The organism is Nonomuraea mesophila, assembly GCF_004352805.1.
Taxonomy (GTDB): Bacteria; Actinomycetota; Actinomycetes; order Streptosporangiales; family Streptosporangiaceae; genus Nonomuraea; species Nonomuraea longispora.
The window spans coordinates 1-57025 of record NZ_SMLD01000032.1 but is presented as its reverse complement, the minus strand read 5'-3'; the positions used below and the strand labels follow the sequence as shown (position 1 = coordinate 57025).

The window sequence follows — 57025 nt, the reverse complement described above, 5'->3', positions numbered from 1 at the left end:
TGGCCGAGGACGCCCTCCGGATCGACTACTCCGCCAAGACCGACGCGCCGACCGTGGTCAACCTGACCAACCACTCCTACTTCAACCTCAAGGGCGGCGGCGACGTGCTCGACCACGTCATCCGGATGGAGGCGGAGCACTACCTGCCGGTCGACGAGGGCAAGATCCCGACGGGCGAGCTCGCGCCGGCCAAGGGCACACCGTTCGACTTCACCGAGCCGCACGCCGTGGGGGAGCGCTACGACGGCGCCTACGACCACTGCTTCGTGCTCGACGGCGACATCAGGGTGAACGCCGGCGGGCTGACCATGGAGGTCACCACCACCGAGCCCGGCGTGCAGTTCTACAGCGGCAGCATGCTGGACGGCGTCGAGACGCCGTACGGGCCGTTCGCCGGGTTGTGCCTGGAGACCCAGCACTTCCCCGACTCGCCCAACCAGCCGCAGTTCCCCTCCACCGTGCTCAGGCCGGGCGAGATCCGCACCTCGTCCACCACCTACCGGTTCATCTGACCGGTTCATCCGACCGGGCGCAGGGCGGCGGCGGCCTTGATCACCAGCAGGGCCACGTCGTCCTGCGACGGCTCGGGGGCGAACGTCTCGACCGTGTGCCGCACCCGTTCGGCGATCGCGTGGGCGCTCAGCCCCCGGCACTGCGCCAGCAGCTCCGCCAGCCCGTTGCCGTCGTCGAGCAGCCGGGCGCCGTCCCGCCGCTCGGTCACTCCGTCGGTCACGCACAGGAGCACGTCCTCGGGCGCGAGCTCGAACGTCTCGACGTAGAACCTGGCGCCGGCCTCGATGCCCAGCAGCAGCTGCGGCGTCGCCACCGCCTCGACCCGGCCGTCGGCGCGCAGCAGCAGCGGCGGGGGATGCCCCGCCGAGGCGATCGTGCACAGGGCGCCACCCTGCGGGAGCGGGGTCAGCTCCCCGCACAGCAGGCTGAGGAACCTGCCCTCGTCGTCGTCGTCCTCCTCCATCAGCGCCTGGTTGAGCCGGTCGAGGATGTCGGCCACCGTGTAGTGCTCCTTGGCCAGCAGGCGTACGGCGTGGCGGGCCAGCCCCGTCACCGCGGCCGCCTCAGGCCCGCTGCCGCACACGTCGCCCAGCGCGAAGCACCAGTGGTCGCCCACCGTGAACAGGTCGTAGAAGTCGCCGCCGACGTCCGCGCCCTCCTCGGCCGGCTCGTAGACGACGGCGGACTCCAGGCCGGGCATGGGCGCCACACGCATCGGCAGCAGGCTGCGCTGCAGCACCCGTGACGTGGTCGCCTGCCGGGCGTAGAGCATCGCGGTGTGCAGGTTGAGCGCCACCAGGCGGCACAGGTCGCCCAGCAGGTCGGCGAGCTCCAGCGGCAGCGTCGGCTCCGTGCGGCCGATCACCAGCGTGCCGTACGACCTGCCCTGGGTGAGCAGCGGGAACGACAGCACCGCCTCAGGGCCGGACGGCCAGCTCACCTCGTCGAGCGCGGCGCGGGAGACCGCGGGCAGCGACTTGCGCAGGCCGGCGTTGTGGTGCTCCTCGCTGTGCCAGACGTGGGCGAGCCTGGTCATGCCCGCGAGGTCGGTCAGGTAGACGGCCGCCCACGTCGCGATCTTGGGCACGACGAGCTGCGCGGTCAGCGCCGCGATCAGCTCCTCGTCGTGCACGCCGGCCAGCAGCTCGCCCGCCTCGGCCAGGAACGACAGCCGGCCCCGGTGCGCCCGGTCCTGCTCGGCCAGCCGCTCGCGCTGCAACGGCACCGCCACCTGGTCGGCGATGTGCTGCAGGCTCACCGTGAGCTCCTGGTCGAAGCGGCCGGGCTGCTCCGCCGTCACCGCGAGATAGCCCGTCACCTCGCCCGCGAGGAGCAGCGGCGCGCACGCCAGCGAACGGGCGCGCAGCTGCTCGGCCAGCTCGACCTCACCGGCCAGCAGGTCCTCGATCATCGCGGGCGTCTTGCGCTCGGCGCCGAACACGCCGGTGGCCAGCACCCCCACCAGTCCCGCCGTCGCACCCGCGCCCGCGGCCACGCCGAACCTGTTGCCGCCCTCCGCGGGGAGCAGCACGTACGCGGCGTCGCCGCCGCTGGACATGTGCATGATCCTGGTGATCGTGTCGAGCAGCTCCGGGAACGGCATGTCCTGGTCGAGCAGGTCCTTGATGCGCCGGCCCGCCTCCCTGCGCGGCGCGGGCGGCGGCGTCAGCACGTAGCGGTGGTCGCCGGCCACCACCATCCAGATCGACCTGCGCTCCCGGGCACGCCCCTTGGTGCGCAGATGGGAGACGTAGACGGGCACCAGCCTGCCGTCGGCGTGTCGCATGCGTGCCTCGCCCCGCCAGCGGCCCAGGCCGAGCGTGTCGGTCAGCGACAGCGCGTACGGGCCGTGGCCCCGCCAGGCCACCAGGTCGGCGAGCGGGCGGCCGATCGCCTGCTCGGGAGGCCAGCCGAGCAGTTGCTGCGCCTCGGAGTTCCACGAGCGTACGAGCCCGTCGCCGTCGGAGACCACCACGCCCACGTGCAGGGTGTCGGCGGAGGCGGTGGCCGGCAGGCCCGCCACCGCCTCCTGCCCGTCGCCGCCGTCCGCGAGCTCCAGCCGCACCCAGACCCGCTTGGCCGTCCGCGTGTACGTGACCCCCCAGGCGTCGGCGAGCATGCCCGCGAGCGCGAGCCCACGCCCTGACGGCGGCACCTCGGAGCCGGGGGTGACCTCGGGCATGACACCGGCCTCGTCGATGGTCCGCGCGGGCAGGTGGTCGTCGACCTCGATCTCCAGCTTCGCCGGGCCGTCGTCCACGTCGAGGCGGCAGGTCAGCTCGATCCCGGTGCCCGCGTGCACGACGGCGTTGGTGACGAGCTCGCTCGTCAGCAGCACGGCGTCCTCGGCGAGGTGGCTCAGGCGCCACTCGCCGAGGACCTGGCGGACGAACTTGCGCGCGTGGGCCGGAGCATGCGGTGTGCCCTCGAAGGCCGTGCTCGACACCCGGGTCGTGTCCACTATGCGTCCTAGAACATCACTCGATGTGGCACCTTGGTCACTCTCAGAGTGGCAGACCGGCGGCCTCGCCACCTCCGGTTGTCCATGATCCCCCTGAGAGCGAGAGGTCCCGCCGGCTTTCGAGGTGCCGGAATGGGACGACACCGGCGAGCCTCCGCGCGTTCCGCGGTGTCTCCGACGTACCTTTGGCATCATGGCCACCCGTACGCCGAAAAGCGCATCGAAAGGGCCGGCGAAGCGGTCGACCTCGTCTCGCTCGACCTCCGCGAAGCGCGGAGGCACGTCGCCGGGACGGTCCAGGGCTAAGGGATCCGCCACCGGCCGCAAGCCTTCCGTGACCCACCAGGACCCGATCAGCTGGGTCTTCACGATGATCGGGAAACTGATCGTCGGACTGTGGATGCTGGTCGCCAACGGCATCGGCAGCACGGCCCGCGCGCTGGGCAAGAACGCCCGCGAGCTCGATCCCGCGCACCGGCGCGACGGGATGGGGCTGGCGGTCCTGGCGGCCGCCATCGTGGTCGCGGGCATGACGTGGCGCAACAGCGACGGCGCGGTCTCCAGCGTGGTGAACGCGACCGCGCGCGGCGTGTTCGGGTCGCTGGCCTGGGCGCTGCCGCTGCTGCTCGGCCTGCTGGCCTGGCGCTACCTCCGCCACCCCGACCAGAACGCCGACACCGGGCGCATGGTGATCGGATGGGCCGCCCTGCTGATCGGCGTGCTCGGCGTCATCCACGTGACCAACGGCACCCCCTACCCGGCGGGTGAGGGCCAGGGCATGGACAAGGTGTCGCAGGCCGGCGGCATGGTCGGGTTCATCGTGTCGGCGCCGCCCATGAGCATCCTGCCGCCGTGGATCACGATCCCGCTGCTGCTGATCCTGTCGGGATTCGGCGTGCTGGTGATCACCGCCACCCCCGTGCACCGGGTCCCCGAGCGGCTGGCCGAGCTCAAGCACCTGCTGTTCGAGCGGCACGCCGAGGCCGAACCCAAGGACTCCACGCCGAAGACGCCGTCCAAGAAGCGGGCCAGGTCGAAGAAGGCCGAGGCCGCCGAGGGCGGCGACCTCGTCAAGCCGTACGACACGCCCGTGCTGGCCGAGAAGGACAAGCACGCCGACCACTCCCCGGAGATCGTGCCGGGTCTGACGGACGAGGAGGCGGCGGCCGCTCCCGACCTGGAGCGCAAGCAGGAGCCTCCCGAGCCGACGCCGGCGCCGCGCAAGGTGGAGCAGCTCGTGCTGTCGCCGCAGGCGGGGCCCTACAGCCTGCCCGACCTGCAGCACCTCAAGCCGGGCACGCCGCCCAAGCCGCAGACCAAGGCCAACACGACCGTGGTCAACGCGCTGACCAGCGTGCTGGAGCAGTTCAGCATCGACGCCCAGGTCATCGGGTTCACCCGGGGGCCGACCGTGACCCGCTACGAGATCGAGCTGGGGCCCGCGGTCAAGGTGGAGAAGGTCACGGCACTCACCAAGAACATCGCGTACGCCGTCAAATCCGCAGATGTCAGGATCTTGTCGCCCATCCCCGGTAAGTCGGCGATCGGGGTCGAGATCCCGAACGCCGACAAGGACCTGGTGGCGCTGGGCGACGTGCTGCGCTCCCAGGTCGCGCAGGCCGACCACCATCCGATGATCGTCGGCCTGGGCAAGGACGTCGAGGGCCGCACCATCGTCGCCAACCTCGCCAAGATGCCCCACCTGCTCATCGCGGGCGCGACCGGCGCCGGTAAGTCGGTCTGCGTCAACGGGCTGATCACCAGCGTCCTGATGCGGGCCACGCCCGACGAGGTACGCATGGTGCTGGTCGACCCCAAACGGGTCGAGCTCAGCGTCTACGAGGGCATCCCCCACCTGATCACGCCGATCATCACCAACCCGAAGAAGGCCGCCGAAGCCCTCGAATGGGTGGTCGGTGAGATGGACCGCCGCTACGACGACCTGGCCGCGTCGGGGTTCCGGCACGTCGACGAGTTCAACAAGGCCGTGCGGGCGGGCAAACTGCAGCCGCCGCCGGGCAGTGAACGGGTCTACCAGCCGTACCCGTACCTGCTGGTGATCGTGGACGAGCTGGCGGACCTCATGATGGTGGCCCCGCGCGACGTCGAGGACTCGATCGTCCGCATCACCCAGCTCGCCCGCGCGGCGGGCATCCACCTGGTGATCGCCACGCAGCGGCCGTCGGTCGACGTGGTCACCGGGCTCATCAAGGCCAACGTGCCGTCCAGGCTGGCCTTCGCGGTGTCGAGCCTCACAGACTCGCGGGTCATCCTCGACCAGCCCGGCGCCGACAAGCTGGTCGGCCAGGGTGACGCGCTGTTCCTGCCGATGGGCGCGAGCAAGCCGATCCGCATCCAGAACGCGTTCGTCTCGGAGAAGGAGATCGCCGAGATCGTCGCGTACTGCAAGGCGCAGATGCAGGCCGAATACCGCGACGACGTGGCCGCCGCGCCGGTCAAGCGGGAGATCGACGAGGACATCGGCGACGACCTCGACCTGCTGATCCAGGCGGCCGAGCTGATCGTGACCACCCAGTTCGGCTCGACCTCGATGTTGCAGCGCAAGCTGCGCGTCGGGTTCGCCAAGGCCGGCCGGCTGATGGACCTGCTCGAAAGCCGCAACGTGGTCGGCCCCAGCGAAGGATCCAAGGCTCGCGAAGTGCTGGTGAAACCGGATGATCTGCCGGGATTGCTGGCCGACCTGCGTGGCGAATGACCCCAATGCGTGCATGCCCAGCGGTAACTGGTTGAATATGAACCACTACGCAACGTCGTGGTGGTTAGTCCAGGCGCCATGGGGAGGCGTTCGCTGTGCAGGATCAGAGCATCGGGGCCGTGCTGACTGCGGCCAGGCAGTCGGCCGGTCTGACGGTCGCGCAGGTCAGCGCGGCCACCAATATTCGCGAGACGATCATCCATCGCATGGAGCAGGATGACTACGGCCAATGCGGCGGTGACTTCTACGCCAGAGGGCACATCAGGGCCGTGGCCCGCGCCGTGGGCCTCGATCCCGAGTCCACCGTGCACCTTTTCGACCAGCAGCACGGCGGCGCACCGGAACCGGTGGCCGCCTCGGCCGTGTTCCAGGCCGACCGTAAGATCAACGTGCCGGAGCGGCGGGGGCCCAACTGGACGGCGGCGCTGGGGGTGGCGCTGGCGATCGTGATGGTGTTCGGCATGATGCGGGTGCTGGGGGGCGCCAGCGACCAGGTCCGTACGGCGGACGTACGCGCGGCGTCGGCCAAGCCCAGCGTCCCGCCCAACACGCCCATCACCGAGACGCCGCGCGCCAGGGCCGCCAAGAAGGGCATGGTGACGCTCCGGATCAAGGCGAAACGGTCGTCGTACGTGAACGTGCGCGACGCCGAGGGCCGCAAGCTCTTCGCGGGCACGCTCAAAGCGGGAAAGACGTCGACCTGGCGGGCCGAGGGCAAGGTCAACGTGCTGATCGCCGACGCGGGGGCCGTGTCGGTGCAGGTCAACGGCAAGAAGGTGACGTCGCTCGGCGAGGAGGGGGAGTCGGTGCGGCGTTCGTTCGGCCCGCCGAAGACGCAGGCGCGGTAGTCGCGCGGGGGTCACTGAGGGAGCCGGTGCATCGGGTGGTGGCCAACTCCCGATACCGTAGTGTTCACCATGTCATCCCGCCGAACCGCATCGCTGATCACTCTGGGCTGCGCGCGCAACGAGGTCGACTCCGAGGAGCTGGCCGCGCGACTCGAGGCTGCCGGCTGGCAGCTGGGCGACGACGACCCCGATGTCGTCGTCGTCAACACCTGTGGCTTCATCGAGTCGGCCAAGAAAGACTCCATCGACACGCTGCTGGCCGCCGCCGACTCCGGTGCGAAGGTGGTGGCGGCGGGCTGCATGGCCGAGCGCTACGGCAACGAGCTGGCCGACGCGCTGCCCGAGGCCAGTGCGGTGATCTCTTTCGACGACTACGCCGAGATCGGCGGCCGCCTCGACGACGTGGTCGCCGGCCGGCCGCTCAAGCCGCACACACCGCGTGACCGCCGCACCCTGCTGCCCATCTCGCCGGTGGACCGTGCCAGCGCGTCCAGGCCCAACATCCCAGGCCACGGCGACCTGCCCGAGGGGCTGGCGCCCGCGAGCGGCCCGCGCGTGCTGCGCAGGCGGCTCGACGAGAGCCCGGTCGCCTCGCTCAAGCTCGCCTCCGGCTGCGACCGGCGCTGCACGTTCTGCGCCATTCCCGCCTTCCGCGGCTCCTACGTCTCGCGCAAGCCCGAGGACCTGCTGGCCGAGGCCGACTGGCTGGCCCACCGGGGCGTGCGCGAGCTCGTCCTGGTCAGCGAGAACTCCACGTCCTACGGCAAGGACCTGGGCGACCTGCGGGCGCTGGAGAAACTGCTGCCCGACCTCGCGGCCGTCGAGGGCGTCGAACGGGTGCGGGTCAGCTATCTGCAGCCGGCCGAGCTCCGTCCCGGCCTGATCGACGTGATCACCGGCACCGAGGGCGTCGCCGCCTACTTCGACCTGTCCTTCCAGCACGCCAGCGGCTCCGTCCTGCGCCGGATGCGCCGCTTCGGCGACCCCCAGCGGTTCCTCGGGCTGCTGGAGAGCGTCCGCGAGCGTGCCCCTGAGGCGGGCGTGCGCTCCAACTTCATCGTGGGCTTCCCCGGCGAGACCGAGGAGGAGTTCGGTGAGCTGGTCGCCTTCCTGGAGGCCGCCCGGCTCGACGTGATCGGCGTGTTCGGCTATTCCGACGAAGACGGCACCGAGGCGGCCGACCTGCCGGGCAAGCTGCCTCAGGAGGTCGTCGACGAGCGGGTGCGGGCGCTCACCGAGCTGGCCGAGGAGCTGACCGCGCAACGCGCGGAGGAGCGCATCGGCACCGAGGTCGATGTGCTCATCGACGACGACCTGGGTGACGGCGGCTACGAGGGCCGGGCCGCCCACCAGGGCCCCGAGGTCGACGGCTCGGTCACGGTGCAGGGCATCGGCCTGGTCCGGGGAGAGATCGTGCGCGCGGTCGTGGTCGACGCCGAGGGGGTCGATCTGATCGCGCGTATCAAGGCCGGTCCATGAAAAGGGACGAGCGCCGCGTGGTAAGCCCGTGGAACATCGCCAACGTCCTCACGGTCCTCCGGTTGGTGCTCGTCCCTTTCTTTGTCGTCTGCCTGTTCGTGCCGGGCACGGGCTGGCGGGTGGCCGCGCTGGCGGTCTTCGCGGTGGCCTCGATCACCGACCATCTCGACGGTGAACTGGCCCGGCGCTACGGCCTCATCACCGACTTCGGCAAGATCGCCGACCCGATCGCCGACAAGGCGCTCACCGGCGCGGCCCTGGTGTGCCTGTCGATCCTGGGCGAGCTGCCGTGGTGGGTCACGGTCGTGATCCTCGGCAGGGAGCTGGGCATCACGGCGCTCAGGTTCGTGCTGCTGCGGCACGCCGTCATCCCGGCCAGCTACGGTGGCAAGATCAAGACCGTGCTGCAGATCGCCGCCATCGTGCTCTATCTGCTGCCGTTCGTGCCCGGTCCCGTCCGGTGGGTGGTGATGGGCGCGGCGGTGGTCGTCACGGTGGGCACGGGGGTCGACTACGTCGCCAGGGCGATCCGGCTGCGCATGGTCGCCAAGCGAGCGCGCGGGGAGTGATCGATCGATGGCGGACGTGGCCGGGGTGTTGCGGTTGCTGGTGGCCCAGGGCGCCACGGTCGCGGTGGCCGAGTCGCTGACGGGCGGGCTCATCGGGGCGAGCATCACGTCCGTCTCCGGGGCCTCCCAGGCGTTCGTGGGCGGTGTGATCTCCTACGCGACCGACCTCAAGCGGGAGCTGCTGGGCGTGCCCGGCGAGCTGCTGCGCCGCGAGGGCGCCGTGCATCCCGACGTGGCCGCGGCCATGGCGGCGGGGGTCGCCCGGGTGTGCGGGGCCACGTACGGGCTGGCGGTGACCGGCGTGGCGGGGCCGGAACCTCAGGACGGACGGCCCGTCGGCACCGTCCACGCGGCCGTCTGCGGGCCGGGCGGGCGGATTTCGGCCCGGACGTTGAGCCTGAGAGGGTCACGCGAACGTATCAGGGTAGAGACGGTGGACGAGGCGGTTGATCTCCTGGCAGGTGTGCTGAAGGCGAACATAGGGGAACATTCCGGGTGATTACTGTGTTACGTCCCGAGCGAACATCCGACGCACGGTCTGACGCTGTGTCGGTGGATACGGGTACGGTGGAGCTGTGAGTGAGGTCCGTGAGCCAACTGCAAGCACCGAGCGCCCGGCAGGCGGGCCTGATGAGTCTAGCGACGCGCCACGAGCGGCGGCCCCTGGCCGGCCCAGCCCAGTGATGACGGCGAGGAGTATGTACGAAGCGAAGAAGACCAATGTGCGGCACGAACCGATCGCGCGGGGCGTGGTGAAGACATCCGCGCCGGGGAGGGAGCGACAGATGATTCTGCTGCGTCAGCTGCTCGGCGACGTGCTGAGGCGGTTGCGGGTGCGGCAGGGACGCACGCTGCGCGAGGTGTCCACCCTCGCACGTGTTTCGCTGGGCTACTTGTCCGAGGTGGAGCGCGGGCAGAAGGAAGCCTCGTCCGAGCTGCTCGCATCCATTTGCGGCGCACTCGGCGTGCCCCTTTCGCAGGTTTTGCGTGAAGTTTCCGACCAGTTCGCGCTGGCGGAGCTCCAGGCTGCCCCCGTGCTTGCCGACGTGCCCGAGCACGAGCGCCTGCCCCTGGCGGAGTCGGTCCCCGGGTCGATCCCCGAATCCGTGTTCCCCGAAGTCAAGGACATGGTGGCCGCCTAACGCGGTTGGCAGCCGGCACACCACAGGATCAGCCGTTCCTGTGCGCCTGCCCCCATTTCCCCGCGGCTGATGCGGGTGCCGCATCGGCGACAGGGCATCCCTGCCCTGCCGTAGACCCACGTCCGGTTCGCCGGACGGCGATCACCTGTGGTCACCGTGCCCGCAGGCGCTCGATGATGGGCGTTCGCGGCCATGATGCGTTGGGCCAGTGACACGAGCCCTTCCAGATCCTCGACCTCTCCGACCGTCCGCCACGGCCAGATCCCGCGCAGAAACAGGGTTTCGGCTCGATAGATCGTGCCGATCCCGGCCAGGTTGCGCTGATCGAGCAGCGCCTCCCCGATGGTTCGGCCGGGCGCCGCTCGCAGTCTCCGCACGGCCTCTTCCGGATCCCAGTCCGGCCCCAGCAGGTCCGGGCCGAGATGCCCCACCAGCCGTGCCTCCTCATCCGTCCTGACGAGATCCACCATGCCCAGCCTGCGCCCCACCGCCTGCCAGCGCTCGTTGGCGAGGATCAGCCTGACCAGGTCACCGGGCGGTGTGCGCCGCCCGGCGGGCGTCACCACCCAGCTCCCGTCCATCCGCAGGTGGGTGTGCACGGTCAGGTCGCCCTCCACGCGGGTCAGCAGGTGCTTGCCGCGCGACAGCGTGGTGACGACAGCGCGCCCCGTCAGGTCGGCGGTGGCGTGCCTGGGCACACGGAAATCCGACCTGGTGAGCACGCGCCCGTCCAGGGCGCCGCGCAGTCGGCCGGCCGTACGGTGGACGGCGTCTCCCTCCGGCATCCTTCCAGTCTAGAAAGCGCCCATTCCGTCCCCTCCGCCCCCATAATGACGATCGGGGGGCCAGACGTGGTGGGAGGCAACTGCGGCATGTCAGAAATCTCAGGTTTACGCGGCGACGACCCTGCAGAGGTGGCCGGTCACCGGGTGACCGGACGGCTGGGCCCCGGCGTCTACACCGGGCGCGCTCCCAGCGGCGAGGCCGTGGTCATCCGGCTGCTGCCGCCGGAGCTGGATCCCACGCCCTTCCTGCACGCGATGGAGCCCCTGCGCGGGCTTTCCGCGGTCAGCACCGCTCAGGTCCTGTCGACGGGGATGCTGGACGACCGGACGTACGTCGTCAGCGAGTTCGTCGACGGCCCGACGCTGCAGGAGAGCGGTGGCGGCCTCGACGGCGTGGCACTGCACCGGCTGGCGGCCGGCACGATCACCGCGCTGGTCGCGATCCACCAGGCGGGGTTCGTCCACGGGGACATCAGCCCGGCCAACGTGCGGCTGGGTCCTGACGGGCCACGGGTGATCAACCTCGGCCTGGAGCACGCCCTGGCGGAGGCGGCGACCTCCACCCGCAAGGTGGGGGTTCCCGCCTACACCGCCCCCGAGCGGCTGCGCGGCGCCGAGGGCGGCCCGGCCGCCGACGTGTTCTCCTGGGCGGCGACCATGGTGTTCGCCGTCTCGGGGTCGTCGCCGTTCGAGGGCGGTTCGATGGCGGCGACCGTCGATCGCATCACCGGCGGTGAGCCTGATCTGCCCGACCTCGGCGAGTTGCACGCGCTGATCGTCGCGTGCCTGGCCAAGGACCCGGCGGCCAGGCCCGCGGCGAGTGAGGTGCTGCTGCGTTTGGTCGGGCAGACGTCGTTCCTCACGGGCCCGTTGCGAGCCGGCCCTTCCCTTCCCGGCGAGCAACCCGCACCACCGCCCATCGGGGCGCGGCCGCGCGTGCGCGTGCTCGCGCTGGTGGCCGCGTTCGCCGCCGGGGCGCTGGTCTCGGGGATCGGCGTCTACGCCCTGGTGGACACCGGCACGCCCGTGCGGGGCGTGGCCGCCACCAGCTCACCCGGCGGGCCCGCCGCGCAGCCCACGGTCAGCGCGTCCGCCACGGTCGCCCCGCTGGAGAAGGTCGAGAAGAAGGCGGCGACCGACTCCGAGCTGCCGACCATCGGAGCCACCCTGCACGAGCATCCCAGCGATCCGGTGCGCGCCGCGTCCTATCTGGAGGCCAAGGGGAAGTTCACGGCCTACGTCAGGGAGCGCGGGGGCGCCTTCAAGGCGGTGGGGACGGCCGAGGAGCCAGCCCTAGCGCCCGGCGGCGACTGGGTGGCGCTCAACCCCTTCCTGAAGTTCCAGAACTCTGAGATGGACCACGTCAAGCTGGCCAGGTTGTCCACAGGTGAGTCGTTCGTCGTCACCACAGTCAAGAAACCGCTGCAGACCATGACTCCCGTGTGGTCCAGAGACGGCGCCCGGCTGCTCATGTCGGTCATCGACGCCGGCGAGCCGCGCAGGGTCGTGGGTTTCGTGGTCGTCGACCTGGCCACGAGGAAGGCGGTGCACGTCGAGACCGAGTACTTCGACGACGCGGCGTTCAGCTTCACCTTCACGCCGGACGGCTCGATCGCCAGGGGATACGGCGACGGCAAGCGTCACGGCATCGAATACTTCGACATGTCAGGCCAGGTCACCAAGACGTTGCACTGGGTGGGCGCGCCCCGCGACCGCGACTGGTTCTCCCCGTCCGGCAAGAGCTTCGTCACCTTCTGCCCCAGCGAGAAGGAGATCTGCGTGTGGAACTCCGCGACGGGCGCGCGCCAGGCGACGGTGCCTGTCAAGGCCGAGGAATCGAGCCTGCTCGGCTGGTTCACCGACAAGCACCTCCTGATCCAGGAGCCGGGCAAGAAGGGCGCCGCCACCGTCAAGGTCGTGGACCTCCTCGGCACGACGCAGCGCGTGCTGGCCGACGTCGAGCCCGGGCGCGGCCTCCTCCGGTTCGCCCGCTTCCCCGGTCGATGAAGCCGCTGGTCGCGGGCGACCCCCGCGAAGTGGGCGGTCACCGCATCGTGGGCCGGCTGGGCGAGGGAGGCCAGGGTGTGGTCTACCTCGGCGAGTCGCCCGAGGGAAGGCAGGTCGCGGTCAAGCTGCTCGGGTCGGGGCTCGACGATCCCGGCGCGCTCGATCGCTTTCGTCAGGAGGCGGGTTACGCGCGGCGGGTCAAGGCGTTCTGCACGGCTCAGGTGCTGGACGGCGGCGAGGCCGGCGGCCTGCCGTACGTGGTCAGCGAGTTCGTCGACGGGCCCTCGCTGGCCCAGGTGATCCAGGAGCGCGGCCCGTTGCGCGGGGCGGAGCTGCGCAGGCTGGCCATCGGCACGCTGACCGCGCTGGCCGCCATCCACCAGGCGGGCGTCGTGCACCGCGACTTCAAACCCGGCAACGTGCTGCTCAGCAGGGACGGGCCACGGGTGATCGACTTCGGCATCTCCCGCGCCGTGGAGGAGCTGGAGCACCATGGCGACGTCATCGAGGGCACGCCGCCGTACATGGCTCCCGAGCAGTTCGGCGGGGGTGCGGCGGGAGCGCCGGCCGACATGTTCGCCTGGGCCTCGACCATGGTGGCCACCGCGACGGGACGCCCGCCGTTCGGCACGGGCCCGCTGCCGGCGCTCATTCACCGCATCACGCGGGCCGAGCCCGCTCTGGGAGAGCTTGAGGGCGAGCTGCGCGAGCTGGCGGTGCGGTGCCTGGCCAAGGACCCCGGCGAACGGCCGACTGCCACGCAGGCGCTGCTCACGCTGCTCGGGCACCGCGTGCCTGAACAGCGGCTGCTCGCAGAAGGGCAGCAGTCGGCTGCGCCGCCCTCCCGCCACCTCAGACGGCTGCCCCCGGCCGTCACGGTGTCGCTCGCAGTGGTGGCCGCCGTGGCTGTCGCGGCCGCCGTGCTGCTCACCCGTCCGTCACCCACTGCCGTCACGTCCGCTGGCCCGGCCGCTGGGCTCCCGCCGGCGCCGAGCGCAGGGCCGATGCCGCTCACCTCGGTGTCAGAGGTCGAGCTCCAGGACACCGGCATCACCGTTCACGAGAGCCCCGACGATCCCGTGTGGGTCTCCTCCTACCATGACCAGCGCAAGGGCCAGGCCGGGTCGTACGTGCGTGACCCGGCCACGCGGCGCTTCGCCTTCTTCGGCAACCTGGAGGAGCCGATCGTCTCGCCGGGCGGCGGCTACGTGGCCTCCCTGTCCTCGACGCGGCTCCAGCGGACGGACTTCGAGACCATCCGGCTGCGCGAGCGCGCCACCGGCCGCGACCGTGACCTGCGCACCGTCGACAAGCCCGCCACACTGTTCTGGCCGGCCTGGTCTCCTGACGGGGGGGCGGCTGCTCACGACCGTCGTCGAGGCCGGCGAGCCGGCCAGGACCGTGGGGTTCGCGGTCGTGGACCCGGTGGCCGGCACGGTCAAGGTCACGCGGGTGGCGGGCGCGGAGCAGGCCAGGTACGCGTGGGGTGCGGACGCCGGGAACGTGGTGTACGGGGCGCCGGGCGGGGTGGTGAAGGTGCTGGCCCTGGACGGCGAGGAACTGCGGGCCTTCTCTGACGTGGGCGAGGTGGCGCCGGGCGGCGTGGCGCGTACGAACCTCGGAGCGGTCTTTGCCACGAAATGCCCGAACAACTCGCGAAATATTTGCTTCTGGGACGAAGCGAGCGGCGACAGGAAGGGCGTCGCCCGGTTGCCGGAGGGCGGGAGTTTCAACGGCTGGATGGACGAGCGGCATTTCCTGGCGACCGTGCCCGGCGGCGGCGGGAACGCCGACGTCGTCCTGATGGACCTCACGGGCCGGCCCGTCCGCACGCTGGCCGGCGGCCCGGCCGCCGAGCTGGCCGACATCCCGCTCTGGTTTACCCGGAAGTAGCGACCCACTCGTCCACCAGGACGCAGAGCTGGTCCAGGGCCTCTTCGACGCGCTCGCGGTCGCCGGTGGTGAGCAAGTCGATCTGCAGCCCTGTGTACGCCGAGTTGGCCAGCGTGGAGATGCGCAGCGCGTCGGCCTCGGGCACGCCCCGCTCGCGCAGCAGCCCCGCCACGAACTCCGACCGGTCCGACAACAGCCGTGGGACATGGCCGCGCAGACGCCCGCCCGCCGCCAGGCCCTCGATCTCGTGGATGAGCCGCGCGATGGGCAGATTGTCCTCAGAGGACTGCCAGTCCCAGGTGCGGCGGATGATGGAGCCCACGCTGTCGGAGCCCGCCCAGCCGGGCAGCGAGCGCAGCCAGGCGCGGTGCCGCTCGTCGAGGCGCTCCATGGTGGCCGACAGCAGCTCCTCCTTGTCGGCGAAGTGGTGCGTCAGCACGCGCGTGGACTTGCCCAGATGCTCGGCCAGCGGTCGCATCGACAGGGTCGAGAGGCCGTGCCCCGCCAGATAGTCGACGATCTGGTCGAGCAGCTCGGCGCGGCGGTTGGGGTCGGCGGTCCTGGCCATGGATATCCCTTTGACGTCATCGAGGTGACGACTGTTACCCTATCGCGGAAACATCTGTTACCTTAATCAAGGGGATACCCATGTCCGTTGACGTGCGGCAGCGTGCCCGCGTGCCCGCGTGGCTGCTCGCCTTGGCGTTCACCACGTTCGCCTTCGCCACCGACGACTACGTGATCGCGGGCGTGCTGCCGGCGATCTCCGCCGACCTCGGCGTCAGCGAGGCGGCAGGCGGGCAACTGGTCACCGTGTTCTCGCTGGCGTTCGCGCTGGGGGCGCCCGTCGCGTCCGTGGTGACCGCCACCTGGCCCAGGCGCGGGCTGATCACCGGCGCCCTGACGCTGTTCGTGGCCGCCAACTGGGCCGCCGCGTTCGCCGGCTCGTACGCCGTCCTCATGGGCCTGCGGGTGCTGGCGGCGCTCGCCGCGGCGGCCGTCGTGCCCGCGGCGTACGCCATCGCGACCTCCATGGCGCCCGAAGGGCGGCAGGGACGCTATCTGGCACTCGTGATGGGCGGCCTGACCGGATCTCTCATGCTGGGCGTGCCCATCGGCACCTGGGTGGGAGGCGCGTTCGGCTGGCCGGCGACGTTCGGGGTCGGCGGGCTGCTGGGACTCGCCGCGCTGGTGGCGACCAGGCTCACGCTGCCGGAGCCGCCGCCGGGCCAGGCCATGCCCATCGGGCGCCGGCTGGCGCCGCTCGCCCGGCCCCGGGTGCTGGTCGGCCTGCTCGGGATCGTGGCGATCGTGCTGGGCAGCATGATGCTGATGACGTATATTGCGCCGTTCCTGCGGGACCTGGCCGGGGCCGGGCCCACCGAGCTCGGCTGGATCTTCGCCCTGGCCGGGGCGGCCGGGATCGTGGGCGGCCAGCTGGGCGGCCGCGCCGCCGACCGGTGGGGCGCCGACCGGGCGCTGATGGCCGGGATCTCCGGGTTCACGGCGGTCATGGCGGCCTTCACCGCCTGCTGGCTCCTGCGGCCGATGGCGCTGCTCGCGCTCCTGCCGCTGCTCATGGTGTGGGCGGCCGTGTCGTGGTGGATCCCGCCGCCCGCGCAGACCCGGCTGCTCGCCATGGCGGGCCCGGCGGCGCCGCAGGCGCTCGCGCTCAACAGCAGCGCCGTCTACGTCGGGGTGTCGGGAGGCGGGGCACTCGGCGGGCTCGTGCTCGACGCGTACGGCAGCGGCTGGCTGCCCGCCGCCGCGGCCGTGGCCGAAGTCGTCGCGCTTGCCCTCTTCTGGACCGCGGCCAGGCTGCGCGCCTGACCGGTGTCAGTCCCAGGCGGCGGGGTCGGAGGCGAGCAGGCGGATGCGCTCGGGCAGCGCGCCCGAGGCGACCTGCTCCAGCGTGACCTCCTCCAGGATGGAGCGCTCGGTGGCCCGCAGCGCGATCCACACCTGCTGCAGCGATTCGGCGGGCCCGCGGTAGCCGACGTGCTCGGGCCGCTCTCCGCGGACGTTGGCGAGCGGCCCGTCCACCGCCCTGATCACATCGGCCAGGGAGATCTCGGCGGCGGACCGGGCCAGCACATAACCGCCCTCCGGCCCTCGCTGCCCGCGCACCAGCCCGGCGCGGCGCATCTGCAGCAGGATGTTCTCCAGATATTTGGGGGGCATGTCCTGCTCTTTGGCGAGCTCGCCCACAGTAGTCGGGCCGGCACCGGCTGCGGCGAGTTCGGCGGCGGCGCGGAGGGCGTAGTCGACACGAGCGGAAAGGCGCATGTTCCTGATTATCCCTCCTGGTCAAGACTGGTAAGTCGCAAGGCCGTCAGAACGGGCGCCCGGCGCTAAACTTCTAACAACCTTTTCGATTGACGGGTGGGATTTCCGCGTGGAGCGACGCCCTGGTGTGCCCAGGCTGCTGAGGGAGATCAACGACCGGGCCGCGCTGGAGTTGCTGCTGGCCACCGGTCCCATGACACGTGGGCAGATCGGCGACCTGACCGGCCTGTCCAAGGTCACGGCCTCGCAGACGCTGGCCAGGCTGGAGGAGCGCGGTCTGGTCGAGGTGGTCGGCACCCAGGCCGGCGGGCGCGGCCCCAACGCCGCCCTCTACTCCGTGATCCCCTCCAGCGCCTACGTCGCCGGCCTGGAGGTCGGGCCCGAGCTGATCTCCGCCGCGGTCGCCGACATCCACGGCCACACCGTCGCCGAGGTCACCGTCGATCCCCGAGGTCACGACGACCCGGTCTCCGTGGTGCACGACGCGATCGCCAAGGCCTGCCGCAGCGCCAAGGTCAGCCTGGCCAGGCTGCGCGGCGTGGTGATCGGCACCCCCGGCGTGGTCGACCCGCGCAGCGGCGACGTGCGCTTCGCCTTCGACCTGCCGGGCTGGCACGAGGGCATCCACGACGCGCTGGTAGGCGACCTGCGGCGCGAGGTGACCATAGAGAACGACGTCAACCTCGCCGCCATCGCCGAGCGCGCCGACGGCGCGGCCAAGGGGGTCGACGACTTCGTGCTGCTGTGGGCGAGCCGCGGCCTGGGCCTGGCCGTCATGCTCGGCGGCAAGCTGCACCGGGGGCGTTCGGGCAGCGCGGGCGAGATCGGCTACCTGCCGGTGCCCGGCGTGCCGCTGCCCGAGGACATCCGCACCATGCCGGGGCGCCTGCCGTCCCTGGCAGGCGGCCTGCAGTCGCTGGTGAGCGCCGAGACGGTGACCGAGCTGGCCCGCGGCCACGGTTTCGCGGCCGGCAGCGCCGGCGAGTGCGTCCAGGTCGCGGTGGCGGCGGGCGCCGAGGGCGAGCCGCTGCTCTCCGAGATCGCCGACCGGCTCGCCCTGGGCGTGGCCGCGGTGTGCGTGATCCTCGACCCCGGCCTGGTGGTGCTGGCCGGGGAGGTCGGCGCGGGCGGGGCCGCGCTCACGTCCCGGGTGGAGGAGGCGGTGGCCCGCATCTGCCCGGTGCGCCCTCAGGTCGTGACCACGGCGGTGACCGGCCAGAACCCGGTGCTGCGCGGCGCCGTGCTGGCCGCACTCGACGAGGCCCGCGAGGCGCTCCTCGCGTCCTGAGCGCGGAGCCTCCGGCGTGCCGTCCGCGTGCGCGGAGCCTCCGGCGCGGCCGTCCGTGCGCCGAGCTTCCGGCGTGGGGCGTCAGGGTGTGCCGAGGAGCTCGACGGCGGCCTGCGCGTTGGGTCTGGCGGCCCCGTACGTCGCGATGTAGGCGGCGCTGCCGGGCCGCCACACGGGCAGCCCCATCTCGATGACCGTCGTGTCGCGGCGGGCCGCCACCAGCGCGGAGACCAGGTCCTGGCTGGCCTGGTGGCGGTGCGCGTCCTTGACGACGACGACCAGCGACCGGTTCGCGGCCTTGGCCAGCAGCACGGGGACGTCCGCCGCCTCGGGCCCGACCCTGACGATCTCCGCGTCGGGCAGCCACGGGCCCACGCCCCACGGCACGTCGCCCACGGCAATCGTCGGCGGCGTGTCCACCTCGATCACCAGGGGTTCGACCAGCGGCTCCGGGGCGCCGGTCAGGCGTACGGCGCGGCGGGCGGCGTGCAGGCCGACGCCGTTCTGCTCGGCCGCGGGCTCGTGCGGCGCGCCGAACCAGGCGCGCAGCGCCGCCACCCGTTCCGCGGCCTCCTCCAGGCGCGCAAGCGGCAGGCGCCCCTCCCGTACGGCGGCGACGATCCCCTCGATGATCGCCTGGATGTCGTCGTAGGTGGGCAGCGGGCCGAGGCACAGCAGGTCGGCGCCGGCCGCCAGAGTCAGCACCGCGCCCCCGGCCAGGCCCACGCTCTTGGTGATGGCCTGCATGTCGAGCGCGTCGGTGACGACCACGCCGTCGTACCCGAGCTCGCCCCTCAGGAGCCCGGTCAGCGCGGCCCCGGACAGCGTGGCGGGGGAGTCGCCCGTCACCGCGGGCACCGCCACGTGCGCGGTCATCACCGACCTGGCCCCGGCGCCGATCGCCGCGCGGAAGGGGGCCAGTTCCCGCGCCCGCAGCACGTCCAGGCCGACGTCCACGACGGGCACCGCGAGGTGCGAGTCCACCCGGGTGGCGCCGTGGCCGGGGAAGTGCTTGACGCAGGCGGCCACGCCGCCCGTCTGCAGGCCGCGTACGGCCGCCACCGTGTGCCTGGCGACCAGCTCCGCGTCCGTGCCGAACGACCTGGTGCCGATCACCGGGTTGTCGGCCTCGGTGTTGACGTCGGCGCTCGGCGCCATGTTGAGGTTGACGCCGCAGGAGGCCAGTTCGGCGGCGATCGCCCGGTACACGCTGCGGGTGAGCTCGGCGTCGTCCACCGCGCCGAGCGCCGCGTTCCCCGGGTACGGGCTGCCGACGTGGTAGGCCAGCCGCGTCACGTCGCCGCCCTCCTCGTCGAGCGAGATGACGGGCTCACCGGCGGCGCGCAGCGCGGTGGTCAGCTCGCGCACCTGGCCGGGCTCGGCGACGTTGAAGCCGAAGAGTGTGACACCGCCCAGGCCGTACTCCAGCTCGCGCAGCACCCACGTGGGCGCCGTGGTGCCCTGGAAGGCGGCGAGCAGCGTGCCGGCCGCGAGACGGCGCAGCCCCCGATCACTCTGACTCATGGCTCCTCATCAGTTCTCAGGCAGGGTGGAGTACGGCACGGTCGTGCCGTACGGATGGCGGACGTCAGCCCTTCACGGCCCCGGCGACCAGGCCGGTGACCATGCGGCGTTGCACGACAAGGAAGAAGACGACGACGGGGATGGTCATCATCGTGGAGGTGGCCATGATGGCGCCCCAGTCGGTGCCCTTCTGCCCGAAGAAGTACTGCAGGGCGACGGGCATGGTGTATTTCGTCGGGTCGCTGATCAGGTACAGCGACATGATGAGCTCGTTCCACGCGGTGATGAACGAGAAGATGCTGGTCGCGACGAGTCCGGGGGCCACCAGCGGGAAGAGCACCTTCCAGAAGGTGGTGAACCGGCCGGCCCCGTCGATCCAGGCGGCCTCCTCCAGCGACTTGGGCACCGCGGCGACGAACGTGCGCAACATCCAGATGCCGAACGGCAGGGTCAGCGCGACCTGGGTGACGATCAGGCCGAGCAACTGGTCGTAGAGGCCCAGCCGCTTGACGCTCAGGAACAGCGGGATGACCAGCGCCTCGGCGGGGATCATCTGCACGATGAGCAGCAGGGCGAGGAACGGCGTGCGGCCCTTGAACCTGAACCTGGCCACCGCCGTGGCCGAGAGCAGGGCGAAGACGGCGCCGATCAGGATGGTGCCGAGCGCGACGATGGCGCTGTTGCGCATGTAGAGCCAGATGGAGTGCCCGGCCACGCCGTCGGTCAGCACGCGCTGCACGTGCTCGAAGGTGAACTGCGTCGGGAACGGGATGAAGTCGGTGGTGAAGATCTGGTCGTTCGTCTTGAACGCGGTGGAGACCATCCAGTAGACGGGGAACGTGGCCACCACGAAGACGAGCACGCCGAGCGTGTTGAGCGTGACCTTGCCCAGGCGCTTGCGGGTCAGCGGGGTCATCACGTGTCCTCCTGCTTGAACATCTGCCGGACGTAGGCCGCCGTGACGATGAGCAGGATCACGGTCAGCACGAGGGCGATGGCCGCGCCCGAGCCCATCTTCGGCGGGGCCTTGAACGCCTCGGTCACCGCGTACATCGACAGGTTGTAGGCCTCCCTGTTGTTGGTGCCGGCCAGCACGTACAGCTGGGAGAAGACCTTGAAGTCCCAGATGATGGAGAGCACGGTCAGCACCGCGAAGACGGGCTTGAGCAGCGGGAACGTGATCCGCCAGAACGTCCGCCAGGGGGCGGCGCCGTCGACCTTGGCGGCCTCGTACAGCTCGGAGGGCACGCCCTTGAGGCCGGCCAGCACCGAGACGGCGACGAACGGGAAGCCGGCCCAGACCACGCAGATGACCAGCACCATGTAGATGGACCAGGCGTCGTTGAGCCAGGGTTCGCCGGTCCAGTCGGCCCGGCCGAACAGGGTGCTGGAGAGAGGGTCGGGCAGCAGGTTGAGCGCCCAGTTGATGATGCCGGCCTCGGCGTCGAACAACCAGCGCCAGATCACGCCCTGCGCCACCGGCGGCACCGCCCAGGCGAACATGATGCCGATGATGACGAACAACGACATCTTCTTGCCGAGTCGGTGCAGCAGCACGCCGACGGCGGTGCCGAGGACGAGGGTGAGCGGCACCGCGATCACGGCGAACACCACCGTGTTGCGGAGCGAGGACCAGAAGATGTCGTTGTCGACGAAGGCGGTGAAGTTGTCCAGCCCGACCCAGGTGGCCGGCTTCTTGCCGGAGATCTGGACCAGGCCCACCTTCTGGAAGGCGATGATGCCCATCTGGATCAGCGGGTAGAGCAGCAGCGCGCCGATGACCAGCAGGCCGGGGACGAGCAGGACGTAGGGGACGGACCACGCGGGCAGCCCGCTGGCCTTGTGCGGCGGGTTCGGGCGGCGCGGCCCCGGGGCTGGGGAGCGGTCCCCGCCCCGGGGAAGCGTTGACGTGTTCGTCATAGGCTCAGGAGGCGTTGAGGATGTCTTCGAGTTCCTTGTTGGCCGCGGCCAGCGCCTCGTCGGCGGACGCCTTGCCCTCGATGACCTGGCGTGCGGCGTTCTGCAGCACCGCCTTGGTCTCGTTGGCCTCGGTCCACTGCGGGTCGGCGGGGAAGGCCTTGGCCTTGGCGAAGGCGGCGGCGAACGGCGCCTGCACCGGATCCTCGGCCAGCTTGGCGAGCGCGTCGGGATAGACGGGGAGCAGGCCGCCGTCGGTGGCGTACTTGACGCCCCAATTCTTGCCGGAGGCGAGCTTCACGAACTCCTTGGCCGCCTCCTTCTCCTCCGAGGTGCCCCAGACGGCGATGTCATTGCCGCCGAGGAACGCCTGCGCCTCGCCGCCCGACTGGGACGGAAGCGGGAAGAAGGCGAGCTTGTCGCCCTTGAGCTTGCCCTTGCTGTCCTCCTCGATCCCGGCGAGGTCCCACGCGGCGGTGAGGTACATGCCGACCTTGTTGTTGGAGAAGCGGGTGCGGATCTCGGTGGTGTTCTGGTTGAGGCGCGACTTGCTGGACAGGCCGTCGGTGACCAGGCCGGTGTACTGCGCGAAGCCGGTCTTGAAGCCCGGGTCGGTCAGCTTGCCGACCCACTTGTCGCCCTCCTTGACGGCGTACTCGCCGCCGGCGGTCCAGGCGAGGGCGCCGAGCAGGTGGTTGGCGTCGGAGCCGCCGTTGAACGCGAACCCGTCGACGTCGGAGCCCTTCTCGGCCTGGATCTTCCTGGCCGCGGCGACGAGTTCGTCCCAGGTCTTGGGCACCTCGATCTTGAGCTCCTTGAACCAGTCGGCGCGGTAGAGCACCGCCCGGGTGCCGCCGCCCCACGGCACGGCGTACGTCTCGCCGTCGATGGTCTCGAGGCCCATCAGGTTCTTCGGGATCTGAGCCTGGTCGCCCGCGGCCACGATGTCCGTGACCGGCTCCAGCGCCTCCTGGCTCTGCCAGAGCGGGACCTGGTCGTTGCCGATCTCGGTCACGTCGGGGCCGGTGCCGCCCGCTGCCGCGGCCGTGAACTTGTCGTTGACCTGGGCCCAAGGAATCCACTCGACCTTCACCTTGGCGCCGGTCTGCTTCTCGAACTCGGCGACCAGTTCGTCGGTGTACTTCTGCGCGTCGGGGTTCGTGTCGCCCAGGCGCCAGAAGGTCAGGGTCTTGCCGGCGTACTTCGGCCCGCTCGCGGCGGCCGCGCTCGGTGAGGACTCAGGCGTCTCGCCGGAACCGCCGCAGGCCGCCAGGCCCAGGGCCAGGGCGGCCGTGGTGACCGAAGTGGCTGTGATCTTCGCGATCCTCACAGGGTTCTCCCTTCCCGGGTGCCGGCCTACGGTCCGCACCAGGCTGATCGTCAATGCCGTACGATGCTGATAAACTAACAAGAAACTTTCCTTAATAAAACGCCCGTTAGCCGATCGTGACGAGAGGGGAAACGCCGATGCGCCGAGACCCGGGAACCCCCCGGTTGCTGCGTCGGCTGAACGACCGGGCGGCGCTCGAACTGCTCATCGGAGACGGCCCCCTCACGCGCGCCGAGCTCGGCGAGCGGACCGGCCTGTCCAAGGTCACCGCAGGTCAGCTCCTCGTCAGGCTGGAAGAGCGAGGGCTCGTCGAGGTCACGGGGGAGCGGGCGGGCGGCAGGGGCCCGCACGCCGCGCTGTACGCCGTGGTGCCCTCCTGTGCGTACGTCGCCGGGCTCGAGGTGCTGCCCGACAGCCTCAAGGTCGGTGTGGCGGACATCACAGGCAGGACCGTGGTGGAGATCACGCTCAACCCCTCCGACGGCCGCGATCCCGTCGAGGCGGTGCACGCGGCCGTGCGGCGGGCCTGCGAGGCGGCCGGCATCAGCATGTCCCGGCTGCGTTCCTTCGTCATCGGCACCAGAGGCGTGGTCGACCCGGTCAGCGGGGACGTGCGCTGGTCGTACGACCTGCCGGACTGGCACGTCGGCGTGCTGGCCAGCCTGCGCGAGACCCTCGGCGCCTCGGTGACGATCGAGAACGACGTCAACCTGGTCGCCCTCGCCGAGCACAAGTACGGAGCGGCCGCCGGGCACGACGACTTCGTGGTGATCTGGGCGGGCGTCGGCCAGGGGCTCGGCGTCATGCTGGGCGGCCGGCTGCACCGAGGCATCACCGGGGGAGCGGGCGAGATCGGCTGGCTGCCGGTGCCGGGCGAGCCGCTGCCCGCCGACGTCTCCCAGCCGCAGTCGGGCTCGTTCCAGCGCCTGGTGGGCCACGACGCCCTGCGCGGGCTGGCCGAGCGGCGCGGGCTGACCGGCAACACCGTGGCCGACCTGGTACGCGGCGGCGACGAGGGCTATCTGGACGAGGTGGCGATGCGGCTGGCCGTGGGCGCGGCCGCCGTGACCGTCGTGCTCGACCCCGGGCTGATCGTCCTCAGCGGTGACGTCGGCAGGGCGGGCGGCGCACGGCTGGCCGCCAAGGTGCAGGAGGCGGTGGCGCGCGTGTGCCCGAGCCGGCCCACCGTGGTCACCACCGGGGTCGCCGGCAACCCCGTGTTGCGCGGGGCTCTGGTGGCGGCTCTGGAACAGGCCCGGGAACAGGTTTTCTCCGACACTGTGTGAGAATTTCTGCCCATGTGGCAGTCCCCGAACGATGTCGTGCTCATCTCGGACCCCCGTGTCGCCTCCGTCCCGGTGCAGGAGTGCGGCGAACCCCTGACCGACGTACGCGGGCGGCTGCGCGTGGACACGCGCATGGCCGACGACGACGGCGCGTACGCCCACCTGCGCTCCGGCCTGCTCGACCGCCTGGAGAAGGCGGAGACCCTGCTGCCCGACGGCTACCACCTGCTGATCGTCGAGGGCTACCGTCCGATCGCGACGCAGCGGCGGATCTTCGACGGGTACCGGGCGGAGCTGGAGGCGACCTTCCCCGACATGTCGCCCGACGAGTCCTATGTCGCGGCGAGTCGCTACGTCTCCCCCGTCGACGTCGCCCCCCACACCGCAGGCGCCGCCGTCGACCTGACCCTGTGCTCACCCAACGGCACCGAATACGACATGGGCACCCAGGTCAACGACAATCCCGAGCAGAGCGACGGCGCCTGCTACACCGCCGCCCCCACCATCTCCGACGACGCCCGCGCCCACCGCAAGCTCCTCGCCGCCGCCCTGGAGCCGGTCGGGCTGGTCAACTACCCCACCGAGTGGTGGCACTGGTCCTACGGTGACCGCTACTGGGCCATGGCCACACGCGCCCCTTACGCCCTCTACGGACCCATCTGACAAGCACCTGTCGGACGGGTTTCCCCCAGGGCACGGTACGGGCACAACCTCGTACGGAGGCTTTTGGACTCCCCAACGAGGTGTGGGCATGGTTCCGTTGATCGGGATCGAAGAGGAATACCTCGTCGTCGATCCCCGCACCCGCCACGTGGCTCCCCGAGCGGCCGAAGTCCTGGCCGCGGCCACGGACGTGCTGGACGTGGTGCAAGAAATCACCCGATTCCAGGTGGAGGCGCGCACGCCGCCGTCCGCCGACCTGAGCGAGCTGGGCTCGCGACTGCGCACCGTACGCAAGGAAGTGGCGGACGCGGCCCGCAGGTGCGGGCTGGCCGTCGTCGCGAGCGGCATCCCCGTCCTGGGCAACGTCATGCAGCCGCCGCTCACCGACGACGACCGTTACCTCCAGGGCAGGGTGCTCTACCGCGCGCTGCAGGACGAGATCAGCATCTGCGCCCTGCACGTCCACGTGGACGTGCCCGACGAGGAGCACGCCGTCTACGTCGGCAACCACCTGCGGCCATGGTTGCCGACGCTGATCGCGCTGGCCGCCAACTCGCCGTTCTTCGTGGGACGCGACACCGGCTACGCGTCGTGGCGGGTGATCAGCTGGGGCCGCTGGCCGGTCTCCGGCGCACCTCCCTACTTCCCGTCGTACCGCGACTACGAGCTGGCGCTGCGCTCGCTGGCGGAGTCGGGCGCGCTGCTCGACGCCAAGACCGTCTACTGGGACGCCCGCCCGTCACCCCAGCTGCCGACCGTGGAGATCAGGGTGGCCGACGTGCCCCTCGACGTGGCCCACAGCCTCACCCTGATCGGGCTCATCCGCGCCCTGGTCGTGACCTCCCTGGAGGCCGTCCGGCGCGGCGACAGGGGGTTGCCGGTGCCCGCCGAGGTGCTGCGCGCCGCCTACTGGCGAGCCGCCCGCGACGGGCTGCTGGGCGACAGCATGGACGTGCGGCACGGCACGCTCGTGCCCGCCCCGGTGATGGCCGGGCGCCTCCTGGAGCACGTACGCCCGGCGCTGACCGAGGCGGGTGACCTCACGTTCGTCCAGGAGGGCCTGGACCGGCTGCTGCGTCAGGGCTCGGGAGCCATGCGCCAGCGCCGGGTGCACGCACGGGGCAACGACCTGGCCGAGGTGGTGGACGACCTGATCGAGGCGACGGTCGCGTAACCCATGCGTCATCGGCCGACGGCGTAGCCCTGCGCGCCGCGCGGGTTGGCGGCGGCCTTGAGGAAGGCGCCGTCACGGGCGACGGCGCTGAGTCTGCCGAGCGACCACGGACCCTGCTGCTCCACCTCGTGCCCGCGCCGCCGCAACTCGGCGACGACGCCCGGGTCGAGGCGGTCCTCCACGTGCAGGACGCCGGGGCGCGAGCCGCGCGGGAAGAACGAGCTCGGGAAGTGCTCGGTGTGGAACATGGGCGCGTCGATGGCCTCCTGCAGGTTCAGCCCGCCGTGAACGACGGACAGGAAGAAGTTCGGGCTCCACTGGTCCTGCTGGTCGCCGCCCGGCGTGCCGAAGGCCAGCCACGGCCGGCCGTCCCTGAGCGCGAACGACGGCGACAGCGTGGTACGCGGCCGCGTACCGGGACGCAGCGACGCCGGCAGGCCCTCCTGCAGCCAGAACATCTGCGCCCGCGTGCCCAGGCAGAAGCCCAGCGCGGGAATGGTGGGCGAGCTCTGCAGCCAGCCGCCGCTGGGCGTGGCCGAGACCATGTTGCCGTGCCGGTCGACCACGTCGACGTGGCAGGTGTCGCCCCTGACCGTGCCGTCGAGGGAGGTCACCTCCACGCCGCCCGCGGTCTTGGCGACCGTGGGCTCGCCGACCCCCTGCGGGGCGCGGGCGCCGGAGACGCCGGGCGCGCCGCTGGAGGTGCCGGGGGCGGGCAGGTCGGGCAGCCTGGGCGTCCGCCCGCCGGGCGAGCCGGGCCGAAGGTCCAGGTCGGCGCCGGGGCCGACGAGGGCGCGCCGCCCGGCGTTGTACGCCTCGCTCAGCAGGTCGGACATGGGCACGTCGGCGTCGCCGTACCAGGCTTCGCGGTCGGCGAAGGCGAGCTTGGCGACCTCGGCGACCGTGTGCACGTAGTCGGCGCTCAGGTAGCCCATCGCGTCCAGGTCGAACCCGGACAGCAGGGCGAGCTGCTGCAGGAACACCGGGCCCTGCCCCCACGGCCCCGTCTTGCACACGGTGTGCCCGCGGTAGTCGAACGTCACGGGATCCTCGACGGTGGCCGCCCAGCCGGCCAGGTCGTCGCCGGTCAGCAGCCCGCCGTGCACCTCGCCGGAGCTGTCGCGCCAGGCCGTCTTGGTGCTGAACTCGGCGATCGCCTCGGCGACGAAGCCCTCGTACCAGGCCTTCCTGGCGGCGGCGAGCTGCCCCTCGCGGATGCTCGACGCCGCCTCGGCCTCCGCGACCAGCCGCCGGTACGTCGCGGCCAGCACCGGGTTGGCCAGCTTCGTCCCCGGGGCGGGCGCGGCGCCGCCGGGCAGCCAGGTCGCCGCCGACGTCGGCCAGTCGCCGGTGAACAGCCCCGCGACCGACTCGATGGTGGCGGAGATCCGGTCGAGCACGGGCACGCCGTGCTCGGCGTAGTGGATCGCGGGAGCCAGCACGTCGGCCAGCGACCAGGTGCCCCAGCGCTCCAGCATGAGCATCCAGCCGCCGAACGCCCCGGGCACGGTCGCCGCCAGCAGCCCCGTGCCGGGCACGACGTCCAGGCCGAGCCCGGTGTAGTGCTCGATCGTGGCCGCGGCGGGCGCCACGCCCTGGCCGCACACCACCGACACCTTCTGGTCGGCCTCGCTCCACAACAGGATCGGCACCTCACCGCCCGGGCCGTTCAGATGCGGCTCGGCCACCTGCAGCACGAACCCCGCGGCCACGGCCGCGTCGAAGGCGTTGCCGCCGCGTTCGAGCACGCTCATGCCGGCGGCGGAGGCCAGCCAGTGGGTGCTGGCGACCATGCCGAAGTCGCCCGACAGCTCAGGCCTGGTGGTGAACAAACCATTCTCCTTTAGCGATGTGCGGCCGCGTCGGGGATGCGGTCCGCCGTGATGAGGTGACACGCGGCCGGGTGCCCGTTGCCCCGCGCGTCGGTCAAGGGGGGTTCGTCGGTGCGGCAGGCGTCGTACGCCAGCGGGCACCGCGTGTGGAAACGGCACCCCGGGGGCGGGTCGACCGGGCTCGGCACGTCGGCGCCGAGCACGATCCTGCGCCGCTCACGCTGCCGCACCGGATCGGCCACCGGGGCCGCCGACAACAGCGCCTGCGTGTACGGGTGCCGCGGCGCGGCGAAGATCTCGGCCTTCGGACCCGACTCCACGATCTTGCCCAGGTACATGACGGCGATCCGGTCGGCCAGGAACTCCACGACCGACAGGTCATGCGTGATGAACAGGCAGGAGAAGCCCATGTCCCGCTGCAGGTCGGTGATCAGGTTGAGCACGGACGCCTGCACGGACACGTCCAGCGCCGACACCGGCTCGTCGGCCACCACGAGCTTCGGCTCCAGGATGAGCGCCCTGGCCAGCCCCACCCGCTGGCGCTGCCCGCCGGACAGCTCGTGCGGGAACCGCGAGCGCATCTCCGGCCGCAGCCCCACCTTCTCCAGCATGGCCGGCACCCGCTCCGAGACGCCCCGGCGGTCGGTCACCTTGTGCCGCAGCAGCGGCTCGCCGACGATCTGCTCGATCGTGAAGCGCGGGTTGAGCGAGGAGAAGGGGTCCTGGAAGACCATGTGCATGTCCCTGCGCAGCGGGCGCATGGCCCGGCGTGACAGGCGGGTGATGTCGCGGCCGGCCAGCTCGATCGTGCCCGCGGTCGGGTCGGTCAGGCGCAGCACGCACTTGCCGACCGTGGACTTGCCGCTGCCGGACTCGCCGACCAGGCCGAGCACCTCGCCCTCGCCGATCTCCAGCGACAGGCCGTCCACGGCGCGCACCTGGCCGTAGTGCTTGACCAGGTTGTCGATACGCAGGATCACGGCTGACCTCCGGGGTGGAAGCAGGCCGCCAGATGGCCTTCCGCCTGGCGTACGAGCGGGGGCCGCGACAGACGGCAGTCGGTCTGGACGCGCGGGCAGCGGTCGTGGAAGGCGCACTCGTCGGGGTCGGACAGCGGCGAGGGCACCATGCCGGGGATCTCCGCCAGCTGGCCGCCGACCGCCGCCGTCGGCAGGGCCTTCATCAACCCCAGTGTGTACGGGTGGCGCGGGTGCGCGAACAGCTCGGTCACCGTGGCCTGCTCCACGGCGCGGCCCGCGTACATGACGACGGCCCGGTCGGCGATGTCGGCCACCACGCCCAGGTCGTGCGTGATCAGGATGATCGCCGTGCCGAGCCGGTCGCGCAGGTCGCGGAAGACGTCCAGCACGCCCGCCTGGATCGTCACGTCGAGCGCCGTGGTGGGTTCGTCGGCGATCAGCACGCGGGGCGAGCAGGCCACCGCGATCGCGATCATCACGCGCTGCCGCATGCCTCCCGACAGCTGGTGCGGATACTCCTTCATCCTGCGCGCCGGCGCCGGGATGCCGACCAGCTCCAGCAGCGCGACCGCGCGCTCGCCGGCCGCCCGCCGCGACAGGCCCTCGTGCCGGCGCAGCACCTCGGTGATCTGGTAGCCGACGCTGAACGACGGGTTGAGCGAGGTCATCGGCTCCTGGAAGACGACCGAGACGTCCTTGCCGCGTACGTGCCGCATGTCCGGCTCGGGCAGCGTGGTCAGCTCGCGGCCGTCCAGCTTCACCGAGCCGGACAGCCGGGTCGTGTCGGGCGGCAGCAGCCGGGGCACCGACATCGCGGTGACCGACTTGCCGCAGCCGGACTCGCCGCACAGCGCCAGGATCTCGCCCTCGTCCAGGCTGAGCGAGATGTCCCTGACCGCCTGCACCAGGCCGTCCTCGGTGTCGAACCCGACGGTCAGGTCGGTGATCTCCAGCAGGCTCATCGGCCGCTCCTCGGGTCCAGTACGTCGCGCAGCCCGTCGCCGAGCAGGTTGAAGCCGAGCGTGGCCAGCGCGATCATCAACCCTGGCCAGATGGCCAGCCACGGCGCGTCGCTCAGGTACTGCTGCGCGGTCGTCAGCATCACGCCCCACGAGGGGGTCGGCGGCTGCACGCCGAGCCCGAGGAACGACAGGGTGGACTCGCCGATGATGGCCGCCGGGATCGCCACCGTGGCCTGCACGATCAGCGGGCTGGCGCAGTTGGGCAGCACGTACCTGAAGATGATGTGCCCGTCGCCGGCGCCGTCGGCGACGGCCGCGGCCACGTAGTCCATCTCCCTGACCGCCAGCACCTCGCCCCGGGTGATCCGGATGACGGCGGGCAGCTGGGAGAAGCCCAGCGCCAGCACCACGCCCTTCAGCGACGGTCCGATGATCGCCGCCAGGCCCACCGCGAACACCAGGAAGGGGAAGGCCAGCGTCACGTCCACCAGCCGCATCACGATCGGGTCGAGCCAGCGCCGGTAGAAGCCGGCGACCAGCCCGATCGGGATGCCCACGGCCATCGCGAGCAGGGTGGACAGCACCCCGGCCTGGAGCGAGACCTGTGCGCCGTGCGCGATCCTGGCGAACGCGTCCCTGCCCAGGTCGTCGGTGCCCATCAGGTGCGCGGGCGACGGAGGGGCCAGTGTGGCCAGGTAGTCCTGCGCGGCCGGGTCGCCGGTGACCAGCGGCCCCGCCAGGGCCAGCAGGACGAAGCCCACGACCAGCACCAGCCCGGCCATCGGCATCGGCCGCCGCCGGAAGCGCCGCCACAACCTGCGCCTGCGGGCGGCCCTGCCCGCGGCGACGGCGTGCTCAGTCATGAGAGCCTCCCGACAGCCTGATGCGCGGGTTGAGGAAGGCGTAGGCGATGTCGACCAGCAGGTTGACGACGACGTAGCCGATCACGGTGATCAGGACGACGGCCTGGATGACCGGATAGTTCCTGGTCAGCACCGCGTCCACGGTCAGCTTGCCGAACCCCGGGATCACGAAGATCTGCTCGGTCACCACGGCGCCGCTGATGAGGGCACCGAGTTGCAGGCCGAGCACGGTGACGACGGTCGTCAGGCTGTTGCGCAGTGCGTGCGCGCCCACCACCTTCGCCTCCGACAGGCCCTTGGACCGTGCGGTCCTGACGTAGTCGGCGGACAGCGCGCCCAGCATGGCAGAGCGGGTCTGCCGCATCAGGATGGCCGCGAAGCCGGTGCCGAGCACGAGGGCGGGCAGGATCATGCGCTGCAGGTTCCCGGCCGGGTCCTCGGTGAACGGCACGTAGCCCGAGGCGGGCAGCACCTGCCAGGTGACCGCGAACAGCAGGATGGCGAGCAGGCCCAGCCAGAAGTGCGGCACCGACAACCCGGCCAGGCCGAACCCCGTGGCGACGTAGTCGGCGGCCTTGCCGCGGCGCACCGCCGCCACGATGCCCGCGCCCACGCCGATGACGATCGCGACCAGCATGGCCAGGGCCGACAACTCCAGCGTCACCGGCAACCGCTCGGCGATGATGTCGATCACCGGGAGCTGGTCCTGCGTGGAACGGCCGAGGTTGCCGGTCAGGGTCTGGCCGATGTAGTCGACGTACTGTGCGGGCAGCGGTTTGTCCAGGCCGAACTCCTGCCGGATGGCCTCGACCACCTCGGGCGAGGCCTCCTGCCCCGCCATGACGGTGGCCGGGTCGCCGGGCAGCGCCCTGATCCCCAGGAAGATCAGGACACTGCCCAGGAACATGACGATCACCGCGGACCCGCAGCGCCGGAGGATGAACCAGAGCATCAGGAGGTGAACCCGGCGGTGGCGAAGCGCGGGAGGCCGTCCTTGAAGTACTGGACCCCGGCGACGTCCTTATGCATGCCCAGGTAGTACTTGTTGTGGTAGAGGTACACGATGCCGCGCAGCTCGGCGATCTTCTTCGTCGCGCTGCTGTAGAGCTCGGCCCGCTTGGCGGTGTCCGACTCGGCGGCCGCCTCCTTGACCGGGTCGTCGATGCCCGGGTCGGACATGCCGCTGTAGTTGTTGGCGCCGCGGCTGGTGACCATGCCGGTGAGGTTGCCGTCCGGGTCCACCCGGCCTGACCAGCCGACCAGCATGGCGTCGAAGTCGCCGGCCTTGCCCTGCTCCAGGTTGCTGACGAACTCGCCCGTCTTCACGCTCACCTCGAAGCCCGCCTCCTTGGCCATCTGCTGGATGACCTGCGCCAGGCGGATGTTGGTGGCGTCGTTGGGCGTGTTGAGGCTGACGGGGACCGGCGTCTGCACGCCGGAGGCCTGCACGAGCTGCTTGGCCTTGGCGACGTCGCGCTTCGAGCACTGCAGATCCTTCGCCCGGAAGGGGCTGTCCAGCGGCAAGGGGGAGCAGTCGGCCTCGTACAGGCCGTTGTAGACGGTCTTGTTGATCACCTCGCGGTCGAGGGACAACTCGAACGCCTCGCGCAGTTGCGGGTTCTTGCCCAGTGCCGTGTCCACCGCGCCGGACTTCTCCGTGGCCCCGTCGGCGTTGCCGATGTTGATCGTGACGCCGTAGTAGCCGAGGCCGCCGCCCGCCACGACCTTCAGGTTGGGGTCGGCCTGCACGCCCTTGACCGTGGTGGTGGCGAGCTGGTCGGCGACGTGCACGTCGCCGGACTTCAGGTTGGCCGCCCGTACGTTGGGGTCGATGATGATCTTGTAGACGAGCTTGTCGAGCTTGACCTTGGCGGCGTCGTAGTAGTCGGGCGCCTTCTCCAGCACGATCTGGCTGCCGGACGTACGGCCGGCGAACTGGAACGGCCCCACGCACACCGGGCTCGCGCCGAAGTTGTCGCCCGCCTCGTCCAGCGCCTTGGGCGACATGATCATGCCGGCGCGGTCGGCGAGCTGCGCGGTCAGCGGGGTGAACGCCTGCGACAGCGTGAGCTTGACCGTGGCGGGGTCGACCACGGTGACCTTGTCGACCGGGGCGAGGTCGGCCTGGCGGGCGGACTTCTTCCAGGTGCGGTGCCGGTCGAGCGACTTCTTGACCGCCTCGGCGTCGAACGGTGTGCCGTCGTTGAACGTGACGCCCTCGCGCAGCTTGATCGTGACCTCCTTGCCGTCGTCGGAGACCTCCGGCAGCGCGGCGGCCAGTTGCGGCACGAGGGCCGAGGCGGCGTCGATGTCGTAGAGCTTCTCGCACATGTTCGCGAAGACCTCGCGGCCCACCAGGGTGGTCGCGGAGCTCGGGTCGAGTGCGTCGGGGTCGGCGTTGAGCGCGATGTTGAGTGTGCCGCCCGCCTTGACCGGCCGGTTGTCGGTGGTGGCGTCGGCGATGGATGGAGGTGCGGCGGGCGTACCGGTGGATCCGCCTCCGCCGCAGGCCGCCAGGGCCAAGGGGAGTACGGCGAGCGCCGCGAAGAGCCTGGGGGACGGTCTCATGGGGCCTCCGTAGGAGCTTTTAGGAGACTGTATACAAGACCTGACATTTCATAAGTGTTTCATAACGCTGTGTTGTTATCTGACCGTTTTCTAATCGTTCGGGTGTTTCCTGGTACGCCCCACGGCCACCAGGAACGACCTGCGCGCAGCGGCGACGTGTGCGACGGCCCTGGCCTGCGCCTCGTCCTCGTCACCGGCGGCGATGGCCTTGTACATGCTCAGGTGTTCCGACCATGAATGCGCGCCCCGCGCGGCGGCGGTCTGGCTGAAGACCCACTGCGCCCGCAGCAACATCGGCTTCATCATCAGGCTCAGGTAGGAGTTGCCCGCCGCCTCGCCCACGGCCAGATGGAAGGCGGTGTTGAGGTCGGCCACCTGCTCGAGGCGCCCGCCGTCCACCGCCTCCCTGGCCTGGTCGAGCACCTGCCGCAGCCGCTCGGCCGAGGCGGGGCTGCGCTTGCGCGCCGCCAGCCGGGCCGCGAGCCCCTCGATCGCCATGCGCACGTCGAAGAGCTCCTCGCCCTCCTCCGCGGACAGACGCGCGACCGTGGCGCCGAGCCGGGGGACGACCTCGATGAACCCCTCGGCGGCCAGCACCCGGATGGACTCGCGCACCGGGTTGCGGGAGACGCCGAGCGTGGCGGCCAGCCGGTCCTCGACCAGCCGTTCGCCCTGGGCGAGCTCGCCGGAGAGGATGCGGCGCCGCAGCTCCTTGGTGACCTCGTCGCGTAAGGTCCGGTGGGCCGCGCCCAGGGTCAACTCAGTCATATGACGACTTATCGTATACAAGCCGGTTTGTGTGCCCCGGCCGTCAGGGCCCGGCGACCGCCTCGGCGCGGCGCTTCGCGCGCAGCGTGAGCCACAGGCCTGTGCCGTACATCGCCGCCCCGATCAGCGTCATCTCCACGACGGTCGGCCAGCGCAGCCCGGCCGGCATGTACGTCGCCACGAACCACGAATGCTCCAGCATCCCGTTGGCGAGGAAGATGCCGGCCACGATGCCCTGCGGGAACAGCGGGATGGCGCCCAACGACCAGCAGGTCATGACGACCGCGCGCTGGACCTTGGGCATGTCGGGCAGCTTGTACGCCGTACCGCCGCCGCCGCCGGGGCGACGGCCCGTACGCATCATGTGCAGCAGTTCGGGGCCCTGCGCGGTCAGCCGCCGCTCCGCGAGGAGCCCGAGCCCCCAGTAGCACAGCGCGTCCGTGGCCACGCCCACCGGCGCGACGCCCACGGACGCCGACACCAGCAGCCCGCCCGCCAGCCGCGCCGGCGGCAACCCCACCAGCGAGAAGAACTCCGGCCGCAACGTCTCGTCGCCGCCGCCGGAGAAGACAGGGCCGATGATCCAGCCGAGCATCCACACCGCGTAGGCGGCGGCCGCCCAGTCGCCTTCGAGGAAGGCCAGGTAGATCGTCCCCGGGGCGCCGATCAGGCACGCATGAAGCTTCCGAGCCGCGACCGCACACCCCGCGCGGCCCTGGGCACGGAACGGTGCGCCCGGTCAGGCGCGCAGGCGCAGGCCGCGAGGCGTCGGGTGGAAACCGGCCGCCTCGAGCGCCGCCGCCAGCGGGGAGTCGACGATGGAGGCCCCGTCGGCCCGCTCCACGGTCAGCTTGCCCAGCGCGCCGTCGCGTACGGCCAGTGCCAGGGCGTCGACGGCCGGCTGCAGGCGTTCGTCGTCGGAGAATGACAGCAGCGTCTTGCCGCCCCGCTCGACGTACAGCACCACGTGGCCGTCCACCAGGACCACCAGCGATCCGGCCTTCCTGCCCGGTTTGTGGCCGATGTCGCCGGGATGCTGGGGCCAGGGGAGCGCGGCGCCGTACGGGTTGGCCGGGTCGGCGGCGGCCAGCACCACGACCCGCCGCCCGGAGTCCGCGGAGCGTCCGGCACCCGCGGAGGCACCGTGTGCGGTTCCCGGTCCGAGGCCGGTCTCCGGTGCGAAGGCGGGCGCGGCGGGGGCGATGCCCGGTGCCATGGCCCGCATGCGGTCGACCGCCCCCGGCAGCGCGAACTGGGCGCCGCCCAGCCCTTCGACGAAGTAGCCCCGCCGGCATCGCCCGCTCTCTTCGTAGGCGCGCAACACCTGGTAGACCGGCGAGAACCCGCCGGGCAGGCGCTCCGAGGTCACCGACCCGCGCGTCACCACCCCGTGCCGTTCGAGCAGTACCTCGGCCTGGGCGTTGGCCCGCTGCGTCGCGTCGGGCGCCGGGGCGGGCAGCAACCACCACCGCCCGGCCACCGTCGGCGGCCCGCTCCGGCTCGGCAGCACCGCCCGGCGCCGCCGCGTGGTGGCGGGCCGGTGGGCGGGCCGCCCGGTGCCGAGCGTCGCCCGCAGCGGCGAGAGCGTGTCGCCCGACACCCGCCCCGCCCACGCCAGATCCCACAGCGCGGCGACGAGCGTCGTGTCGTCGAAGGAGCCGAGCTGGTCGGAGATCCCGCGAAAGAACAGCCCGCCGCCCCCGCCCAGCAGCTCCAGCACCTGCTCGTGCACGGGCGTCATGGTGATCTCGACGGGCTCGGGCAGCAGCAGCGGCGCGGTGTCGGTGAAGTAGAGGGACACCCAGCCGTCACCGCCCGGCAGCGAGCCCTGCCCCGCCCACATGACCTCGCCGGACGAGGTCAGCTCGTCGAGCAGCGCCGGATGGTAGCCGGGCACCCGTGCGGGCAGCACCAGCGTCTCCAGCGCGGACGCGGGCACGGCCGTCCCCTGGAGCTGCTCGATGGAGCGGACGAGGGCGTCCATCGCCCTTGCCGCCCCGGCCCGCTCGGCCGAGGACGTGCCCGAGCCGGTGATGCCGTGCCAGGCGGGCAGGAACACGGCCAGCGTCTCGGGTGCGACGGGCTCGACCTCCTTGCGGAGCCGCGCCAGCGACCTGCGGCGCAACATGCGCAGCACCCCGGCGTCGCACCACTCCTCGCCCCGCCCGCCGGGCCGGAACTCGCCGCTGACGACCCGTCCCGTCACGGCGAGCCGCCGCAGCGCGTCCGTCACCACGGCGACGCCCAGCCCGAACCTGGCCGCGGCCGTGCCGGCGTGGAAGGGCCCGCGCGTGCGGGCGTGCCGCGCCACCAGGTCGGCCAGGGGGTCGGCGACCGGTTCGAGGAACACGTGCGGGATCCCCACAGGCAGCGGCACGCCGAGCGCGTCACGCAGCCGCGCCGCGTCCTCGACGGCCGCCCACTGCTCCTCGCCCGCGACCCGCACCCTGATCGCCCGCCGCGCGCGTTCGAGCTCCTCCAGCCAGGCGGGGTCGCCGCCGCGCACGCTCACGTCGGGCGCGAGCAGCGGGCCGTGCGAGCGCAGCAGGTCGGCGAGGTCTTCCGCGTCGCGCAGCGGCCGGTCGAGCCGGGCCAGCTCGCGCTCGCCGTCGGAGATCACGTCGGGGTCGAGCAGCTCGCGCAGGTCGGCCTGCCCGAGCAGCTCGGCCAGCAGCGAGGTGTCCAGGGCCAGGGCCTGCGCCCGGCGTTCGGCCAGCGGCGCGTCGCCTTCGTACATGAACGCGCCCACGTAGTGGAACAGCAGCGACGCCGCGAACGGCGAGGCCTGCGAGGTCTCCACCTCCACCAGGCGCACCCTGCGCGCCGCGATGTCGCGCATGAGCCGGACGAGGCCGGGCACGTCGAAGACGTCCTGCAGGCACTCGCGCATCGTCTCCAGCACGATCGGGAACGAGGCGTACTGAGAGGCCACGCCCAGCAGGTGGGCGGCCCGCTGCCGCTGCTGCCACAGCGGGCTGCGCCTGCCCGGCGTGCGGCGCGGCAGCAGCAGCGCCCGCCCCGCGCACTCCCTGAACCGGGAGGCGAACATGGCCGACCCGCCCAGCTCCTCGGTGACGATCTGCTCGATCTCCTCGGCGTCGAAGGCCGCCACGTCGGTGGGCGGCTCGGCCAGCGTGTCGGGGATGCGCAGCACGATGCCGTCGTCGGAGTGCACGGCCTGTACGTCGACGCCGTAGCGCTCGCGCAGCCGCCGGTTGATCGCGAGCGCCCACGGGGCGTGCACCCGCGCGCCGTAGGGGGAGTGGATCACCACCCGCCAGTCGCCCAGCTCGTCGTGGAAGCGCTCGACCAGCAGTGTGCGGTCGTCGGGGACGTAGCCGGTGGCCTCGCGCTGCTCGTTGAGATAGGAGAGCAGGTTGCCCGCGGCATAGGCGTCGAGCCCCGCCGCCCGCATGCGGTCGGTGGAGCCCTGCTGGGCCTGCTCGCGCAGGAACCGCCCGATCGCCTTGCCCAGCTCCGCCGGGCGGCCGGGCGCGTCGCCGTGCCAGAACGGCAGCTTGCCCGGCTGGCCCGGCGCCGGCGAGACGAGCACCCGGTCGGCCGTGATGTCCTCGATCCGCCAGGACGTCGCGCCCAGCACGAACACGTCGCCCACGCGCGACTCGTAGACCATCTCCTCGTCGAGCTCTCCCACCCTGGAGGACCGCTCGCCCACGAGGAACACCCCGAACAGGCCGCGGTCGGGGATGGTGCCGCCGTTGGTGACCGCGAGCCGCTGCGCGCCCGGGCGCCCCTGGAGGACGCCGGTCACGCGGTCCCACACGATGCGCGGGCGCAGCTCGGCGAACTCCTCGCTCGGATAGCGCCCGGCCAGCATGTCGAGCGTCGCCTCCAGCGCGGTGCGCGGCAGCGTGGCGTAGGGGGCGGCCCGCCTGACCACGGACTCCAGCTCGTCGACCGTCCACTCGTCGAGCGCCGTCATGGCGACGATCTGCTGGGCCAGCACGTCGAGCGGATTGCGCGGATAGCGCAGCTCCTCGATCTCGCCGCTCTTCATCCGCTCGGCCACCACGGCCGTCTGCACCAGGTCGCCGCGGTATTTCGGGAAGACCACCCCTTTGGAGACCGCGCCCACCTGGTGACCCGCCCGGCCGATGCGCTGCAGCCCGCTGGCCACGCTCGGCGGCGCCTCCACGCACGCGACGAGGTCGACCGCGCCCATGTCGATGCCCAGCTCCAGGCTGGAGGTGGCGACCACGGCGGGCAGCCTGCCCGACTTGAGCGCCTCCTCGATCTGCGCCCGCTCCTCCTTGGAGACCGAGCCGTGGTGAGCGCGTACGATCTCCGTCACGACGCCCTTGGCGGATCCGGCCTGCGCCATCAGCTCGGCCGGCGGGCGCCGGGGAGGCTCGGCGGCGGGCGGCCGATCGGGCGGACCCGTCTCCCAGATCGACAGATCGACGCTGTCCGCGCCGTGCGCGCGCTCATAGGCCAGCTCGTTGAGCCGGGTGCACAGCCGCTCGGCCAGCCGCCGCGAGTTGGCGAAGACGATCGTCGAGCTGTGCGCCCCGATGAGGTCGAAGAGCCGCTCCTCGACGTGCGGCCAGATCGACCTGCCGCCCGGCTCGGGCGTGAACTCCTCGCCCTCCTGCGGCCTGCCGCCCTCCATCTCTGTCATGTCCTCGACCGGGACGACGACCTCGATCTCGATCTGCTTGTCCGACGGAGGCTGCACCACGGTGGCCGGGCGGACCCCGCCCAGGAAGGCCGCCACCTCGCTCACCGGGCGCACGGTCGCCGACAGCCCGATGCGCTGCGCCGGCCGCTCGAGCAGCGCGTCGAGCCGCTCCAGGGTGAGCGCCAGATGCGCGCCCCGCTTGGTGGCGGCCACCGCGTGCACCTCGTCGACGATCACCGTCTCGACCTCGCGCAGCGCCTCACGGGCCTGGCTGGTGAGCAGCAGGAACAGCGACTCCGGCGTCGTGATCAGGATGTCGGACGGCCTGGAGGCGAACTTCCTGCGGTCCTGCGCCGGGGTGTCGCCCGAGCGGATCGCCACCGAAATTTCCGGCACCGGCAGCCCGAGCCGCCGCGCCGTCTGCTCGATGCCCTTCAGCGGCGCGCGCAGGTTGCGCTCGACGTCGACGGCCAGCGCCTTGAGCGGCGACACGTAGAGCACGCGGGTGCCCTTGCGCCCGGCCTGCTCGTCGGCCGGCGCGGCGGCGAGCCGGTCGAGCGACCACAGGAACGCCGCCAGCGTCTTGCCCGACCCCGTGGGCGCGACGACCAGGGTGTTGTCGCCGCGCGCGATCGACTCCCACGCCCCCTCCTGAGCGGCGGTGGGATTCTGGAACGCCCCGGTGAACCATTGCCTGGTCACCTGGCTGAAGTGGTTGAGCGAGCTCACCTGCACATACTGCCTCGCCCGACCGACAGAAACGTCATTCGCACGACGGCGCGTGATTGAGCGGGTGCGATGGCGGACATACAGCGACCGTGACCATTGACTACGCGTCCATCGAAGCCCGCCGTGCGGAGCTCAGGCGGCGTCACGTCTTACCGCACCGGCCGTCCAGCAGCGCACGCGGCCTGCACCACGTCGCCCTGGTGTCATCCGACGTGGAAAGGACCATAACGTTCTACCAGGATCTCCTGGAGTTCCCGCTCACCGAGATCATTGACAACCGCGACTACAAGGGCTCCAGCCACTTCTTCTTCGACATCGGCAACGGCAACCTGCTCGCCTTCTTCGACTTCCCCGGCCTCGACCTCGGGCCGTACCGCGAAGTGCTGGGCGGGCTGCACCACATCGCGATCTCCGTCGACCCCGCCACGTGGGAACGGCTGCGCGGGAAGCTGGAGATGGCCGGCGTGCCGCACCAGATCGAGAGCGGCGCCTCCATTTACTTCAAGGACCCCGACGGCGCCCGCCTGGAACTGCTCGCCGACCATCTCGGTGAGATGTACGGCGCGCGGGTGATGTGACCTAGCGCCGCGACGCCCTGCGCGTCCGCGGCCTGCCCGCACGCGGTGACCGCCTGATGCCCGCGTGCCGCTCGGCACGTTCCTCCTTCTCCTTCCGTACGGCGAGCCGCAGCGCGAGCTGGAGCCGGCGGCGCCTGGCCCGGTTGGCCCTGACGGCGGCTGACTTGGGGGGTGAAGACTTGGGGGTCTTTGGCATGGAGATGTCCTACCCACCTCTGGCGGGCTTCCATACTTGGGTGCATGCGCCTGACCGAGTTCTGGAGACGGATGAACGCTCACTTCGGTGAGGCCTACGCCGAGTCATGGGCGCGCGACTACGTGCTCGCACCGCTCGGCGGGCGGACGGTGATGCAGGCGCTGGCCGACGGCGAGAGCGCCAAGACCGTCTGGCGTGCCGTGTGCCAGGTGGAGGACGTCTCGTCCAAGCTGCGCTGAAGCCGCTAGGGCCGGGCGTCGTCCAGCGCCTCGCGCAGCGCGGCGGCCGTACGCTCCAGGTCGTCCGCGCTGCCCTGCCCGCGGGGCGACCACAGGAAGAGCCAGCCCCCTCCTGACGGAGTCGTGAAGATGATCGTCTGGCGGCCGGTGTGCGGATGCCACACCCACAACACCGGATCGTCCTCGCCGACCAGCCGGCTGACCAGGCCCACGGCGGGCAGCCGCTCCGCGAGCGCCTCCAGGTGGACGCGCCGTTCCCCGGTGAAGCCGCTCGCCACGTCGCCTCCAAGCCGTCGCCCTGCAGTGAGTCTCCCCAGCTCATCGCGCATGACAACACGCCGGGGCCAACCCTGCCCGAACATCACGTGGCGAGGTCGCCGCGTCACGCGGAGCGCGGGTCTCAGCGCCTCGGCTCCATGAGGACGCGCATGCGCGCGAAGTCGAACGTGAGCGCGTACGGCTTGAAGAACGCGTGCGTCGGCAGCCCGCCGATGCGGAACCCGAAGCCGTGCTCGAACCAGCCGGGGAACGCGCCGGTCAGACCGGGAACCTGACGGCGGGTGGCGGAGCCGAGCGTCACCGTCTCCACGGTCACCTGGTGGAAACCCTCGCCCGGCGGAATCGTGATGCCCGCGGCGTCGAAGGTGGTGCGGGGCGCGGTGAAGCCGATGTCGCCGCCGCCCGTGTCGACGAAGAACACCATCCGGTCCAGGCCGTTCACGGTGCCGTGGGACAGCAGGTAGTGATCGCCCAGGAACCACATGGGGGCGCTGTGCCGCGCCCGGATGCGGGCGCGCGTGTTCTGCCGCAGCACCAGCGCCTGGTCCGGGTAGTCGATGGTGGACAGGAACCGCGACAGGACGCTCGTGCCGATCGCCCCCTGGGTGGTCCTCCCGTCGGGCGCGGTGATCCGGATCGTGTCGGGGATCGTGTGGACCGGCAGGTCGCCGATGCCGAGTTCGCCCATCGCCAGGCGGTCCACGCGCCCTTGGTACGCCTTGTGCTCGCCGTAGACGGTCTTGCCGGTCGTGTGGCCGTACATCGGGATGCCGAGCCGGTCGGCGTAGTCCTGGTTGAGCGCGAACAGCGCGCCCGTGTCGAGGAAGAACAGCTCGGGCGGCGCGCCGTTCACGGACGCCTCGACCATCGGCAGGGGGTCGGACGCCGCGAACGGGATCCGGGCGGTCTCGGGGCCGGAGATCGTGTACGGCCTGCGCCCCGCGAAGCTCCTCAGCTGCTCCGGGGTGGCGGTCGGGGCGTCCGCCTTGACCCTGGGGAGGAGGTCGGCCAGTTCGGCGTACGCGTCGGCGCGCCACAGGGCGTTGGCCAGGTTGCTCAACGAGCGCGTGTGCCCGGGATCGAGCCGCAGCACCCGCTTCAGCAGCCGTTCGGCCGCGGGCAGGCGGTTGGCCAGCAGCGCGATGTAGGCGTGCTGGGCGAGCGCGGCCACGTGGTCGGGATCGCGGGAGAGGATCTGCCTGTATGAGGCGTCGGCGGCGTCGAAGTCGCCCGCATCGAAGAGCTCGCCGGCCTTGTCCATGAGGTCCATGAGTCGTTCCTTTCGTGGTGGTCGCACGCCTGGGGCGGTGGCCAGGGGACCACCGTCCGCGGCCCCCACCGCGCCGGCGATCGCGAGAGAGGCCGCGCCGGCCTTTGCCAGGAACGCCCGGCGCGTGTCCGTCGCCTTGCCGTCCATCGGGTTCCACCTTTCAGATACTGATTGGTATTCGGATACCGCTTAGTATTCATATACCCTTGGGAATGTCAACGGAAGGCGGTCATGGCGGTGGCGGAACGGCTCACCCGGCAGGAGCAGCGGGAGCGCAATCGGCTCAAGCTGCTGGAGGCGGCGGAGAAGGTGTTCGCCGAGCGCGGCATTCAGGGCGCCTCCATCGACGAGGTCGCCGCCGAAGCGGGCCTCACCAAGGGCGCCGTCTACTCCAACTTCGCCTCCAAGGAGGAGCTGCTGATCGAGGTCATGCGGCACCGCCTCGGCGGGGAGGCGCGGGCTCAGGCGGACCGCCTGCTCCACTCCGGGCGCGACTCCGAAGCGTTGGTGGAGGAGTTCGGCCGCTACTGGGCCGAACGGGTGCGCGGGGGCGACCAGGAGGCGTTCGCCCAGATGACCGTGGAGCTCATGATCCACGCGACCAGGAACCCGGCCGTGCGCGAACAGCTCGTCGACCTGGTGTTCCCGACCGCCGGCGAAGGCCGGCACCCGCTGTCGCCGCCGGGCAGCGCGCTGGCCGGGCTCCCTTACGCGCAGGCCGACGCCATACTGAAGTCCCTCGACATCGGCATGCGCCTGCTCGTCCTGCTGGCCCCGGAGCGCTGTCCCCCGGAGCTGTTCGCGACGGCCCTCCGCCTTCTCACCGCACCGAAACCCGACCACACCTGATCGAGTACGGCCGACCGCGCCGCCGCTTCTCCGCGTCCCCGAAAGAAAGGAGGGCCGACAGGGGTGGACCGGCAGGGGTGGACCGACAGTCCAGTCCCGCAGTCCAGGCCGGCAGGGGTGACCGGCAGGGGCGAACAGCAGAGGCGACCAGCATGGGCGACCCGGAGAAGCAGCGCAACGGGGACCATTCACCAGGGGAGCACTGCCCGCCCAGTCGGTCCGGCCTGTCGGTCTGGCTGTCGGTCTGGCCTGTCGGTCTGGCCTGGTGGGTGGCTTGGTGGGCGGCTTGGGGGTGCCGGAGACCAGGCGTCGGCGGGACGTTCTGGCGTACCGTGGGTCACCTGCGCTGATCGGCTTCAGGGCGGGCGCGGATCGTGGCGTGTTCCTGCTGTGCTCGAACAGCCGTTCGGCTACGATGGGAGAACGCCGAGCCACGTCTTCCCCGGCAGTCCCAGAAAATGTCGGTGGCAGGCCGTAGCTTTCACTCGACTGACCGGACCACGACCCTCACAGGGGGAGCTCCATGGCTATCAACGACCGCGAGAAGGCCCTCGAGACCGCGCTCGCTCAGATCGAGCGGCAGTTCGGCAAGGGTTCAGTGATGCGCCTGGGCGACGACGCCCGAGCCCCCATCGAGGTGGTCCCCACCGGGTCGATCTCCCTTGACGTGGCTCTCGGCATCGGCGGCCTGCCGCGCGGCCGCATCGTCGAGATCTACGGCCCCGAGTCGTCGGGCAAGACGACCATCGCCCTGCACGCGGTGGCCAACGCCCAGCGGGCCGGCGGCATCGCGGCGTTCGTCGACGCCGAGCACGCCCTCGACCCGGAATACGCCAAGAAGCTCGGGGTCGACACCGACGCCCTGCTGGTCTCGCAGCCCGACACCGGCGAGCAGGCGCTCGAGATCGCCGACATGCTCATCAGGTCCGGCGCCGTCGACATCATCGTCATCGACTCGGTGGCCGCGCTCGTGCCCAAGGCCGAGATCGAGGGAGAGATGGGCGACAGCCACGTCGGCCTCCAGGCCCGCCTCATGTCCCAGGCGCTGCGTAAGATCGCCGGCGCCCTGAGCACCACCGGCACCACCGCGATCTTCATCAACCAGCTCCGCGAGAAGATCGGCGTCATGTTCGGCTGCATGTCGTACGGCACGCGGGTCACGCTCGCCGACGGCACACAGGAGAAAATCGGCAAGATCGTCAATCAGAAGATGGACGTCGAGGTTCTCTCCTACGACCCGGAGACCGACAAGCTCGTTCCCCGCCGCATCGTCAACTGGTTCGACAACGGCAACGCCGAGCGCTTCCTGCAGTTCACTGTGGCCAAGTCGGGTGGAAACGGAAAGGCCCAGTTCGCTGCGACGGAGAACCACCAGATCCGCACTCCGGGCGGCTGGCGTGACGCTGGTGAGCTGATCGCGGGAGATCGCGTCATGCTCACGGAGACCCACCGCCTGAGCGACAAGCAGTGGCAGGTCATCCTGGGGTCGCTGATGGGCGATGGAAGCCTGTCGCCCAATCGTCGCGGTCGCACCGGCGTTCGCTTCCGCATGGGGCACAGCGCCAAGCAGGAGGACTATCTGTCCTGGAAGTGCTCGATGCTCGGCAACATTCCCCACAGCCGCAGCACTAATGCCAAGGGTGCGGGCTTCGCCGACTTCACTCCTCTGCCCGAGCTCGATGAGCTGCGCCAGGTGGTCTATCTCGGTGGCGGCAAGAAGCACATCACCTCGGAATACCTCAAGGCGCTGACGCCTCTGGCTCTGGCGGTGTGGTATATGGACGATGGCTCGTTCGCGCTTCGTTCGAAGGGGCTGCAGCAGCGCACCGAAGGCGGTTCCGGTCGCATCGAGATCTGCGTTGAGGCGATGAGCCAGGGCTCCCAGGAGCGTCTGCGCGACTACCTGTGTGACACCTATGGCCTCAACGTGCAGGTTCAGCATCGCGGGGCCCGAGGCGTGGCCGTCCTGCAGTTCGACACGGCGTCGTCGGCCACGTTCCAGAAGCTGGTGGCGCCCTACGTCCACCCCTCTATGGCCTACAAGCTCCTGCCTCGCTACCGCGGCCAGTTCGCGGTGGAGGCGGAGTTCGCCGACCCGGAGCCGCGGCTTGTGCCCTCACGGATCCTCGACATTCGCATCAAGCCGAAGACCCGCTCGATGAGGAAGTTCGACCTCGAGATCGAGGGGACGCACAACTACTTCGTCGACGGTGTCATGGTCCACAACAGCCCCGAGACGACGACGGGTGGTAAGGCGCTCAAGTTCTACGCCTCGGTCCGGATGGACATCCGCCGCATCGAGACGCTCAAGGACGGCACGGAGGCGGTCGGCAACCGCACCAGGGTCAAGGTTGTCAAGAACAAGATGGCCCCGCCCTTCCGGGTCGCCGACTTCGACATCCTCTACGGCGTGGGCATCTCCCGCGAGGGCGGCCTCATCGACATGGGCGTGGAGCACGGCTTCGTACGCAAGTCCGGCGCCTGGTACACGTACGAAGGCGACCAGCTCGGTCAGGGCAAGGAGAACGCGCGCAACTTCCTGCGCAACCACCCCGACATGGCCAACGAGATCGAGAAGAAGATCAAGGACAAGTTGGGCGTCGGCCCGCGCCTCGACACCCCCGCCGAGGCCGCGGCAGCCGCTCCGGCCCCTGCGGCTGCTCCTTCCGGCCGGGGCTCCAAGTCCACCCCCAAGCCGGGTGACGTCTGAGCCTCGGTTCTATGAGTAACCCCGACCGGCCGCAGGCGTCCCAGCCGCACAACCGGGGCGCCTGGCCCACCACCTCGCCGCAGGGCCGCGACCGTGCTCTTTCGTCGGCGGACGGCTGGCCGTCCCTTGACGAGTGGCGCAACCGCCCGCGCACCTCCGACCCCGAGTCCGGCGACGTCACGGGTTCCGGCAGCCCCGCGGAAGACCCCGGCATGCCCGGCTCCCCGCCTCAGGCGCCGGGCCGCTCCCGCCTGGCCGACGAGGGTCCGGCGCGTGACGGTGAGCGTGTTCTGGACGCCCATGCCGAGCCGGGGCCGGACACAACCGGCCCTCCACCACCGCAGTCCGGCGGCTCTGGTGCGGGTGACGGCGGACCGACGGCTGCTGCAGCTGTGGGCGATGACGGCGATCTGGCCGGTCTTGCGGCTCGGGGCGATGACGGCAGTCCGGCGGATGCTGCGACTCGGGGCGATGACGGCGATCCGGTCGGTTCTGCGGCTCGGGGCGATGACGGCGATCCGGCGGATGTTGCGGCTCCTGGCCATGGGGGCGGATGGCATTCCGAGGTGCTGGCCGGGAGCAGTTGGTTCGCTGACGACCAAGCGGACGGTGACAAGAAGAGGTCGGGCCGGGGGCGCCGATCCAGCAAGGCGGGCAGGCGCGGTGGCAAGAGGGCGACAGGATGGCTGCCTGAGGGCCCGGACGCTGGGAGCCCGGCCGGCGCCGCTCCGGCGGCCGATCCGGAGTCGGTGGCCCGGGCCATCTGCCTGCGCCTGCTCACCATGGCCCCCAAGACACGAGCCCAGCTCGCTGAGGCCCTGCGCAAGCGGGAAGTGCCGGACGACGCAGCCGAAGCGGTGCTCAGCCGGTTCTCGGAGCTGGGGCTGATCAACGACGAGGCGTTCGCCGCGGCCTGGGTCGACTCCAGGCACCACGGTCGCGGCCTGGCCAAGCGAGCCCTGGCCGCCGAACTGCGCCATCGCGGCGTCGACACCGACACGGTCAATGAAGCCGTCGACCGCCTCGACCCCGACCAGGAGGCGGAGACCGCCCGGCGACTGGTGGAACGCAAGCTGGCCGCGACCCGTTCCCTCGACCCACGCGCCCGCACCCGCCGACTGGCCGGCATGCTCGCCCGCAAGGGTTACTCCTCGGGCCTCGCCTTCCGCGTCATCCGGGAGGCCCTGGAGCAGGAGGGCATCGACATGGAGGAAGACTTCCCCTGACAGGTTCCCGCCGAGCCGCGACGGTCCGGCAAGATCTTGTTTGGACAGGGCGTGCCGACCGCCCGAACCCCTTCGACGTAACCCAACCTGTCCGCGCACGCTCCCGGGCAGCCCGTGCCTTGCAAATCCCCGCATTCCCGCTGGTCGTGCTCGATCTGTCTGCGCAGGCATCGGCAGGTGGACGTGTCTGGTGGTTGTGCTCTTGGGTCGCGTGTGAGTGGGCGGTTTCGATGGTCGTGCCCCCGGTCCTGTCTGAGCGGGTTGGTTGCGGTGGTCGACCCCCGTCCCGTCCGAACCGGCGTCTTCCGGTGGCCGTGTGCCCACTCCTTCGGACACGCGCCTTCTCGGGAGGCCAGGCTCCACGGGCATGCCCCTTTCGGGAGGCCCCGTCCTGGCGCCTCTTCGTGTGCGAGGCCCATGACCGGAAATCCTCTTGGGGCAGGGCCTGGCTGGGTATTTCGGCGAATGTGGTGGTAATGACTGATCTTGTGGTGGGTGTGGCGATGCGAGCCCGTAAGACACGCTTGAAGACGCGTTTGCTTGCTCGTGACCTGTTCGACGCATAACCTCGACGGCAGTGAGGAGTTACTCCGCGCAGTGCGGATTGCCATACCGGTGAACGACGGACGAGCGAGCTTGGGCGATCGAGGCAGGCGAGGTGTCGGGTTTTCGGGCCGACGCCCGTTCCGCCTTGGCTGGGTGTCGACCGGGCTGTCCGTGGCGTGCTTGTGACCCCTCCCGTTTTGTGGCCGCGTTATGAGGTGTTGACGACGCGAGGAGGGCGGGGCGCACATGGGGCCGCTGGTCGTGGTGCTGATGGTGGCGGTGCTCGTGCTCGCGTTCGGGATGATCGTCGCGCTGCTCGTCGTCATACGCCGTACGTCCGGCCCTTCGCCACGTGGCGGCAAGCCGAGCCCCGAGCAGGTGCAGGCGGTGCACGAGGAGCTGGAGCAGGCTCGTGAGGAGGCGCGGGAGATCCGCCACAAGGCGGAGACCGACGCCGAGGAGATTCTGCGCAGGTCGGAGAGTGCCGCCGAGAGCGCGGCCCAGATGCGGCGCGAGGTGGAAGAGGAGAGCCGGATCCTCAAGTCCGAGCTCAAGGAGCTACGGGCTGATCTGGAGCGCAGGGAGGCCAGGCTGGCCGAGCGCGAGCAGCGCCTGGACGAAGAGGCCAGACGGCAGTCCGAACGTGACAGGAAGCTGGCCGAGACCGAGGTGGAGCTGGCCGACCGGCGTGAGGAACTGCTCCAGCTGGAGCAGGAGCGGCAGGTCGTCCTGGAGCGGGTCGCCGGGTTGACGGGCGCCCAGGCCAAGGCGGAGCTGGTCAGGGAGATCGAGAACCAGGCCAAGCGCGAGGCCGCGCTGATCGTCAGGGAGATCGAGGGCGCCGCCCGCAAGGAGGGCGAGAAGCGGGCCACCAAGATCGTGACGCTGGCCGTGCAGCGGGTGGCGGCGGAGCAGACGGCGGAGTCGGTCGTCAGCGTGCTGCACCTGCCGGGCGACGAGATGAAGGGCCGCATCATCGGACGCGAGGGGCGTAACATCCGCGCGTTCGAGTCCACCACCGGGGTCAACCTGATCATCGACGACACGCCCGAGGCGGTGTTGTTGTCGTGCTTCGACCCGGTGCGGAGGGAGACCGCCAGGCTGACGCTGGAGAAGCTGGTGCTGGACGGCCGCATCCACCCGCAGCGCATCGAGGAGGCCCACGACCGCAGCCGCCAGGAGGTCCAGGACCTGTGCGCGCGGGCCGGCGAGGACGCCCTGGTCGAGCTGGGCATCACCGACATGCATCCCGAGCTGACGCTGCTGCTCGGGCAGTTGCGCTACCGCACCTCCTACGGCCAGAACGTCCTGAAGCATCTGATCGAGTCCGCTCACATCGCCGGCATCATGGCCGCCGAGCTGAAGATGAACCAGCGGCTGATGAAGCGCTGCGCCCTGCTCCACGACATCGGCAAGGCGCTCACGCACGAGGTGGAGGGCAGTCACGCGCTGATCGGCGCGGAGATCGCCCGCCGCTACGGCGAGGAGGAGGACGTGGTGCACGCCATCGAGGCGCACCACAACGAGGTCGAGGTCCGCACCGTCGAGGCGGTGCTCACGCAGGCCGCCGACGCGATCAGCGGCAGCCGTCCCGGTGCCCGCCGTGAGTCTCTGGAGGCGTACGTCAAGCGGCTGGAGCGGCTGGAGGAGATCGCGCAGTCGTACGAAGGCGTGGAGAAGGTCTTCGCCATGCAGGCCGGCCGGGAGATCCGCGTCATGGTCAAGCCCGACGCGGTCGACGACATCCAGGCGCAGGTGATCGCCCGTGACGTGGCCAAACAGGTGGAGGAGGAGCTGACCTACCCGGGGCAGATCCGCATCTCCGTCGTCCGCGAGTCGAGGGCCACCGAGTTCGCCCGTTAGGCGAAGAGCTGCTGGTAGAAGGCGAGTTCGGCGGCGAGGGCCGCGGCCCGCGTCTCGGCGCGGCGGAAGCCGTGCGACTCTCCGTCGAAGGCGAGATAGGTGCACGGGACGCCGCGTTCGGCGAGCGCGTCGGCGAAGGCGGCCGACTGCTGGGGCGGCACCACGGGATCGTCGAGCCCCTGCAGGAGCAGCATGGGGCAGGACACGCCGTCCACCAGGCCGAGCGGTTCGCGGGCGGCGTAGACGTGCGGGTCTTCCGGCCCCACCAGCCACTCGACGTAGTGGGACTCGAAGTCGTGGGTGTGCTGGGCGAGCGGCCCGAGCGCGCTGACGCCGTAGTAGGAGACGCCGCCCGCGAACACGTCGGACCGGCAGCAGGCGGCCAGCACGGTCCAGCCGCCGGCGCTGCCGCCGCGTACGGCGATCTTGGCGGGGTCGGCCAGCCCTTCGCCGGCCAGCCACTGTGCGGCGGCGATCGTGTCGGCGACGTCGAGCCGGCCCCACTGGCCTTTGAGCCGCTCGCGGTAGCGCCTGCCGTAGCCGGTGGAGCCGCCGTAGTTGACGTCGAGCACGCCGATGCCGCGCGAGGTCAGGAACGCCTTCTCCAGGTCGAGAGCGCTGTCGGCGTGGGCCGTCGGGCCGCCGTGCACGAAGATCACGTATGGTGGGGCGCCGGTGGTGGCCGGGCCGTGCGGCGGATAGAGGAACGCGGGGGCCGGCGTCTCGACCGCCCGGGGAAGCGGGAGGTAGGAGGGGTCGGGCAGGCGCGCGTCGTGCCGGCCGAGCGCCGCGGACGTGCCGGTCTCCGCGTCCACCTGGAGGACCGACCGGGGAAGGGTGGCGGAATAGCCGACGCCTATCACCGACGTCCCTTCGGCCGCCAGCGCCGCGTCCCAGCCGGAGCAGGGCACGTCGAGGTCGGTGAGCGTGCCCGAACCGGGATCGAGCACGCCCAGCCGCAGGTCGCCGCGCCCGTGCAGGACCGCGAGCCGTCCGTCGCCGAGCACGGTGTAGGGCCGCCCGCCGAGCTGCCACGGCGGCGTCGCGAACTCCTCCTCGGCGGGATGCAGCGCCCGCGCGTCGCCGCCCCGCAGATCGCTCTCGTAGAGGTTCCACCAACCCGAGGAGTCGGAGATCAGGTAGAGGTGGGCGTCGTCCTTCCAGGACGGGGCGAGCACGGATTCGGCCGGACCGCCCCGCACGGTCCACTCCTCGCCGCTGGAGAGGTGGACGACGCGGAGCCGGCTGCCGTCCCAGGGCATGTGCGGGTGGTTCCAGCACACGTACGCCAGATGCCGCCCGTCGGGGGAGACGGCGGGAGAGGCGTAGAAGTCGCAGCCCGTGACCCAGGTGCGGGGGTCGCCGCCGGCCAGCGGGACGGACACGATGGCCCGGGTGATCCTGCCGTCGTCGCCGTGCCGCTCGCGTACGGCCCACACCTGGCCGTCGTGCACGGACAGGTCGGCGTAGCGGCCGTCGCCGGCGAGGGGTTTCGGCCGGCCGTCATCGCCGAGGAGGTAGAGGCGCTGGTCGTCCAGGTTGGCGAAGACCACCTCGCCGCCGGAGGTCACGGTGTAGGGCCTGCCGCCGTACTCGTGCACCCGGGTGCGCGCGCTCCACGGGGCCCGCAGCAGCTCGCGGTGGGTGCCGTCGGGGGAGCGGCACACGATCGTGGTGCGTCCGCCCTCGTCGGGGCGGTCCTCGGTCCACCACACCCGGCCACCCAGGACCGTGGGCCAGCTCGGACGCACCCCTGACTGCGCCACGTCTCTGGTCGTGATGGGGGAGGGCCGGAAAGGCATACCCCGCATCCTGCCGGAAGATCGGCCGGCGTGCTGGCCGGATCTTGGATCAGGGGCATCCGGCGGGCGGCGGCGGAGCCGTCGGCAGGTCGAGCCCCGTCCTGCCGAACCACTTCTGCAGCAGCCGGGCGGCCGTGCCGTCCCGCCACATCGAGGTGATCGCCTCGTTGACGGCCTCGCACGTGGCGATCTCGCCCTCCTTGAGACCGACCGCCCACTCCTCCTTGCTGATCGGGTCGTTGAGCAGCCTGAGCTTCTTGGGGTCCTGCTCGACGTAGCCGGCCAGACCCAGGTTCTCGGTGCTCACTGCGTCGAGCCGGCGGTCGAGCAGTTTGCGTACGCACTCGGAGTAGTTGGCCGCGGGCACGAGGATGGCGGGCAGATCCAGCTTGCCGTCGGGCGGCGGGTCGACGATGCGCCGGTACGAGTTGGATCCCTTGGCCAGGCAGATGCGCTGGCCCGCCAGGTCGCTCGTCTTCTGGATGGAGGTGTCGTCGGAGCGGACCATCGTGTCCTGGTACGCGGTGACGTACGGGCCCGCGAACGTTACCCGGGGCTTGCGCGACTTGGTGATGGAGTAGGAGGCGACGACCATGTCGACGGTGCCGTTCTGCAGCAGCGCCTCACGGGCGGAGGAGGGTGCCTCGCGCCACGTGATGCGTACGTTCTCGCCGCCGGCCAGATGCCGGACGATGTAGCGGGCGACGTCGACGTCGAACCCCTCGGGGGCGCCGGGCCCGGTCTTCAGCCCCACGCCTGGCTGGTCCCACTTGGTGCCGACAGTGACCGTGCCGGCGTCGCGGATCTTCTCGGCGACGGTGGCGTACGAGCCGTTGCCGCCGCACGCCGCCAGGCACACGGCCATGGCCGCTCCCGCGAGCGCCGCCCCACGCATGGTCACCCCGATCATCTCCTGTAAGAAGGAGCTTGTCGGCTGGATAGCGCGTACGGGCGGGTCTCGCAACGCCTTGAACGGAGAAATGGGGCTTTCTTGACAAACTATCGGTGTACGGGCAGCGCGCAGGCCGCCCGTACACCGTCAGGCGGCGCCTTCGCCCATGCCCGCGACAGCCGGAGTGAGCGGTGCGGCCGCGGTCTTGCGGCTGCGCCTGCTGCGCTTCTCCAGCCAGGTGGCGAGGTAGCTCAGGGCCATGTTGAGCGTGACGTAGATGATGCCGATGACGATCGCCGCCGGGATCAACGAGCCGAAGAACCGGGCCGGGAGGATCTTGAAGCCGGTGTTGAGCAGGTCGACGTAGGCGATGATGTAGCCGAGCGCGGTGTCCTTCAGCAGCACCACGAGCTGGCTGACGATCGCCGGCATCATCGCCGTGACGGCCTGCGGCAGCAGCACCAGCCGCATGACCTGGTTCTTCCGCATGCCCACCGCGTAGGCGGCCTCCGACTGCCCCTTGGGCACGGCCTGCACGCCGGCCCTGACGACCTCGGCCAGCACCGAACCGTTGTAGAGCATCAGGCCGACGACCACCGCCATGAACGCGTAGTCGCCGCCGCCCATCAGCACCGGCGCCAGGTAGAAGATGAAGAAGATCAGCAGCAGCAGCGGGATGGCCCTGAAGACCTCCACCACCACCCCGGCGGGGACCCTGATCCAGGCATGGTCGGACAGCCGCGCCAGACCGAAGATCGCGCCGAAGGCGAGCGCGAGCACCGCGGCCACGGCCGCCGCCTCCAAGGTGCCGATGAGACCCGGGATGATGTAGAACTCCCACGTCTCCCACTGCAGGAACGGCTCCCAGATCTTGCCTTCCCACTGGCCCTTGGCGTCGAAGCCTTTGTAGACGCCGTAGACGACCGCACCGACGATGATGATGCTGACGACGGTGAGGGCGTGGTTGCGCACCCGCCCGCGCCGGCCCGGGGCGTCGAACAGGACAGATGTGCTCATCGGGCCACCGCCAAGCGCCGCGACAACCAGCCCGTGAAGAACCCGATCGGCATGGTCAGCACCATGAAGGCGACGACGATGCCGAGGAAGATGGGAATCGACGCGCCGGTCTGGTCGAACGTCTCCTTCATCACGGCCGCCGCGTCGGCGAGGAACCCGCCCGCGGTGGCGACCGTGGTGTTCTTGATCATGGCGATGATCACGCTGCCCAGAGGGGCGACCACCGCGCGGAACGCCTGCGGCAGGATGATCATCGTCAGGGACTGGCTGAACGTCAGGCCGATCGCCCTGGCCGCCTCGGCCTGGCCCAGCGGCACCGTGTTGACGCCCGAGCGCAGCGCCTCACACACGAACGCCGCCGTGTAGAGGGACAGGCCCATCGCGACCAGCCAGAACGAGTTGGTGCGCGGCTCGCCGGAGAAGACCAGGCCGAGCTGGTCGCTCAGGCCCAGCGCCGAGAACGCCAGCACCAGTGTCAGGGGGGTGTTCCGGACAACGTTGACGTAGATCGTGCCCACCGCGCGCATCACCGGCGTGGGGGAGACCCGCATCGCCACCAGGATCGTGCCGATGATCAGAGAGGCGACCAGGGCCACGAGCGCGAGCTTGACGTTCTCCAGGAACCCCAACCCGAGGTCGGGGGCGTATGTGATTAGTTCGTCCATCGTGCTCCACCGCAAGGGCGACGGGCGGCCGGGGGGCCGGCCGCCGTCGCCGACGTGATCAGCTGCAGCCCTCGGCCGGCGGCGCGGCCTCCGACAGCTTCAGGCCCTGGATGCCGCCGAACCACTTGTCCAGCAGCTGCTTCATGGTGCCGTCGTCCCACAGCTTCTTCACCGCGGTGTTGACGGCCTCGCAGGTCTTCGTGTCGCCCTTCTTCAGGCCGACGCCGTACTTCTCGTCGGTGAAGCCCTGGCCCAGCACCTTGAAGTTGCCGCCGGCCTGCTTGGCGAAGCCCGCCAGGATCAGGTCGTCGGTGGTGACGGCGTCGAGGTTGCTGCCGGTCAGCTTCTGTACGCACTCGGAGTAGTTGGCGGCGTCGACGGTCGTGGCGTCGATGTCGAGCTCGCCGTCCGGCGGTCCTTCGGTGATGCGCTTGTAGGAGTTGGAGCCGGCCGCCTTGCAGATCTTCTTGCCCTTGAGCTCCTGCGGGCTGTTGATCGACGTGTCGTCCTTGCGGACCATGACGTCCTGGTGGGCGATCACGTAGGGGCCACCGAAGGTGACCTTGCCCTTGCGCTCCTCGGTGATCGAGTAGGTGGCGACGACCATGTCGACCGTGCCGTTCTGGAGGAACGGCTCACGGTTGGACGAGGCCGACTCCTTCCACTCGATCTCGACCTCCTTGCCGCCGGCCAGCTCCTTCACCAGGGCCTTGGCCACGTCAACGTCGAATCCCTCGGGCTCGGCGCCCATCTTCAAGCCCAGGCTCGGCTGGTCCCACTTGGTGCCGACGACGATCTTGTTGGCGCCTTGGACCTTCTCCAGCACGGTGGCGTACGACTGCTCGTCGCCACCGCAGGCCGTCAGGCCGGCTGCCAGAGCCGCCACGGAGAGCACCGCTCCCGTTCGACGCATGTGCATGTGTACCTGCCTCAATCTCAGTGCGTGAGGATCTTCGAAAGGAAGTCGCGCGCCCGGTCGGTCTGCGCGTTGGTGAAGAACTCGTCGGGGGTGTTCTCCTCGACGATCTGTCCGTCCGCCATGAACACCACGCGGTTGGCGGCGCGGCGGGCGAAACCCATCTCGTGCGTGACGACCACCATGGTCATCCCGTCGCGCGCCAGCCCGACCATGACGTCGAGCACCTCCTGCACCATCTCGGGGTCCAGTGCCGAGGTCGGCTCGTCGAACAGGATCATCTTCGGGTCCATGGCCAGTGCCCTGGCGATGGCGACCCGCTGCTGCTGGCCACCCGACAGCTGGGCCGGATATTTGTCCGCCTGTGCTGCGATACCTACCCGTTCGAGAAGCTCCATCGCACGCTTGTTGGCCACATCGCGCGAAACTCCGCGCACCTTGAGCGGGCCGAGCGTGACGTTCTCCCGGATGGTCTTGTGCGCGAACAAATTGAACGACTGGAAGACCATGCCGACGTCGGAACGCAGCTTCGCCAGCGCCTTGCCCTCGTCGGGCAGCACCTGGCCGTCGAATATGATCTGCCCGTCACTGATCGTCTCCAGCCGGTTGATCGCACGGCAGAGCGTGGACTTCCCGCCGCCCGACGGGCCGATGACGACCAGAACCTCGCCACGAGAGACGGTCAAGTTGATGTTCTTCAGGACATGCAGCGCCCCGAAGTGCTTGTTGACGTTCTCCAGCCGAACCAGTGGAGCGCCGTCGCCGTTCTCCGTCATGGACCAAAACGGTAGAGGGCATTAAGACGCTGGTCACTAACCGGGTGGTACCGATCCGATCACATCGTGCCGTCAAGCTGGTCTTTTAGATCGGCACGGGCCGTCTCAAGCCGCACAACGACTACCCTGGAAAGCGCCATGACTGTGACCCAGGAGAGCGCCCGCACCTACGAAGTGCGCACATATGGGTGCCAGATGAACGTCCACGACTCCGAACGGCTCTCCGGCCTGCTGGAGGACGCCGGCTACGTGCCCGTCCCCGACGGCGAGAGCGCCGACGTGGTCGTGTTCAACACGTGCGCCGTGCGCGAGAACGCCGACAACCGCCTTTACGGCAACCTCGGCCATCTGCGCCCGGCCAAGGTGAGCAATCCGCGCATGCAGATCGCCGTCGGCGGCTGCCTGGCCCAGAAGGATCAGGGCGAGATCGTCCGCAAGGCGCCCTGGGTCGACGTGGTCTTCGGCACCCACAACATCGGCTCGCTGCCGGTGCTGCTGGAGCGCGCCCGCATCGAGGGCGAGGCGCAGGTCGAGCTGAAGGAGTCGCTGGAGGTCTTCCCCTCGACGCTGCCCACCAGGCGCGAGTCCGCCTACGCTGCCTGGGTGGCCGTCTCGGTCGGCTGCAACAACACGTGCACGTTCTGCATCGTCCCCTCCCTGCGGGGCAAGGAGAAGGACCGCCGGCCCGGCGAGATCCTGGCCGAGGTCGAGACCCTCGTCGGCCAGGGCGTGCTCGAGGTCACCCTGCTCGGCCAGAACGTCAACACCTACGGCGTGGAGTTCGGCGACCGGCTGGCCTTCGGCAAGCTGCTGCGCTCGTGCGGCTCGGTCGAGGGCCTCGAACGGGTCCGCTTCACCTCGCCCCACCCTGCCGCGTTCACCGACGATGTGATCGCCGCCATGGCCGAGACGCCCAACGTCATGCACCAGCTGCACATGCCGCTGCAGTCGGGCTCCGACCGGGTGCTGCGCGCGATGCGCCGCTCCTACCGCGCCGAGCGCTACCTCGGCATCATCGAACGCGTGCGCGCCGCCATGCCCGACGCGGCCATCTCGACCGACATCATCGTGGGTTTCCCCGGCGAGACCGAGGAGGACTTCCAGGCCACGCTCGACGTCGTCAGGCAGAGCCGCTTCGCCAACGCCTTCACCTTCCAATACTCCATCCGCCCCGGCACGCCCGCGGCGACCATGGACGGCCAGATCCCCAAGGAGGTCGTCCAGGAGCGCTACGAGCGGCTGGTGGCCCTCCAGGAGGAGATCTCCTGGGAGGAGAACAAGAAGCAGGTGGGGCGCACGCTCGAAGTGCTGGTCGCCGAGGGTGAGGGCCGCAAGGACGACGCCACCCGCCGGCTGTCAGGCCGCGCCCCCGACAACCGGCTCGTGCACTTCGCCGCGGGCCCGGAGACCCCGCGGCCGGGTGACATGGTGACGGTCGAGGTGACGTACGCCGCGCCGCACCACCTGGTGGCCGACGGGCCCGTGCGCGAGCTCAGGCGGACCCGGGCGGGCGACGCCTGGGAGTCCCGCCAGGCCGGTCCTTCGACGGGCTCGGGGGTGCTGCTCGGCATGCCCACCCGGAGCCGCCCTGCTCCTCCTCCCTCGTCGTCGGACACCTGCTCCGCCCGCTGACCCTGGGCCCGTCCCACCGGGCCGGAACCCGCCACCGACTGTCACGGCGGTCGCCGCAGCCGTTCGTCACGGACGTCTGCGCGCAGACGTCGCTCCTCGGCGCCCACCTGCCGAGCGCCCACCTGGCGGGCGCACGGTCGGACGTGCACGGTCGGACGTGCACGGCCGGACGTGCACGGCCGGACGTGCACGGCCGGACGCGCATGGGCGGGACCGTCAGCGGGTGAGGCGCTCGAGGTAGCTGTAACAGGGCCGGCGGCGGAAGTCGTGGAAGGTGGCGCAGGGGTCGATGCCGCGCGCCGACGGCCCCGGGGCGACCGTGCGCCTGTTCGGCGCGGGGTCGTGGG

Annotated in this window: 48 protein-coding genes (1 of these 48 cut by a window edge); 22 read left to right on the top strand and 26 right to left on the bottom strand. The window is 70.9% G+C overall.

Features of this window, described 5'->3' with window-relative positions:
• Nucleotides 1–512, top strand: the 3' portion of a protein-coding gene (locus tag E1295_RS15060; RefSeq protein ID WP_132630890.1) for an aldose epimerase family protein. The gene continues 421 nt to the left of window position 1, outside the view; 512 of the gene's 933 nt are visible here — the last part of the coding sequence; its start codon lies beyond the left edge, outside the window; the stop codon is at nt 510–512.
• Nucleotides 513–517: 5 nt separating this feature from the next.
• Here E1295_RS15060 and E1295_RS15055 read toward each other — a convergent pair whose 3' ends face one another.
• Nucleotides 518–2974, bottom strand: coding sequence for a SpoIIE family protein phosphatase (locus E1295_RS15055; protein ID WP_166427238.1), 2457 nt, complete (start codon nt 2972–2974; stop codon nt 518–520).
• A 193-nt stretch (nt 2975–3167) separates the two neighbouring features.
• Here E1295_RS15055 and E1295_RS15050 point away from each other — a divergent pair, with 193 nt between their 5' ends.
• The 6 genes from E1295_RS15050 to E1295_RS15025 all read left to right on the top strand — a co-directional run bounded on the left by E1295_RS15050 (nt 3168) and on the right by E1295_RS15025 (nt 9728).
• A complete protein-coding gene (locus E1295_RS15050) occupies nt 3168–5690 on the top strand; it encodes a DNA translocase FtsK (RefSeq protein WP_132630888.1) in 2523 nt (840 codons plus the stop codon).
• A 95-nt stretch (nt 5691–5785) separates the two neighbouring features.
• On the top strand, nt 5786–6538 hold the full coding sequence (locus E1295_RS15045; protein WP_132630887.1) for a helix-turn-helix domain-containing protein: 753 nt from the start codon (nt 5786–5788) through the stop codon (nt 6536–6538).
• 69 nt (nt 6539–6607) lie between these two features.
• On the top strand, nt 6608–8017 hold the full coding sequence (gene rimO, locus E1295_RS15040) for a 30S ribosomal protein S12 methylthiotransferase RimO (protein WP_132630886.1): 1410 nt from the start codon (nt 6608–6610) through the stop codon (nt 8015–8017).
• The gene (pgsA, locus tag E1295_RS15035; RefSeq protein WP_132630885.1) at nt 8014–8586 is read left to right on the top strand and encodes a CDP-diacylglycerol--glycerol-3-phosphate 3-phosphatidyltransferase; all 573 of its coding nucleotides are present in this window, start codon (nt 8014–8016) and stop codon (nt 8584–8586) included. Before rimO ends, pgsA begins: the two co-directional genes overlap by 4 nt.
• A gap of 7 nt (nt 8587–8593) precedes the next feature.
• The gene (locus tag E1295_RS15030) at nt 8594–9085 is read left to right on the top strand and encodes a CinA family protein (RefSeq protein ID WP_132630884.1); all 492 of its coding nucleotides are present in this window, start codon (nt 8594–8596) and stop codon (nt 9083–9085) included.
• A 286-nt stretch (nt 9086–9371) separates the two neighbouring features.
• Nucleotides 9372–9728: a helix-turn-helix domain-containing protein gene (locus E1295_RS15025; protein ID WP_132596132.1), complete on the top strand. Its 357-nt coding sequence runs from the start codon at nt 9372–9374 to the stop codon at nt 9726–9728.
• Here the strand turns inward: E1295_RS15025 and E1295_RS15020 are convergent.
• Nucleotides 9725–10513, bottom strand: a complete 789-nt coding sequence (locus E1295_RS15020; protein WP_132630883.1) for a DNA-formamidopyrimidine glycosylase family protein — start codon at nt 10511–10513, stop codon at nt 9725–9727. The two genes, E1295_RS15025 and E1295_RS15020, sit on opposite strands and share 4 nt — an antisense overlap.
• Nucleotides 10514–10600: 87 nt before the next feature.
• Here E1295_RS15020 and E1295_RS15015 point away from each other — a divergent pair, with 87 nt between their 5' ends.
• The 3 genes from E1295_RS15015 to E1295_RS48700 are packed head-to-tail and all read left to right on the top strand — an operon-like array spanning nt 10601 to nt 14413.
• Nucleotides 10601–12520 (top strand): serine/threonine protein kinase, encoded by a 1920-nt coding sequence (locus E1295_RS15015; protein ID WP_166427237.1) that lies wholly within the window; start codon nt 10601–10603, stop codon nt 12518–12520.
• Nucleotides 12517–14097, top strand: coding sequence for a serine/threonine-protein kinase (locus E1295_RS15010; protein WP_132630881.1), 1581 nt, complete (start codon nt 12517–12519; stop codon nt 14095–14097). Before E1295_RS15015 ends, E1295_RS15010 begins: the two co-directional genes overlap by 4 nt.
• Nucleotides 14057–14413: a hypothetical protein gene (locus E1295_RS48700; RefSeq protein ID WP_166427236.1), complete on the top strand. Its 357-nt coding sequence runs from the start codon at nt 14057–14059 to the stop codon at nt 14411–14413. Before E1295_RS15010 ends, E1295_RS48700 begins: the two co-directional genes overlap by 41 nt.
• Here E1295_RS48700 and E1295_RS15005 read toward each other — a convergent pair.
• Complete coding sequence (locus E1295_RS15005; RefSeq protein WP_132630880.1) at nt 14400–14981, bottom strand: TetR/AcrR family transcriptional regulator; 582 nt, start codon at nt 14979–14981, stop codon at nt 14400–14402. The genes E1295_RS48700 and E1295_RS15005 overlap by 14 nt on opposite strands.
• 80 nt (nt 14982–15061) lie before the next feature.
• Here E1295_RS15005 and E1295_RS15000 point away from each other — a divergent pair, with 80 nt between their 5' ends.
• Nucleotides 15062–16243: an MFS transporter gene (locus tag E1295_RS15000; RefSeq protein ID WP_132630879.1), complete on the top strand. Its 1182-nt coding sequence runs from the start codon at nt 15062–15064 to the stop codon at nt 16241–16243.
• A gap of 6 nt (nt 16244–16249) precedes the next feature.
• Here E1295_RS15000 and E1295_RS14995 read toward each other — a convergent pair whose 3' ends face one another.
• Entirely contained in the window at nt 16250–16699 is a 450-nt protein-coding gene (locus E1295_RS14995) for an RrF2 family transcriptional regulator (RefSeq protein WP_132630878.1), read from the bottom strand.
• 109 nt (nt 16700–16808) lie between these two features.
• On the opposite strand from E1295_RS14995, the gene E1295_RS14990 reads away from it, so the two are divergent.
• Nucleotides 16809–17987 carry an ROK family transcriptional regulator gene (locus E1295_RS14990; RefSeq protein WP_132630877.1) on the top strand — a complete coding sequence of 393 codons (1179 nt, stop codon included), beginning with the start codon at nt 16809–16811 and terminating at the stop codon, nt 17985–17987.
• An 81-nt stretch (nt 17988–18068) separates the two neighbouring features.
• Here E1295_RS14990 and E1295_RS14985 read toward each other — a convergent pair whose 3' ends face one another.
• The 4 genes from E1295_RS14985 to E1295_RS14970 all read right to left on the bottom strand — a co-directional run bounded on the left by E1295_RS14985 (nt 18069) and on the right by E1295_RS14970 (nt 22758).
• A complete protein-coding gene (locus E1295_RS14985) occupies nt 18069–19511 on the bottom strand; it encodes a glycoside hydrolase family 3 protein (RefSeq protein WP_132630876.1) in 1443 nt (480 codons plus the stop codon).
• A 64-nt stretch (nt 19512–19575) separates the two neighbouring features.
• Nucleotides 19576–20427: a carbohydrate ABC transporter permease gene (locus E1295_RS14980; RefSeq protein WP_132630875.1), complete on the bottom strand. Its 852-nt coding sequence runs from the start codon at nt 20425–20427 to the stop codon at nt 19576–19578.
• Entirely contained in the window at nt 20427–21431 is a 1005-nt protein-coding gene (locus E1295_RS14975; protein WP_132630874.1) for a carbohydrate ABC transporter permease, read from the bottom strand. Before E1295_RS14975 ends, E1295_RS14980 begins: the two co-directional genes overlap by 1 nt.
• Before the next feature lie 4 nt (nt 21432–21435).
• Entirely contained in the window at nt 21436–22758 is a 1323-nt protein-coding gene (locus tag E1295_RS14970; RefSeq protein ID WP_132630873.1) for an extracellular solute-binding protein, read from the bottom strand.
• Between the two features lie 137 nt (nt 22759–22895).
• Here E1295_RS14970 and E1295_RS14965 point away from each other — a divergent pair, with 137 nt between their 5' ends.
• The 3 genes from E1295_RS14965 (at nt 22896) to E1295_RS14955 (ending at nt 25881) form a co-directional block, all read left to right on the top strand.
• Nucleotides 22896–24044: an ROK family transcriptional regulator gene (locus E1295_RS14965; protein ID WP_132630872.1), complete on the top strand. Its 1149-nt coding sequence runs from the start codon at nt 22896–22898 to the stop codon at nt 24042–24044.
• A 12-nt stretch (nt 24045–24056) separates the two neighbouring features.
• A complete protein-coding gene (locus tag E1295_RS14960; protein ID WP_132630871.1) occupies nt 24057–24707 on the top strand; it encodes a M15 family metallopeptidase in 651 nt (216 codons plus the stop codon).
• Nucleotides 24708–24795: 88 nt separating this feature from the next.
• Nucleotides 24796–25881 (top strand): carboxylate-amine ligase, encoded by a 1086-nt coding sequence (locus tag E1295_RS14955; protein ID WP_132630870.1) that lies wholly within the window; start codon nt 24796–24798, stop codon nt 25879–25881.
• An 8-nt stretch (nt 25882–25889) separates the two neighbouring features.
• Here E1295_RS14955 and E1295_RS14950 read toward each other — a convergent pair whose 3' ends face one another.
• From E1295_RS14950 to E1295_RS14910, 9 genes are all read right to left on the bottom strand, one after another.
• Nucleotides 25890–27674, bottom strand: coding sequence for a gamma-glutamyltransferase family protein (locus tag E1295_RS14950; protein ID WP_220448721.1), 1785 nt, complete (start codon nt 27672–27674; stop codon nt 25890–25892).
• A gap of 50 nt (nt 27675–27724) precedes the next feature.
• The gene (locus E1295_RS50915) at nt 27725–28693 is read right to left on the bottom strand and encodes an ABC transporter ATP-binding protein (protein WP_246080047.1); all 969 of its coding nucleotides are present in this window, start codon (nt 28691–28693) and stop codon (nt 27725–27727) included.
• Nucleotides 28690–29655, bottom strand: coding sequence for an ABC transporter ATP-binding protein (locus E1295_RS50910; protein WP_132630868.1), 966 nt, complete (start codon nt 29653–29655; stop codon nt 28690–28692). The genes E1295_RS50915 and E1295_RS50910 overlap by 4 nt, the downstream gene beginning before the upstream one ends.
• Complete coding sequence (locus E1295_RS14935) at nt 29652–30518, bottom strand: ABC transporter permease (RefSeq protein ID WP_132630867.1); 867 nt, start codon at nt 30516–30518, stop codon at nt 29652–29654. Before E1295_RS14935 ends, E1295_RS50910 begins: the two co-directional genes overlap by 4 nt.
• Nucleotides 30511–31470 (bottom strand): ABC transporter permease, encoded by a 960-nt coding sequence (locus tag E1295_RS14930; RefSeq protein ID WP_132630866.1) that lies wholly within the window; start codon nt 31468–31470, stop codon nt 30511–30513. Before E1295_RS14930 ends, E1295_RS14935 begins: the two co-directional genes overlap by 8 nt.
• Nucleotides 31470–33086, bottom strand: a complete 1617-nt coding sequence (locus E1295_RS14925; RefSeq protein WP_132630865.1) for an ABC transporter substrate-binding protein — start codon at nt 33084–33086, stop codon at nt 31470–31472. The genes E1295_RS14930 and E1295_RS14925 overlap by 1 nt, the downstream gene beginning before the upstream one ends.
• A gap of 90 nt (nt 33087–33176) precedes the next feature.
• Nucleotides 33177–33854, bottom strand: a complete 678-nt coding sequence (locus E1295_RS14920) for a GntR family transcriptional regulator (protein WP_132630864.1) — start codon at nt 33852–33854, stop codon at nt 33177–33179.
• Between the two features lie 43 nt (nt 33855–33897).
• On the bottom strand, nt 33898–34449 hold the full coding sequence (locus tag E1295_RS14915; protein WP_132630863.1) for a hypothetical protein: 552 nt from the start codon (nt 34447–34449) through the stop codon (nt 33898–33900).
• A 144-nt stretch (nt 34450–34593) separates the two neighbouring features.
• Entirely contained in the window at nt 34594–39228 is a 4635-nt protein-coding gene (locus E1295_RS14910; RefSeq protein WP_425465343.1) for an ATP-dependent helicase, read from the bottom strand.
• Between the two features lie 83 nt (nt 39229–39311).
• Between E1295_RS14910 and E1295_RS14905 the strand changes: the two genes are divergently transcribed.
• Nucleotides 39312–39800 (top strand): VOC family protein, encoded by a 489-nt coding sequence (locus tag E1295_RS14905; RefSeq protein WP_132630861.1) that lies wholly within the window; start codon nt 39312–39314, stop codon nt 39798–39800.
• A gap of 1 nt (nt 39801) precedes the next feature.
• Here E1295_RS14905 and E1295_RS14900 read toward each other — a convergent pair whose 3' ends face one another.
• Nucleotides 39802–39996: a hypothetical protein gene (locus E1295_RS14900; RefSeq protein WP_132630860.1), complete on the bottom strand. Its 195-nt coding sequence runs from the start codon at nt 39994–39996 to the stop codon at nt 39802–39804.
• A 44-nt stretch (nt 39997–40040) separates the two neighbouring features.
• On the opposite strand from E1295_RS14900, the gene E1295_RS14895 reads away from it, so the two are divergent.
• Nucleotides 40041–40235 carry a DUF3046 domain-containing protein gene (locus E1295_RS14895; RefSeq protein WP_132630859.1) on the top strand — a complete coding sequence of 65 codons (195 nt, stop codon included), beginning with the start codon at nt 40041–40043 and terminating at the stop codon, nt 40233–40235.
• Between the two features lie 5 nt (nt 40236–40240).
• On the opposite strand, the gene E1295_RS14890 is transcribed toward E1295_RS14895, so the two are convergent.
• Complete coding sequence (locus E1295_RS14890) at nt 40241–40513, bottom strand: hypothetical protein (protein WP_132630858.1); 273 nt, start codon at nt 40511–40513, stop codon at nt 40241–40243.
• A gap of 122 nt (nt 40514–40635) precedes the next feature.
• Nucleotides 40636–41931, bottom strand: coding sequence for a retropepsin-like aspartic protease (locus E1295_RS14885; protein WP_132630857.1), 1296 nt, complete (start codon nt 41929–41931; stop codon nt 40636–40638).
• 84 nt (nt 41932–42015) lie between these two features.
• On the opposite strand from E1295_RS14885, the gene E1295_RS14880 reads away from it, so the two are divergent.
• From E1295_RS14880 to rny, 4 genes are all read left to right on the top strand, one after another.
• Entirely contained in the window at nt 42016–42633 is a 618-nt protein-coding gene (locus tag E1295_RS14880; protein ID WP_132630856.1) for a TetR/AcrR family transcriptional regulator, read from the top strand.
• A 523-nt stretch (nt 42634–43156) separates the two neighbouring features.
• Entirely contained in the window at nt 43157–45343 is a 2187-nt protein-coding gene (recA, locus tag E1295_RS52435; protein ID WP_132630855.1) for an intein-containing recombinase RecA, read from the top strand.
• An 11-nt stretch (nt 45344–45354) separates the two neighbouring features.
• Nucleotides 45355–46569, top strand: coding sequence for a recombination regulator RecX (gene recX, locus E1295_RS52430; protein WP_425465342.1), 1215 nt, complete (start codon nt 45355–45357; stop codon nt 46567–46569).
• A gap of 792 nt (nt 46570–47361) precedes the next feature.
• Nucleotides 47362–48978 (top strand): ribonuclease Y, encoded by a 1617-nt coding sequence (gene rny / locus E1295_RS14865; RefSeq protein ID WP_132630854.1) that lies wholly within the window; start codon nt 47362–47364, stop codon nt 48976–48978.
• On the opposite strand, the gene E1295_RS14860 is transcribed toward rny, so the two are convergent.
• The 6 genes from E1295_RS14860 to E1295_RS14835 all read right to left on the bottom strand — a co-directional run bounded on the left by E1295_RS14860 (nt 48975) and on the right by E1295_RS14835 (nt 55046).
• Nucleotides 48975–50780: a S9 family peptidase gene (locus tag E1295_RS14860; RefSeq protein ID WP_246080046.1), complete on the bottom strand. Its 1806-nt coding sequence runs from the start codon at nt 50778–50780 to the stop codon at nt 48975–48977. The genes rny and E1295_RS14860 overlap by 4 nt on opposite strands.
• Before the next feature lie 49 nt (nt 50781–50829).
• Nucleotides 50830–51675, bottom strand: coding sequence for a glutamate ABC transporter substrate-binding protein (locus E1295_RS14855; protein ID WP_132630899.1), 846 nt, complete (start codon nt 51673–51675; stop codon nt 50830–50832).
• Nucleotides 51676–51819: 144 nt separating this feature from the next.
• Nucleotides 51820–52689: an amino acid ABC transporter permease gene (locus E1295_RS14850; protein ID WP_132630852.1), complete on the bottom strand. Its 870-nt coding sequence runs from the start codon at nt 52687–52689 to the stop codon at nt 51820–51822.
• Nucleotides 52686–53354 carry an amino acid ABC transporter permease gene (locus E1295_RS14845; RefSeq protein ID WP_132630851.1) on the bottom strand — a complete coding sequence of 223 codons (669 nt, stop codon included), beginning with the start codon at nt 53352–53354 and terminating at the stop codon, nt 52686–52688. The genes E1295_RS14850 and E1295_RS14845 overlap by 4 nt, the downstream gene beginning before the upstream one ends.
• A gap of 58 nt (nt 53355–53412) precedes the next feature.
• Nucleotides 53413–54273 carry a glutamate ABC transporter substrate-binding protein gene (locus E1295_RS14840; protein ID WP_132630850.1) on the bottom strand — a complete coding sequence of 287 codons (861 nt, stop codon included), beginning with the start codon at nt 54271–54273 and terminating at the stop codon, nt 53413–53415.
• Between the two features lie 17 nt (nt 54274–54290).
• On the bottom strand, nt 54291–55046 hold the full coding sequence (locus E1295_RS14835; protein WP_132630849.1) for an amino acid ABC transporter ATP-binding protein: 756 nt from the start codon (nt 55044–55046) through the stop codon (nt 54291–54293).
• A gap of 138 nt (nt 55047–55184) precedes the next feature.
• On the opposite strand from E1295_RS14835, the gene miaB reads away from it, so the two are divergent.
• Entirely contained in the window at nt 55185–56678 is a 1494-nt protein-coding gene (miaB, locus tag E1295_RS14830) for a tRNA (N6-isopentenyl adenosine(37)-C2)-methylthiotransferase MiaB (protein ID WP_220448719.1), read from the top strand.
• Nucleotides 56679–57025: the final 347 nt, after the last annotated feature.

Excerpts from the sequence above, each read along its gene's own strand:
- E1295_RS15050 (WP_132630888.1), top strand. The coding sequence starts at position 3,168 with ATGGCCACCCGTACGCCGAAAAGCGCATCGAAAGGGCCGGCGAAGCGG.
- rimO (WP_132630886.1), top strand. The coding sequence starts at position 6,608 with ATGTCATCCCGCCGAACCGCATCGCTGATCACTCTGGGCTGCGCGCGC.
- pgsA (WP_132630885.1), top strand. The coding sequence starts at position 8,014 with ATGAAAAGGGACGAGCGCCGCGTGGTAAGCCCGTGGAACATCGCCAAC.
- E1295_RS15030 (WP_132630884.1), top strand. The coding sequence starts at position 8,594 with ATGGCGGACGTGGCCGGGGTGTTGCGGTTGCTGGTGGCCCAGGGCGCC.
- E1295_RS15025 (WP_132596132.1), top strand. The coding sequence starts at position 9,372 with ATGATTCTGCTGCGTCAGCTGCTCGGCGACGTGCTGAGGCGGTTGCGG.
- E1295_RS15020 (WP_132630883.1), bottom strand. The coding sequence starts at position 10,513 with ATGCCGGAGGGAGACGCCGTCCACCGTACGGCCGGCCGACTGCGCGGC.
- E1295_RS15015 (WP_166427237.1), top strand. The coding sequence starts at position 10,601 with ATGTCAGAAATCTCAGGTTTACGCGGCGACGACCCTGCAGAGGTGGCC.
- E1295_RS15010 (WP_132630881.1), top strand. The coding sequence starts at position 12,517 with ATGAAGCCGCTGGTCGCGGGCGACCCCCGCGAAGTGGGCGGTCACCGC.
- E1295_RS15005 (WP_132630880.1), bottom strand. The coding sequence starts at position 14,981 with ATGGCCAGGACCGCCGACCCCAACCGCCGCGCCGAGCTGCTCGACCAG.
- E1295_RS15000 (WP_132630879.1), top strand. The coding sequence starts at position 15,062 with ATGTCCGTTGACGTGCGGCAGCGTGCCCGCGTGCCCGCGTGGCTGCTC.
- E1295_RS14995 (WP_132630878.1), bottom strand. The coding sequence starts at position 16,699 with ATGCGCCTTTCCGCTCGTGTCGACTACGCCCTCCGCGCCGCCGCCGAA.
- E1295_RS14985 (WP_132630876.1), bottom strand. The coding sequence starts at position 19,511 with ATGAGTCAGAGTGATCGGGGGCTGCGCCGTCTCGCGGCCGGCACGCTG.
- E1295_RS14980 (WP_132630875.1), bottom strand. The coding sequence starts at position 20,427 with ATGACCCCGCTGACCCGCAAGCGCCTGGGCAAGGTCACGCTCAACACG.
- E1295_RS14975 (WP_132630874.1), bottom strand. The coding sequence starts at position 21,431 with ATGACGAACACGTCAACGCTTCCCCGGGGCGGGGACCGCTCCCCAGCC.
- E1295_RS14965 (WP_132630872.1), top strand. The coding sequence starts at position 22,896 with ATGCGCCGAGACCCGGGAACCCCCCGGTTGCTGCGTCGGCTGAACGAC.
- E1295_RS14960 (WP_132630871.1), top strand. The coding sequence starts at position 24,057 with ATGTGGCAGTCCCCGAACGATGTCGTGCTCATCTCGGACCCCCGTGTC.
- E1295_RS14955 (WP_132630870.1), top strand. The coding sequence starts at position 24,796 with ATGGTTCCGTTGATCGGGATCGAAGAGGAATACCTCGTCGTCGATCCC.
- E1295_RS14950 (WP_220448721.1), bottom strand. The coding sequence starts at position 27,674 with ATGGTCGCCAGCACCCACTGGCTGGCCTCCGCCGCCGGCATGAGCGTG.
- E1295_RS50910 (WP_132630868.1), bottom strand. The coding sequence starts at position 29,655 with ATGAGCCTGCTGGAGATCACCGACCTGACCGTCGGGTTCGACACCGAG.
- E1295_RS14935 (WP_132630867.1), bottom strand. The coding sequence starts at position 30,518 with ATGACTGAGCACGCCGTCGCCGCGGGCAGGGCCGCCCGCAGGCGCAGG.
- E1295_RS14930 (WP_132630866.1), bottom strand. The coding sequence starts at position 31,470 with ATGCTCTGGTTCATCCTCCGGCGCTGCGGGTCCGCGGTGATCGTCATG.
- E1295_RS14925 (WP_132630865.1), bottom strand. The coding sequence starts at position 33,086 with ATGAGACCGTCCCCCAGGCTCTTCGCGGCGCTCGCCGTACTCCCCTTG.
- E1295_RS14920 (WP_132630864.1), bottom strand. The coding sequence starts at position 33,854 with ATGACTGAGTTGACCCTGGGCGCGGCCCACCGGACCTTACGCGACGAG.
- E1295_RS14915 (WP_132630863.1), bottom strand. The coding sequence starts at position 34,449 with ATGCTCGGCTGGATCATCGGCCCTGTCTTCTCCGGCGGCGGCGACGAG.
- E1295_RS14900 (WP_132630860.1), bottom strand. The coding sequence starts at position 39,996 with ATGCCAAAGACCCCCAAGTCTTCACCCCCCAAGTCAGCCGCCGTCAGG.
- E1295_RS14895 (WP_132630859.1), top strand. The coding sequence starts at position 40,041 with ATGCGCCTGACCGAGTTCTGGAGACGGATGAACGCTCACTTCGGTGAG.
- E1295_RS14885 (WP_132630857.1), bottom strand. The coding sequence starts at position 41,931 with ATGGACGGCAAGGCGACGGACACGCGCCGGGCGTTCCTGGCAAAGGCC.
- E1295_RS14880 (WP_132630856.1), top strand. The coding sequence starts at position 42,016 with ATGGCGGTGGCGGAACGGCTCACCCGGCAGGAGCAGCGGGAGCGCAAT.
- recA (WP_132630855.1), top strand. The coding sequence starts at position 43,157 with ATGGCTATCAACGACCGCGAGAAGGCCCTCGAGACCGCGCTCGCTCAG.
- recX (WP_425465342.1), top strand. The coding sequence starts at position 45,355 with ATGAGTAACCCCGACCGGCCGCAGGCGTCCCAGCCGCACAACCGGGGC.
- rny (WP_132630854.1), top strand. The coding sequence starts at position 47,362 with ATGGGGCCGCTGGTCGTGGTGCTGATGGTGGCGGTGCTCGTGCTCGCG.
- E1295_RS14860 (WP_246080046.1), bottom strand. The coding sequence starts at position 50,780 with ATGCCTTTCCGGCCCTCCCCCATCACGACCAGAGACGTGGCGCAGTCA.
- E1295_RS14855 (WP_132630899.1), bottom strand. The coding sequence starts at position 51,675 with ATGCGTGGGGCGGCGCTCGCGGGAGCGGCCATGGCCGTGTGCCTGGCG.
- E1295_RS14850 (WP_132630852.1), bottom strand. The coding sequence starts at position 52,689 with ATGAGCACATCTGTCCTGTTCGACGCCCCGGGCCGGCGCGGGCGGGTG.
- E1295_RS14845 (WP_132630851.1), bottom strand. The coding sequence starts at position 53,354 with ATGGACGAACTAATCACATACGCCCCCGACCTCGGGTTGGGGTTCCTG.
- E1295_RS14840 (WP_132630850.1), bottom strand. The coding sequence starts at position 54,273 with ATGCACATGCGTCGAACGGGAGCGGTGCTCTCCGTGGCGGCTCTGGCA.
- E1295_RS14835 (WP_132630849.1), bottom strand. The coding sequence starts at position 55,046 with ATGACGGAGAACGGCGACGGCGCTCCACTGGTTCGGCTGGAGAACGTC.
- miaB (WP_220448719.1), top strand. The coding sequence starts at position 55,185 with ATGACTGTGACCCAGGAGAGCGCCCGCACCTACGAAGTGCGCACATAT.